This is a genomic window from Burkholderia sp. GbtcB21, from assembly GCF_019091065.1.
Taxonomy (GTDB): Bacteria; Pseudomonadota; Gammaproteobacteria; order Burkholderiales; family Burkholderiaceae; genus Burkholderia; species Burkholderia pyrrocinia_C.
The window spans coordinates 227646-285316 of sequence record NZ_JAGXKA010000009.1 but is presented as its reverse complement, the minus strand read 5'-3'; the positions used below and the strand labels follow the sequence as shown (position 1 = coordinate 285316).

Annotated in this window: 46 protein-coding genes and 4 pseudogenes (2 of these 50 cut by a window edge); 24 read left to right on the top strand and 26 right to left on the bottom strand. The window is 64.1% G+C overall.

Annotated features, from left to right (window positions below; genetic code table 11):
* Nucleotides 1-1059, top strand: partial view of an indolepyruvate ferredoxin oxidoreductase family protein gene (locus tag KVT39_RS21745; protein WP_217590165.1) — the end only. 2532 nt of this gene lie to the left of the window's left edge; only the last 1059 of its 3591 coding nucleotides appear in the window; its start codon lies off the left edge, out of view; its stop codon occupies nt 1057-1059.
* A gap of 139 nt (nt 1060-1198) precedes the next feature.
* Here the strand turns inward: KVT39_RS21745 and KVT39_RS21740 are convergent, their stop codons facing one another.
* Nucleotides 1199-3469: an NADP-dependent malic enzyme gene (locus KVT39_RS21740; RefSeq protein ID WP_034183955.1), complete on the bottom strand. Its 2271-nt coding sequence runs from the start codon at nt 3467-3469 to the stop codon at nt 1199-1201.
* 458 nt (nt 3470-3927) lie between these two features.
* Here KVT39_RS21740 and KVT39_RS21735 point away from each other — a divergent pair, with 458 nt between their 5' ends.
* The 7 genes from KVT39_RS21735 to KVT39_RS21705 all read left to right on the top strand — a co-directional run bounded on the left by KVT39_RS21735 (nt 3928) and on the right by KVT39_RS21705 (nt 11436).
* Nucleotides 3928-4614, top strand: coding sequence for an orotate phosphoribosyltransferase (locus KVT39_RS21735; protein WP_034183954.1), 687 nt, complete (start codon nt 3928-3930; stop codon nt 4612-4614).
* 240 nt (nt 4615-4854) lie between these two features.
* A complete protein-coding gene (locus KVT39_RS21730) occupies nt 4855-5448 on the top strand; it encodes a YbhB/YbcL family Raf kinase inhibitor-like protein (RefSeq protein ID WP_034183953.1) in 594 nt (197 codons plus the stop codon).
* 225 nt (nt 5449-5673) lie between these two features.
* Nucleotides 5674-6246, top strand: coding sequence for a flavodoxin family protein (locus KVT39_RS21725; protein ID WP_105393540.1), 573 nt, complete (start codon nt 5674-5676; stop codon nt 6244-6246).
* Between the two features lie 154 nt (nt 6247-6400).
* Nucleotides 6401-7351 (top strand): N-acetyl-gamma-glutamyl-phosphate reductase, encoded by a 951-nt coding sequence (argC, locus tag KVT39_RS21720; protein ID WP_105393539.1) that lies wholly within the window; start codon nt 6401-6403, stop codon nt 7349-7351.
* A 431-nt stretch (nt 7352-7782) separates the two neighbouring features.
* A complete protein-coding gene (locus KVT39_RS21715; RefSeq protein ID WP_175748179.1) occupies nt 7783-9204 on the top strand; it encodes a DUF2957 domain-containing protein in 1422 nt (473 codons plus the stop codon).
* A 140-nt stretch (nt 9205-9344) separates the two neighbouring features.
* A complete protein-coding gene (locus tag KVT39_RS21710) occupies nt 9345-10586 on the top strand; it encodes a DUF2957 domain-containing protein (protein WP_217590164.1) in 1242 nt (413 codons plus the stop codon).
* Between the two features lie 16 nt (nt 10587-10602).
* Entirely contained in the window at nt 10603-11436 is an 834-nt protein-coding gene (locus KVT39_RS21705; protein WP_034183948.1) for an OmpW family protein, read from the top strand.
* A gap of 193 nt (nt 11437-11629) precedes the next feature.
* Here KVT39_RS21705 and KVT39_RS21700 read toward each other — a convergent pair whose 3' ends face one another.
* On the bottom strand, nt 11630-12559 hold the full coding sequence (locus KVT39_RS21700; RefSeq protein WP_034183947.1) for a LysR family transcriptional regulator: 930 nt from the start codon (nt 12557-12559) through the stop codon (nt 11630-11632).
* A gap of 97 nt (nt 12560-12656) precedes the next feature.
* On the opposite strand from KVT39_RS21700, the gene KVT39_RS21695 reads away from it, so the two are divergent.
* The gene (locus KVT39_RS21695; protein ID WP_034183946.1) at nt 12657-13940 is read left to right on the top strand and encodes an MFS transporter; all 1284 of its coding nucleotides are present in this window, start codon (nt 12657-12659) and stop codon (nt 13938-13940) included.
* Between the two features lie 85 nt (nt 13941-14025).
* On the opposite strand, the gene KVT39_RS21690 is transcribed toward KVT39_RS21695, so the two are convergent.
* Together KVT39_RS21690 and KVT39_RS21685 are read right to left on the bottom strand one after the other, a co-directional pair.
* Nucleotides 14026-14667, bottom strand: coding sequence for a LysE family translocator (locus KVT39_RS21690; protein ID WP_034183945.1), 642 nt, complete (start codon nt 14665-14667; stop codon nt 14026-14028).
* 79 nt (nt 14668-14746) lie between these two features.
* Entirely contained in the window at nt 14747-15823 is a 1077-nt protein-coding gene (locus KVT39_RS21685) for an NAD(P)-dependent oxidoreductase (RefSeq protein ID WP_265183309.1), read from the bottom strand.
* Here KVT39_RS21685 and KVT39_RS21680 point away from each other — a divergent pair.
* Nucleotides 15713-16471 (top strand): Mut7-C RNAse domain-containing protein, encoded by a 759-nt coding sequence (locus tag KVT39_RS21680; protein ID WP_034183943.1) that lies wholly within the window; start codon nt 15713-15715, stop codon nt 16469-16471. The two genes, KVT39_RS21685 and KVT39_RS21680, sit on opposite strands and share 111 nt — an antisense overlap.
* Before the next feature lie 77 nt (nt 16472-16548).
* Here KVT39_RS21680 and KVT39_RS21675 read toward each other — a convergent pair whose 3' ends face one another.
* Nucleotides 16549-16785 carry a hypothetical protein gene (locus KVT39_RS21675; RefSeq protein WP_034183942.1) on the bottom strand — a complete coding sequence of 79 codons (237 nt, stop codon included), beginning with the start codon at nt 16783-16785 and terminating at the stop codon, nt 16549-16551.
* Between the two features lie 401 nt (nt 16786-17186).
* Between KVT39_RS21675 and KVT39_RS21670 the strand changes: the two genes are divergently transcribed.
* Genes KVT39_RS21670 through KVT39_RS21655 form a run of 4 tightly spaced genes read left to right on the top strand, consistent with a single transcriptional unit; the run spans nt 17187 to nt 21449 of the window.
* Nucleotides 17187-18392 (top strand): efflux RND transporter periplasmic adaptor subunit, encoded by a 1206-nt coding sequence (locus KVT39_RS21670; RefSeq protein WP_034183941.1) that lies wholly within the window; start codon nt 17187-17189, stop codon nt 18390-18392.
* 7 nt (nt 18393-18399) lie between these two features.
* Nucleotides 18400-19098, top strand: coding sequence for an ABC transporter ATP-binding protein (locus KVT39_RS21665; protein ID WP_034183940.1), 699 nt, complete (start codon nt 18400-18402; stop codon nt 19096-19098).
* A gap of 21 nt (nt 19099-19119) precedes the next feature.
* Nucleotides 19120-20274, top strand: a complete 1155-nt coding sequence (locus KVT39_RS21660) for an ABC transporter permease (RefSeq protein ID WP_131948796.1) — start codon at nt 19120-19122, stop codon at nt 20272-20274.
* 8 nt (nt 20275-20282) lie between these two features.
* Nucleotides 20283-21449 (top strand): ABC transporter permease, encoded by a 1167-nt coding sequence (locus tag KVT39_RS21655; RefSeq protein ID WP_217590163.1) that lies wholly within the window; start codon nt 20283-20285, stop codon nt 21447-21449.
* Nucleotides 21450-21462: 13 nt separating this feature from the next.
* On the opposite strand, the gene KVT39_RS21650 is transcribed toward KVT39_RS21655, so the two are convergent.
* The 3 genes from KVT39_RS21650 to KVT39_RS21640 all read right to left on the bottom strand — a co-directional run bounded on the left by KVT39_RS21650 (nt 21463) and on the right by KVT39_RS21640 (nt 24283).
* Nucleotides 21463-22794, bottom strand: coding sequence for a carotenoid oxygenase family protein (locus KVT39_RS21650; RefSeq protein WP_217590162.1), 1332 nt, complete (start codon nt 22792-22794; stop codon nt 21463-21465).
* A 16-nt stretch (nt 22795-22810) separates the two neighbouring features.
* A complete protein-coding gene (locus KVT39_RS21645) occupies nt 22811-23434 on the bottom strand; it encodes a DUF2239 family protein (protein ID WP_217590161.1) in 624 nt (207 codons plus the stop codon).
* Between the two features lie 117 nt (nt 23435-23551).
* Nucleotides 23552-24283 (bottom strand): glutathione S-transferase family protein, encoded by a 732-nt coding sequence (locus tag KVT39_RS21640; RefSeq protein ID WP_131948792.1) that lies wholly within the window; start codon nt 24281-24283, stop codon nt 23552-23554.
* 101 nt (nt 24284-24384) lie between these two features.
* On the opposite strand from KVT39_RS21640, the gene KVT39_RS21635 reads away from it, so the two are divergent.
* From KVT39_RS21635 to KVT39_RS21625, 3 genes are all read left to right on the top strand, one after another.
* Nucleotides 24385-25311 carry a LysR family transcriptional regulator gene (locus KVT39_RS21635; protein WP_306795595.1) on the top strand — a complete coding sequence of 309 codons (927 nt, stop codon included), beginning with the start codon at nt 24385-24387 and terminating at the stop codon, nt 25309-25311.
* Between the two features lie 202 nt (nt 25312-25513).
* Nucleotides 25514-26854, top strand: a complete 1341-nt coding sequence (locus tag KVT39_RS21630) for an MFS transporter (RefSeq protein ID WP_034183933.1) — start codon at nt 25514-25516, stop codon at nt 26852-26854.
* 62 nt (nt 26855-26916) lie between these two features.
* Complete coding sequence (locus tag KVT39_RS21625) at nt 26917-28314, top strand: enolase C-terminal domain-like protein (protein WP_131948790.1); 1398 nt, start codon at nt 26917-26919, stop codon at nt 28312-28314.
* Between the two features lie 107 nt (nt 28315-28421).
* Here the strand turns inward: KVT39_RS21625 and KVT39_RS21620 are convergent, their stop codons facing one another.
* Entirely contained in the window at nt 28422-29411 is a 990-nt protein-coding gene (locus tag KVT39_RS21620) for an arginase family protein (RefSeq protein WP_217590159.1), read from the bottom strand.
* A gap of 81 nt (nt 29412-29492) precedes the next feature.
* Here KVT39_RS21620 and KVT39_RS21615 point away from each other — a divergent pair, with 81 nt between their 5' ends.
* Nucleotides 29493-30176, top strand: a complete 684-nt coding sequence (locus tag KVT39_RS21615) for a CGNR zinc finger domain-containing protein (protein WP_254640585.1) — start codon at nt 29493-29495, stop codon at nt 30174-30176.
* A 298-nt stretch (nt 30177-30474) separates the two neighbouring features.
* Here KVT39_RS21615 and KVT39_RS21610 read toward each other — a convergent pair whose 3' ends face one another.
* The 3 genes and pseudogenes from KVT39_RS21610 to KVT39_RS21600 all read right to left on the bottom strand — a co-directional run bounded on the left by KVT39_RS21610 (nt 30475) and on the right by KVT39_RS21600 (nt 33529).
* Entirely contained in the window at nt 30475-30732 is a 258-nt protein-coding gene (locus KVT39_RS21610; RefSeq protein ID WP_217590158.1) for a PAAR domain-containing protein, read from the bottom strand.
* 9 nt (nt 30733-30741) lie between these two features.
* Nucleotides 30742-32208 carry a virulence factor gene (locus KVT39_RS21605; protein WP_200882428.1) on the bottom strand — a complete coding sequence of 489 codons (1467 nt, stop codon included), beginning with the start codon at nt 32206-32208 and terminating at the stop codon, nt 30742-30744.
* Nucleotides 32209-32438: 230 nt separating this feature from the next.
* Nucleotides 32439-33529 (bottom strand): annotated as a pseudogene (locus KVT39_RS21600) (IS5 family transposase).
* A gap of 397 nt (nt 33530-33926) precedes the next feature.
* Here KVT39_RS21600 and KVT39_RS21595 point away from each other — a divergent pair.
* Nucleotides 33927-34427: pseudogene (locus tag KVT39_RS21595) on the top strand (ATP-dependent endonuclease); the annotation flags it as partial.
* A gap of 258 nt (nt 34428-34685) precedes the next feature.
* Here the strand turns inward: KVT39_RS21595 and KVT39_RS21590 are convergent.
* The 7 genes and pseudogenes from KVT39_RS21590 to KVT39_RS38680 all read right to left on the bottom strand — a co-directional run.
* Nucleotides 34686-34967: a PAAR domain-containing protein gene (locus tag KVT39_RS21590; protein ID WP_006761785.1), complete on the bottom strand. Its 282-nt coding sequence runs from the start codon at nt 34965-34967 to the stop codon at nt 34686-34688.
* A gap of 10 nt (nt 34968-34977) precedes the next feature.
* Nucleotides 34978-35865, bottom strand: coding sequence for a DUF4123 domain-containing protein (locus tag KVT39_RS21585; RefSeq protein ID WP_217590157.1), 888 nt, complete (start codon nt 35863-35865; stop codon nt 34978-34980).
* Nucleotides 35866-35897: 32 nt separating this feature from the next.
* The gene (locus KVT39_RS21580) at nt 35898-38078 is read right to left on the bottom strand and encodes a DUF2235 domain-containing protein (protein ID WP_217590156.1); all 2181 of its coding nucleotides are present in this window, start codon (nt 38076-38078) and stop codon (nt 35898-35900) included.
* A complete protein-coding gene (locus KVT39_RS21575) occupies nt 38075-38698 on the bottom strand; it encodes a DUF3304 domain-containing protein (protein WP_217590155.1) in 624 nt (207 codons plus the stop codon). The genes KVT39_RS21580 and KVT39_RS21575 overlap by 4 nt, the downstream gene beginning before the upstream one ends.
* Nucleotides 38699-38716: 18 nt before the next feature.
* The gene (locus tag KVT39_RS21570; RefSeq protein ID WP_254640583.1) at nt 38717-41239 is read right to left on the bottom strand and encodes a type VI secretion system Vgr family protein; all 2523 of its coding nucleotides are present in this window, start codon (nt 41237-41239) and stop codon (nt 38717-38719) included.
* Between the two features lie 327 nt (nt 41240-41566).
* Nucleotides 41567-41803, bottom strand: a pseudogene (locus KVT39_RS21565) (transposase); the annotation flags it as partial.
* A gap of 59 nt (nt 41804-41862) precedes the next feature.
* A pseudogene (locus KVT39_RS38680) lies at nt 41863-42024 on the bottom strand (hypothetical protein); the annotation flags it as partial.
* Nucleotides 42025-43407: 1383 nt separating this feature from the next.
* On the opposite strand from KVT39_RS38680, the gene KVT39_RS21560 reads away from it, so the two are divergent.
* Genes KVT39_RS21560 through KVT39_RS21545 form a run of 4 tightly spaced genes read left to right on the top strand, consistent with a single transcriptional unit; the run spans nt 43408 to nt 50961 of the window.
* Nucleotides 43408-45879: an N-6 DNA methylase gene (locus tag KVT39_RS21560; RefSeq protein ID WP_217590153.1), complete on the top strand. Its 2472-nt coding sequence runs from the start codon at nt 43408-43410 to the stop codon at nt 45877-45879.
* Nucleotides 45872-46978, top strand: coding sequence for a restriction endonuclease subunit S (locus tag KVT39_RS21555; RefSeq protein WP_217590152.1), 1107 nt, complete (start codon nt 45872-45874; stop codon nt 46976-46978). Before KVT39_RS21560 ends, KVT39_RS21555 begins: the two co-directional genes overlap by 8 nt.
* Before the next feature lie 21 nt (nt 46979-46999).
* The gene (locus KVT39_RS21550) at nt 47000-50269 is read left to right on the top strand and encodes a type I restriction endonuclease subunit R (protein ID WP_217590151.1); all 3270 of its coding nucleotides are present in this window, start codon (nt 47000-47002) and stop codon (nt 50267-50269) included.
* Complete coding sequence (locus tag KVT39_RS21545) at nt 50266-50961, top strand: M48 family metallopeptidase (protein WP_217590150.1); 696 nt, start codon at nt 50266-50268, stop codon at nt 50959-50961. The genes KVT39_RS21550 and KVT39_RS21545 overlap by 4 nt, the downstream gene beginning before the upstream one ends.
* 140 nt (nt 50962-51101) lie before the next feature.
* Here the strand turns inward: KVT39_RS21545 and KVT39_RS21540 are convergent, their stop codons facing one another.
* Nucleotides 51102-51329, bottom strand: a complete 228-nt coding sequence (locus KVT39_RS21540; RefSeq protein ID WP_185732832.1) for a helix-turn-helix domain-containing protein — start codon at nt 51327-51329, stop codon at nt 51102-51104.
* Between the two features lie 249 nt (nt 51330-51578).
* Between KVT39_RS21540 and KVT39_RS21535 the strand changes: the two genes are divergently transcribed.
* Nucleotides 51579-52445 (top strand): GIY-YIG nuclease family protein, encoded by an 867-nt coding sequence (locus tag KVT39_RS21535; RefSeq protein WP_124608579.1) that lies wholly within the window; start codon nt 51579-51581, stop codon nt 52443-52445.
* A gap of 135 nt (nt 52446-52580) precedes the next feature.
* Here KVT39_RS21535 and KVT39_RS21530 read toward each other — a convergent pair whose 3' ends face one another.
* The 6 genes from KVT39_RS21530 to KVT39_RS21505 form a co-directional block, all read right to left on the bottom strand.
* Complete coding sequence (locus KVT39_RS21530; protein ID WP_124608580.1) at nt 52581-52853, bottom strand: hypothetical protein; 273 nt, start codon at nt 52851-52853, stop codon at nt 52581-52583.
* Between the two features lie 201 nt (nt 52854-53054).
* Nucleotides 53055-55385 carry a DUF3987 domain-containing protein gene (locus KVT39_RS21525; RefSeq protein WP_217590149.1) on the bottom strand — a complete coding sequence of 777 codons (2331 nt, stop codon included), beginning with the start codon at nt 55383-55385 and terminating at the stop codon, nt 53055-53057.
* Nucleotides 55375-55665 carry a hypothetical protein gene (locus KVT39_RS21520; protein ID WP_124608582.1) on the bottom strand — a complete coding sequence of 97 codons (291 nt, stop codon included), beginning with the start codon at nt 55663-55665 and terminating at the stop codon, nt 55375-55377. Before KVT39_RS21520 ends, KVT39_RS21525 begins: the two co-directional genes overlap by 11 nt.
* Nucleotides 55666-55718: 53 nt before the next feature.
* Complete coding sequence (locus KVT39_RS21515) at nt 55719-55940, bottom strand: AlpA family transcriptional regulator (RefSeq protein WP_217590148.1); 222 nt, start codon at nt 55938-55940, stop codon at nt 55719-55721.
* Between the two features lie 140 nt (nt 55941-56080).
* Nucleotides 56081-56464 (bottom strand): hypothetical protein, encoded by a 384-nt coding sequence (locus tag KVT39_RS21510; protein ID WP_217590147.1) that lies wholly within the window; start codon nt 56462-56464, stop codon nt 56081-56083.
* Between the two features lie 213 nt (nt 56465-56677).
* Nucleotides 56678-57671: the 3' portion of an integrase arm-type DNA-binding domain-containing protein gene (locus tag KVT39_RS21505; protein WP_124608584.1), read on the bottom strand. 221 nt of this gene lie beyond the right edge of the window; only the last 994 of its 1215 coding nucleotides appear in the window; the start codon falls outside the window, past its right edge; its stop codon occupies nt 56678-56680.

The following is a 57671-nucleotide window of genomic DNA, read 5'->3' as shown; positions in this document are numbered from 1 at the left end:
AACAGCGCGCAGACGCCGACCGCCGAGTTCATCAAGAACCCGACCTGGGCGTTCCCCGGCGTGTCCGCGGAGAACGACATCCGCGCGGCGGCAGGCGTTGCCGTCGATTTCATCGACGCGAACCGCTTCGCGGTCGCGCTGCTCGGCGACGCGATCTACACGAACCCGTTCGTGCTCGGCTACGCATGGCAGAAAGGCTGGCTGCCGCTCACGCTCGCGTCGCTCGAACGCGCGATCGAGCTGAACGCCGTGTCGGTGGAGAAGAACCGCGCGGCCTTCGACTGGGGCCGGCGCGCCGCATACGACCTGGCGAGCGTGAAGCAGGCCGCGGCCGGCGATGCGCGCCCCGCGCAAGGCGCCACGGTGATCGCGCTGCACACGAAGAAGGCGGTCGACGCGCTGATCGCGAAGCGCGTGGAATTCCTCACCGCGTACCAGAACGCCGCGTACGCATCGCGTTATGCGGCGTTCGTCGACAAGGTGCGCGCGGCCGAGCGCGCGCTGGCGGACGGCGACACGATGCAGGAGCAACTGACCGAAGCGGTCGCGCGCAACCTGTTCAAGCTGATGGCGTACAAGGACGAATACGAGGTCGCGCGGCTGCAGTCCGATCCGGCGTTCCTCGCGCGCCTGTCCGCGCAGTTCGAAGGCGACTGGAAGCTGAAGTTCCACCTCGCGCCGCCGCTGTTCGCGAAGACGGACGCGCACGGCCATCTCGTGAAGAAGGCGTACGGCCCGTGGATGATGTCGGCGTTCCGGCTGCTCGCGAAGGCGAAGTTCCTGCGCGGCACGGGGCTCGACCTGTTCGGCCGTACCGAAGAGCGCCGCACCGAGCGCGCGCTGATCGGCGAGTACGAAGCGCTGATCGGCGAAGTACTTGGCAGGCTGAACGCGGCCAACCGTCCGCTCGCACTCGAGCTCGCGGCGCTGCCGGACGGCATTCGCGGCTACGGCCACGTGAAGGAGAACAACCTGCGCGCGGTTCGCACGAAGTGGAACACGCTGCTCGCGAAGTGGCGTTCGCCGGCGGGCGGCCAGTCGCACCAGCAGGTCGCGTAACGGCGCGCGGCGGGCATTCGCAGCTCGGACGCCCGCCCGCGCCGGTAGCGATTCACGATAAAAAAAACGCCACGGGACGCAGGTTCCGTGGCGTTTTTCATTGCGCCGCGCCTGAAGCGCGGCGCACGCGGGCGCGAACTTACTTCGTGTTCACGTTCGCGGCGGCAACGGCCGTCATGTTGATGATCCGGCGCACGGTCGCGGCCGGCGTCAGGATGTGGACCGGCTGCGCCGCGCCGAGCAGGAACGGGCCGACCGTCACGCCTTCGCCGCCGACCATCTTCAGCAGGTTGTACGCGATGTTCGCCGCTTCGACGTTCGGCATGATCAGCAGGTTCGCTTCGCCCGACAGCGTCGTGCCCGGGAAGGCCTGCTTGCGGATCACTTCCGACAGCGCCGCGTCGCCGTGCATTTCGCCGTCGACTTCCAGGTTCGGCGCACGTTCGACGATCAGCTTGCGAGCCTCGGCCATGCGGCGCGACGACGACGACGGCGCGCTGCCGAAGTTCGAGTTCGACAGCAGCGCGGCCTTCGGCGTGATGCCGAAGCGCTCGATCTCGGCCGCGGCCTGGATCGTCATGTCGGCGAGCTGTTCGGCGCTCGGTTGCTCGTTCACGTACGTGTCGCACAGGAACAGGTTGCGGCCCGGCAGCATCAGCAGGTTCATCGCCGCGAAGTGCTCGGCGCCCTTCGCACGGCCCAGCACCTGCTCGATGAACTTCAGGTGGCTGTGGAACGTGTCGATCATCCCGCAGATCATCCCGTCCGCGTCGCCCAGGTGCACGAGCATCGCGCCGATCAGCGTGTTGAACTTGCGCATCGCGGCCTTCGCGACTTCCGGCGTCACGCCGTCGCGCGCGGCGATGTCGTGGTACGCCTGCCAGTAGCGGTGGTAGCGCGTGTCGTCTTCCGGATTGACGATCTCGAAATCGACACCGGCCTTCAGCTTCGAGCCGATCTTCTGCAGGCGCATCTCGATGACCGACGGACGGCCGACGATGATCGGCTGTGCGATCTTTTCCTGCAGCACGAACTGCGCGGCGCGCAGCACGCGCTCGTCCTCGCCCTCGGCGAACACGATGCGGGCCTGCTTCTTCTTCGCGGTCGCGAACACCGGGCGCATCACCATGCCGGTGCGGTAGACGGTCGCACCGAGCTGCTCGCGGTACGCGTCCATGTCCTGGATCGGACGCGTCGCGACGCCCGAATCCATCGCGGCCTGTGCGACGGCCGGCGCGATCTTGATGATCAGGCGCGGGTCGAACGGCTTCGGAATCAGGTATTCCGGCCCGAATTCGAGCGAGTGGCCTTCATACGCCTTCGCGACTTCCTCGCTCTGGTCGGTTTCCTGGGCCAGCTCGGCGATCGCGCGCACGCACGCGAGCTTCATTTCTTCCGTGATCGTCGTCGCGCCGACGTCGAGCGCGCCGCGGAAGATGAACGGGAAGCACAGCACGTTGTTGACCTGGTTCGGGTAGTCCGAACGGCCGGTCGCGACGATCGCGTCCGGGCGCACGGCCTTCGCGTCTTCCGGGCGGATTTCCGGTTCCGGGTTCGCGAGCGCCAGGATCAGCGGCCGGTCGCCCATCGTCTTGACCATGTCCTGCTTCAGCACGCCCGCGCTCGAGCAGCCGAGGAACACGTCCGCGCCGACGATCGCATCGGCGAGCGTGCGCGCGTCGGTCGTGGCCGCATAACGCTGCTTCGACGGATCGAGATTGCCGCGCCCTTCGTAGATCACGCCCTTCGAATCGGCGACGAGGATGTTCGACTTCGTCAGGCCGAGGTTCACCAGCAGGTCCAGACACGCGATGGCCGCGGCGCCGGCGCCCGAGCACACAAGCTTCACTTCGGACAGCTTCTTGCCGACGACCTTCAGGCCGTTCAGGATTGCGGCCGACGCGATGATCGCGGTGCCGTGCTGGTCGTCGTGGAAGACGGGGATCTTCATGCGCTCGCGCAGCTTCTGCTCGATGTAGAAGCATTCCGGCGCCTTGATGTCCTCGAGGTTGATGCCGCCGAGCGTCGGCTCGAGCATCGCGATCGCCTCGACGAGCTTGTCGGGGTCGGACTCCGACAGTTCGATGTCGAACACGTCGATGCCCGCGAATTTCTTGAAGAGGCAGCCCTTGCCTTCCATCACCGGCTTCGCGGCGAGCGGGCCGATGTTGCCGAGACCGAGCACGGCCGTGCCGTTCGTGATGACGCCGACGAGGTTGCCGCGCGACGTGTACTTCTGCGCGTCGAGCGGATCGGCGTGGATCGCCTCGCACGCGGCGGCGACGCCCGGCGAATACGCGAGCGACAGATCGAGCTGGTTCGACAGCGGCTTGGTCGGGGTGACCGAAATCTTGCCGGGTTTCGGGTTCAGGTGATAAGCGAGAGCGGCCTGCTTCAGTTGTTCGTCCATGATTGACCTGCGAGAGACATGCGAAATTTTGACGGTTCAGTACACAGCACCTTCGGCCGCGTCTGCTTGAATCGAGGGGATGGTCGACTGCGAGACGGCACGCGACGCGCCGGGTCGGCACGCCATCGAACCTTGGCGGGTGGCAAGAGGAAAGTACAAAGTACTGAACGATTTCTAAGGGTCGCCTAGTGTACACCCCGCGCATGACACATGTTGGTGCAGCGCCGCATCCCCGGCATCGCATCGGAGCGATCCGCCCCCGTTTGTTTCGCCGGTGGCGGGCGGCATCGCGAACCCGCGCGAATTCCGCCGAAAACCGGCCTGAATCGGGTAAAATAGCCGGCTACGCGCGCAGCGATGCGATCGGCCTTCCGATCGCGCCCCCAGCCCCCGGCCGGGTTCCCGTGCTGCGCCACCGGGCCCGCGCCCGCTCCTCGCTCAACACCCAAGGAATGCCCATGACAGGCTACGATCGTCAGTCGATCTCGGATACGACCGCCAAAATCCTGCTCGAAGTGCAGGCGGTGCACTTCAACGCCGAAAAACCGTTCATCTTCACGTCCGGCTGGGCAAGCCCCGTCTATATCGACTGCCGCAAGCTGATCTCGTATCCGCGCGTGCGCCGTGCGCTGATGGAAATGGCGGAAACGACGATCACGCGCGACATCGGCTTCGAGCAGATCGACGCGGTGGCGGGCGGCGAGACGGCCGGCATCCCGTTCGCGGCATGGATCGCGGACCGGATGATGGTGCCGATGCAGTACGTGCGCAAGAAGCCGAAGGGTTTCGGCCGCAACGCGCAGATCGAAGGCCATCTGGAAGAAGGCTCGCGCGTGCTGCTGGTGGAAGACCTGACGACCGACAGCCGCAGCAAGATCAACTTCGTCAACGCGCTGCGCACCGCGGGCGCGACGGTGAACCACTGCTTCGTGCTGTTCCACTACGACATCTTCAAGGAAAGCGTGTCGGTCCTCAAGGACATCGACGTCGACCTGCACGCGCTGGCGACGTGGTGGGACGTGCTGCGCGTCGCGAAGGCTTCGGGCTACTTCGAGACGAAGACGCTCGACGAAGTCGAGAAATTCCTGCACGCGCCGGCCGAGTGGTCGGCCGCGCACGGCGGCGCGACGGGCGCCCAGGAGTGACGCCGCGCCGGCACGCATGCCGGCGCCCCGGCTGAAAAAGCCGCCTGCTTCATCGCAGGCGGCTTTTTTTCGTCCGTCGTTCCGCGCAAGAACCGGTCGCGACCGCGGGTCGCGGTGTGCATCGCTCATCGAACCCTAATGCTAGACTTGATCCATCGCCGCCATCAGCTACGCGGGCAACGCACAACGCCAACAACGCCGGGAGCATCGGTCCGGCCCACGTGACGGGAGAAGCGCCATATGCGTGTGGATCGCCGGATCACTCCGCCTGCGCCATCGGGTCGCCCGTCTCCGTTCATCGCTCTCCTCGTTTGCACCGCCGTCTTCGCGGCGCTGCCCGTTCATGCGGAAGGCCCGTTCATCGTGTCGAGCGACGACCTGACGCCCGGCGGCCCCGTCCGCGCCGCGAACGTGTTCGACCGCGGCGACTGCAAGGGCAAGAACCACTCGCCGCAGCTCGCGTGGCACAACCCGCCGCCCGGCACGCGCAGCTACGCGGTCACGATCTTCGATCCCGACGCGCCCGGGCGCGGCTGGTGGCACTGGGCCGTGGCGGGCATCCCGGCCACGGTCACGAGCCTGCCCGCCGACGCGAGCGCGTCCGGCTTCCTGCGGCGCATCGGCGCGATCGAGGCGCGCAACGACTTCGGGATCGACGGCTACGGCGGCCCATGCCCGCCGCCCGGCAAGCCGCACCGCTACGTGATCACCGTCTACGCGCTGAAGGGCGACGACCTGCGCATCGCGCAGGGCCGACCCGCGCCGATGTTCGAGCACGAGATCGGCACGCTCGCGATCGGCAGCGCGCAATTCACGGTCAGCTACGGGCAGTGACGGCAGTAGCGGGCACCACGCGACGCCACGCCGCCACGCCGCGTGCCGGCCGCCGCGAATTTCAGTGCGCCGCATGCGCGCGTTTTCCCGTCATTTCGGCTTGCTAGACTCGTCGTCACCGGTCGCGGCATCACACGCCGCGCATCGGTCGCGCCGCCCGCCGGCGACGCGTGACCCGGCAGGCCGCTGCGGCTGCCGTTCCCGTCCCTTTCCGGAGAACGCTTCATGTCGAACATCGTCATCGTCTATCACAGCGGCTACGGTCACACGCAGAAACTGGCCGAGGCCGTTCACGCGGGCGCGCAGGACGCCGGCGCGGCCGTACGCCTGATCGCCGTCGGCGACCTCGACGACGCGGGCTGGGCCGCCCTCGACGCGGCCGACGCGATCGTCTTCGGCGCGCCGACCTACATGGGCGGCCCGTCGGCGCAGTTCAAGCAGTTTGCCGACGCGACGTCGAAAGCGTGGTTCACGCAGAAGTGGAAGGACAAGATCGCCGCGGGCTTCACGAACTCCGCGACGATGAACGGCGACAAGTTCTCGACGATTCAATATTTCGTCACGCTGTCGATGCAGCATGGGATGGTGTGGGTCGGCACGAGCCTGATGCCGGCCAACTCGAAGGCGGCCACGCGCAACGACATCAACTACCTCGGCGGCTCCACGGGCCTGCTCGCGCAGTCGCCGGCCGATGCGACGCCCGACGAAGGCCCGCTGCCGGGCGACCTCGAGACCGGGAAGGTATTTGGCCGGCGCATCGCCGAAGCGACGGCCCGCTGGGTTGCCGGCAGCCGCTGAGCCCGCCCCGGCGCCCGCGCCGTCACGCATCAAAGGGACACAAGACGGCCCGCCGGCCGTCTTTTTTTCGCCCCGCGCGGTGCAGGCGCGCCAGATGACGTCTTAAAATGGCGGTCTCCGGGCGCGGGCCCCCGTTTCATCCAGTGAGAGCGAAATGAGCACCAAAGTTTTTGTCGACGGCCAGGAAGGCACGACCGGCCTCAAGATCTTCGAATACCTGTCGGCGCGCAACGACATCGAGATCCTGCGCATCGATGAGGCGAAGCGCAAGGACGTCGACGAGCGCCGCCGCCTGATCAACGCGTCGGACGTCACGTTCCTGTGCCTGCCGGACGTCGCGTCGCGCGAATCGGCGTCGCTCGTCGAGAACCCGAACACGACGCTGATCGACGCGAGCACCGCGTTCCGCACGAGCGCCGACTGGGCCTACGGCCTGCCCGAACTGACCCGCGCGCAGCGCGAGAAGATTCGCACGTCGAAGCGTATCGCGGTGCCTGGCTGCCACGCATCGGCCTTCGTGCTCGCGATGCGTCCGCTCGTCGATGCGGGCATCGTCGCGCCGACGTTCGCCGCGCACAGCTACTCGATCACCGGCTACAGCGGCGGCGGCAAGTCGATGATCGCCGACTACGAGAACGCGGCGCCGGGCGGCAAGCTCGCGAGCCCGCGCCCGTACGCACTCGGCCTCACGCACAAGCACCTGCCGGAAATGGCCGCGCACACGGGCCTCGCGAACCCGCCGATCTTCACGCCGATCGTCGGCCCGTTCCTGAAGGGCCTCGCGGTGACGACCTACTTCACGCCCGAACAGCTCGCGAAGCGTGCGACGCCGCAGGACGTGCAGCGCGTGTTCGCCGAGTACTACGCGGACGAAGCGTTCGTGCGCGTCGCGCCGTTCAACGCGGACGCAAACCTCGATGGCGGCTTCTTCGACGTGCAGGCGAACAACGACACGAACCGTGTCGACCTGTTCGTGTTCGGCAACGAAGAACGCTTCGTCACGGTCGCGCGCCTCGACAACCTCGGCAAGGGTGCGTCGGGCGCCGCGATCCAGTGCATGAACCTCAGCATCGGCGCGGCCGAGGATGCGGGCCTCACGCGCTGATCATCCTCTCTTGCGATGCAAAGCCGGCCGCTGGCCGGCTTTTTATTTACCCATATCAGGCAATAAATAAAATTCTGTTCGCGCATTTACAATTATTTACAAGCTTTCCATTGCGCGATTACCAGCGAATTAATTGCCCCCTTCTTTCTCCAGTCAATCCCGAATAGGGATAAACCGGATACCGCCCGCTTTAAACGCCACCGTTATACGCGCGAAGGCTCTTCGACAGCCTCCCGGGCGCGGCACATCCCCCACTCCGGCAGCTTTCGGCAGCCCTTCATCCGTTTTAATTCTTACCGAATGCCATGTCGGACAAGGATTAAAAACACGGCATCCGTTTCAATCGCCTTTTTTAGACGAGTTCATCAATTGACAGCAAAAATCAAGGCAGCGACATTAGCTCGCACAATTAAACGATTGGAGACAGCGGCATGTCGCACGCCTTATCGAAGGGGGTGGCAACGGCCTTTGCCATTGCCCCTTTCCTGGTTGCCTGTGGTGGGGGGGATTCCGGCGGCGCGCTCGCGCCGATCAATGCGCCCCAATGTTCCGGATCGAGCTGCGGCACGCAAGGGCCGCCGCCGTCACAGCCCGTCAACGGTTCGCTGTGTCCGGCCAACGCCGACATCGTGAAGAGCACGTATCTCGGCGGCGCCGGTAGCGGCGAGATCGTCAGCGTCAACATCGACGCGGTCGCGATGACGTACACGCTCAAGTGGCTCGAATCGCCGATTCCGCTGAAGACGGGCACCGTCACGCCCAGCCGCGTCGGCACGACGATCACCGGCAAGGTCATCCACCCGCCGACCGGCACGCTGCCGACCGCCGAGCAGACGCGCTGCGCGTTCGTTCTCACGCCGGGCACGGGCCCCGCGCCGGACGGCTCGACCTATTCGACGGCCGCCGACTTCAACCAGGCGAACCCGCCGATGCTGCTCGTCGGCATGGGTGTCGCGGGCGGCGGCATTCCCGGCGCGACGATCCAGTACGACGGGCTGACGATCATCCCGGGCGTCGTGCAGAACGTCGGCCAGGTGCCGAACCGCCACTTCGATTTCTATCCGTTCCTCGGCTTCGCGAACACGACGACCGACCTGTCGAAGCTGCCGGGCACGTACAACGCGCTGATCTACCACCTCGTGCCGTCGGGCAACTACGCGACGAAGGGATCGAACTCGAGCGAGACGTTCGATGCGAACGGCGCGTGCACGTCGTCCGGTTCGGGCGGCTGCCAGACGACCGGCGATCCGTGGAAGACGAGCGCGAACGGCGGCTACTTCGACAGCACGAAGGCACCGCAGACGCTGCCGCAAACGCAACTGCCGATCGTCGGCGCGACCGGTAAATCGGCGACTGCGCACATGGTGATCGGCCAGCTCAACGGCGCGACGGTGCCGGTGATCGTGCGCACGGGCAACGTGAACCTCGGTACGCCGCCGCTGCACCTCGACGCGCAGGTCGACGACGAATCGGGCATCGCGGTGCTCGGCGCGGCGACGGCGATCACGTCGGGCTCGATCGACGGCGGCTACGCGGGTGCGGACTCGAACTTCAAGTACACGGCCGCCCTGATCCGCGGCAGCAACGCATCGTTCATCAACCCGACCACGCAGGCCGAGGAAGACGGCTTCACGCTCGACTACGGCCAGGCGACGCCGGGCCTGCTGAACGCGAAGACGACGCCGCCGAGCGGCGCGACCTACCCGTCAGCATCGGGCGTGGTGATCGCAACGGGCGGGCTGTACGCGGCACTCGTGCAGGGCACGGTGAACGGCGGCGTCACGTCGACGTCGTCGAACTCGACGACTTCGTCGACACCGTACTTCGGCGTGGGCGCGCAGATCAGCAAGTAGCGATCGAGGACGCGGCGGCGGCACACCCGCCGCCGCGCGACGGACGAAGCGCGCGGCACCGCGTACGCAGGACGAGCACAAGCAACAGAAGCGGCCGACAGGGAGCTGGCCGCCACACAAGACAAATCTGGAGGAGCAACATGAAGCGCAACCTCATTCTGGCGGCGGCCTTTGCCGCCCCCCTTCTTTCCGCATGCGGCGGCGGCAGCGACAACCCGCCCCCGCTCGTCGAAGACCGGCTCTGTCCCGCGTCGCTCGACTACAGCACCGTGTTTACCGGCGGCGCGGGCAGCGGCGAACTCGCCAAGGTCCAGCTCGACACGACCAAGATGACCTGGCAGGTGACGTACGTCGAATCGGCGGTTCCGCAAAAGACCGGTACCGTCGTGCCGACCCGCGCGGGCACCGTCGACAGCGGCACGCTCACGCAGGAAACGCTGCTGCCGACCAACAAGCTGAACCAGTGCGCGTTCCGGCTGAACGGCGCGAGCCTCGACTCGACGCGCCCGGCACGGATCTTCGTCGGCTTCGGCGTCGCCGGCGGCACGATTCCCGGCAAGGAAATCCAGTTCGGCGGCGTGCTCGGCCAGGCCGCGGTGCCCGACACGAAATTCCCGTACTACCCGTTCATCGGCTTCTCGTCGATCGAGACCGACATCACGAAAGTCGCGGGCACGTACAGCCATGTCGGCTTCGGCGAGGTGCCGTCGCAGAACTTCGCGCCCGCGTCGATCGACGCGAAGGTGACGATCAACGCGGACGGCTCGTGGACCAAGTGCGACACGACCGGCCAGTTCGCCGGCGGCGCGTGCACGCAGCAGGGCACGAACTTCGTGCAGTCCGCGGACGGCAGCGGCGCGTTCCAGTCGAACAACTACCGCAGCCAGCTGAAGCCGACGCTGTCGGCGACGCCGCAGGGCAAGGGCTTCATGATCGTCGGCAAGCTGCGCAACCAGCTTGTGCCGATTCTCGTGCGCACCGGTGTCGCGAATCCGAACCCGACGCCGGACAGCAACGGCGTGCCGGGCCTCACCGCCGACGACGAATCGAGCATCTCGATCCTCGCGCCGCAGACGGCGGTCGCGGCCGGCTCGCAGAACGGCGAGTACATCGGCGTCGACAGCGAGTTCAACTACCGGACCACCGCGCTGATCAACACCCAGGCGACGCTGCTCGATCCGTTCCAGCCGTCTCAGGCATCGCTCACGCGAGTGCTCGACCTCGACTACACGCAGAAGGTGCCGGGCACGGTCACGACGATCCACACGGGTTCGGGCAGCACGTCGCCGACCGGCAAGTTCATCTTCTCGGGTGGCGTGTTCGGTTTCCTCGATAACGCGGGATCGACGCCGTATTTCACGATCGGCGCGTTCGTCCAGTAAGCGGAGGGAAGCCGTGATGAAGAAAACCCTTCTCTGCGCGGCGGCCGGCGCCGCCGCACTGGCGCCGCTCGCGGCGCATGCGCAGAGCGCCGGCAGCAACGTCGTCACGCTGGGCTGGTTCCACGTGATGCCGCAGCAGAGCAGCACGCCGATGACGACCAACGTCGCGCCGACGCCGATCAACACGCCGCTGCGGCTGCCGCCGTCGTTCACGTCGCCGGGCACCGGGTTGCGCACGAGCGGCGCCGACACCGTCGGCCTGACGATCAGCCACTTCCTGACCGACCATATCGCGGTCACGTCGGTGGCCGGCGTGCCGCCGGTGTTCAAGGTGTCGGGCCAGGGCACGATCAAGCCGCCCGGCCCGGCCGGCGCGCTCGGCACGCAGAACATCGGGCTGGCATCGGTCAACCCGATCGTGAAGAGCGTGCGGCAGTGGAGCCCGGCCGTGCTGCTGCAGTACTACTTCGGGCAGGCGACCGCGAAGTTCCGGCCGTTCCTCGGCCTCGGCGTGTCGTACAACTGGTTCAGCGACCTGCAGCTCAACACGAACTTCATCAAGCAGACGCAGGACAACCTCGGCGCGATTCTCGCGGCGGGCGCGGGCAAGCCGGGGACGACATCGGTGGAGGCGAAGGCGTCGTCGTCATGGCAGCCGGTGTTCAACGCGGGCCTGCAGTACAACATGACCGAGCATTTCGGGCTGATCGCGTCGGTGACGTATATCCCGCTGAAGACGACGTCGACGGTGACGATCAAGGCGGCCGACGGTTCGGTGCTGGCCGAGTCGAAATCGGACCTGAAGGCCGACCCGATCATCAGCTACGTCGGGATGACGTACAAGTTCTGAGCCCGGCGACGGACGACGAATGGAAAGAATGGAACGCCGCGGCAAAATCGCAGGCAAAAAAAAGCCCGCCTAAGAGGCGGGCTGAATCCATATCAGAGGAGACATGGAGGAGACAGGTGCCACTATAGCGAATCGGTTTCCGCAATGCAACATTTCCGTAGAGAAAATAAGGATTTTCCCTCGAACGCCGGCTCTAAATCGCTTCGCTGGCTTCTGACCCCTTCCCGATCTCCCCGTCCAGCACCTCGGCCAGCGCGTCGCGCAGCAGCGCGACGGGCCGCACCAGCCGGCCCGGCAGCGCGCCGTGCACGATCCATACGTTGATCCGCGTCTCCAGCCCCGCCGTTTCCACCACCCTCAGCGCATCGCGATGCGCGCTGCGCGCCAGCGCGTTCGGCGGCGCGATCCCGATGCCGGCGCCGCGCGCGACGAGCGACAGTTGCAGCTCCGAGCCGAATGCCTCGACCGCGACGTCGAACGGCAGTCCGGCCGCGCCGAGCGCGCGGCTCAGCGCCGAGCGCATCCCGCAGCCGTCCTGGCTCAGCACCCACGGAAAACCCGACAGCGTGTCGAGCGACAGCGGACCGTCCGGCAGCGGAAAGTCGCGCGCGGCGACGAGCACCGTCGGTTGCGTGGCGAGCAGCGTCGCGGTGAACGCGTCGGGCAGCACCGCGCTCGCCGGCACCATCACGGCCGCGACGTCGAGCGTGCCGCGCTCGATGCCCTGCATCAGCGCCGGCGACCAGCCGGCCGTCACGCGCAGCGTCAGGCGCGGGAACGCGTCGCGCAGCCGGTCGATCGGCCGCTCGAGCGCCAGCTCGGACAGGAACGGCGGGACGCCGATGCGCAGCTCGCCCGACGGCTCGCTGTCCGGCGCCCCCGCCGCCATCAGTTCGTCGACCGCGCCCAGCACGTTGCGCGCGAGCGCATAGACGTCGCGCCCGGCGGCGGTCGGCTTCAGCGGCTTGCTCTGTCGTTCGAGCAGCGGCATGCCGAGCAGCGTTTCGAGATTCTGCACGCGCCGCGTCAGGCCCGGCTGCGTCAGGTGGAGCTTTGCGGCCGCGGCGACCATCGACCCGCTGTCGACCACCGCGACGAACGCCAGGAGATCACGCGTATTCAAAACAAACTCGCATAATCATGTTAGACATATTTCAATTGTCGCATAAACATCAGCCACCTACGATGGGAGTTCCTTCGACCCGCACCCCAGGCTTCCGATGAACTGCCCTGCCGACTCCCGTCCCGCCGCCGTTCGCACGCCCGCCGACGCGCCGCCCGCGCTGAGCGCGGGCATGACGCTGTTCTTCGCCGCGACGGTCGGCGTGATCGTGATGGACCTGTTCGCCGCGCAACCGCTGACCGGCCCGATCAGCGCCGACCTGCACCTGCCGGCGGGCCTCGCCGGCCTCGTCGCGATGCTGCCGCAACTCGGCTACGCGGCCGGGCTCGTGTTGCTCGTGCCGCTGGTCGACCTGCTCGAGAACCGCCGCCTGATCGTCGCGACGCTCGTTGCATGCGCGGCTGCGCTCGCGCTGCCCGCGTTCACGCGGTCGGGCTCCGTGTTCCTGCTGGCGACGCTCGCAGCCGGCGCCGCGTCGAGCGTGATCCAGATGCTGGTGCCGATGGCCGCGTCGATGGCGCCCGAAGCGCAGCGCGGCCGCGCGGTCGGCAACGTGATGAGCGGGCTGATGCTCGGCATCCTGCTGTCGCGGCCGCTCGCGAGCCTGATCGCGGGCTCGGCCGGCTGGCGCGCGTTCTACGCGCTGGCCGCGCTCGCGAACGCGGCGATCGCCGTCGTGCTCGCGCTGCGCCTGCCGTCGCGCACGCCGTCGATCACGGCCGGCTATCGCGCGCTGCTCGCGTCGATGGGGCGCCTGCTCGCCGACGAACCGGTGCTGCGCCGGCATGCGCTGTCGGCCGCGCTCGCGATGGCCGCGTTCAGCGCGTTCTGGACCGCCGTCGGGCTGCGGCTCGCGCAGCCGCCGTTCGGCCTCGACCTGCACGGGATCGCGCTGTTCGCGTTCGCCGGCGCCAGCGGCGCGATCGTCACGCCGCTCGCCGGCCGCGCCGGCGACCGCGGATACGGCCCTGCCGCGCAGCGGATCGCGCACGGCACGATGCTCGCGGCGCTCATCGTGCTCGGCATCGCGGGCGCCGGCTGGTTCGGCTTCGACGCGCATGCACATCGCGGTCTCGCACTGGCGCTGCTCGCCGGCGGCGCGGCGCTGCTCGACGCGGGTGTCATCGTCGACCAGACAATCGGCCGCCGCGAAATCAACCTGCTGAGCCCGGCCGCGCGCGGTCGCCTGAACGGACTGTTCGTCGGGCTGTTCTTCGTCGGCGGCGCGCTCGGCGCGGCGCTCGCGGGCAGCGCGTGGGCATCGGGCGGATGGAGTGCGGTGTGCGGCGTCGGGTTCGCGTTCGCCGGTGCGGCCGCCGCATTCGGCCTCTCGGCCGGGCGCCTGGCCGGCGCGGCGGCGTCGACTCGCCCGCGTGCATGAGCGAACGTGAAGCGGACGCAAAAAGACGAACGCCCCGCCCCCTTGCGAGGGACGGGGCGTTCGGCGCGCCTGAGTCAGCCCGGGATCAGTGACGGACCAGCGCCATCATCGCGCCGAAGCCGACGAACAACCCGCCCGTCAGCCGGTTGAAGATCTTCGCGACGCTCTGGCTCTTCAGCGTCGCGCCGATGCGCGTGCCGAACGATGCGTAGACGAGATACCAGCTCACCTCGATCACCGCGAACGTGACGACGAGGATGCCGAACTGCGGCAGCGTCGGCTCGGCCGCGTTGATGAACTGCGGCAGCAGCGCGGCCGCGAACAGGATCGCCTTCGGGTTGCTGCCCGCGACCAGGAAGCCGTTGCGGAACAGTACCCAGCGCGATGCCGACGCAGCCTGGCGCGACACGGTTTCGACGTCGGCGGCCGACGGCGCATCGTCGACGCGCGCCCGCCACGCCTTCACGCCGAGATAGATCAGGTAGGCCGCGCCCGCGAAGCGCAGCGCGTTGAACATCGTCGGCCACGCTTCGAGAAACACGCCGAGGCCCGCCGCCGATACCGACAGCATCAGCACCAGCGCGCTCAGGCAGCCGGCCATCGTCGCCGACGAGCGCCGCAGCCCGTGCCGCGCGCCATGCGTCATCACGAGCAGCATGTTCGGGCCCGGAATCGCCGACACGACGAACACCGTCGCCACGAAAAGCCACCACGTATGCAAGTTCATGCCCGCCTCTGCGTGAAAGAAAGTAGAAAGACGAAACGCCGATTATGCCGTGCGCGCCGCGCTCCTGTCGCGCCCGGGATCAACGGCCCGCGCGGCGCAGCGCGACTTCGCCGAGCACCGCGAAATCCTGCTCGCCGCCGCCGTGCGCGAGCGCATCGAGCAGGCTGTCGCGCACGACGCTCGCCACCGGCAGCGGCACCGACGTGGCGTCGCCGGCCTCCAGCGCGAGCCGGACGTCCTTCAGCCCGAGGCGCGCCTTGAAGCGCGCGGGCTCGTAGCGACGCTCGGCGATCATCGAGCCGTAGCCTTCGTAGACGGGCCCCGGAAACACGCTGCTCGTGATCACGTCGAGGAAGTCGCGCATCGCGACGCCGTGTGCGCCCAGCAGCGCGGACGCCTCGCCGAGCGTCTCGATCGCCGACGCGAGCGTGAAGTTCGCCGCGATCTTCGCGACGTTCGCGTGCTGCGGCAGCGAACCGAACCGCCAGGTCTTCTGGCCGATCGCGTCGAACAACGGCTGCACGCGGTCGATCGCCTCGGCCGGGCCGCCCGCCATGATCGTCAGGCGTGCGGCGGCCGCGACGTCGGGCCGCCCCATCACCGGTGCGGCGACGTAATCGATGCCGCGCGACGCGTGCGCATGCGCAAGCGATTCGGCGAGCGCGACCGACACCGTCGCCATGTTCACGTGGATCAGGCCGCGCGGCGCCTGCGCGAGCAGCGCGTCGTCGAACACGGCGCGCGCGGCCGCGTCGTCGCCGAGCATCGAGAACACCGCGTCGCCGCGAAACGCGTCGGCCGGCGTGTCGACAATCTGCGCGCCGAATGCCGCGAGCGGCTCGGCCCGCTCGCGCGACCGGTTCCAGACCCGCACCGTGTGCCCCGCCTTCAGCAGGTTCGTCGCGATCGCCTGCCCCATTTCGCCCAGCCCGATAAACCCGAGATCCATTGCCCGCTCCTTCGCTCCGTGAAGCCGCGAGTTAAACACAGATGCCGGCCGTCTGCAGCGCCTGCCGTCGGCCGGGCGCGGTGCGATACTGCACGGATGGCGACCGCGACCTTCCGCTTCCACGGCGAACTGAACGCCTTTCTCCCGCGCGCGCAGCGCGACCGCGCGTTCGGGCACGCGTGCGCGCGCGATGCGACGGTGAAGCATGCGATCGAGGCGCTTGGCGTCCCGCATACCGAAATCGGCCGGCTCCGCGTGAACGACGCGCCGGCCGCGCTCGACCGGCCGCTCGACGACGGCGACCGTGTCGAAGCCTTTCCGGAGCGCGCGCAGCCGGCGGTAAACGGTGCAACCGCGCCGCAACCGGAACAATGGCGCTTCGTCGCCGACGCGCATCTCGGCGGCCTCGCGCAATTGCTGCGCCTCGCCGGCTTCGACACCTGCTACGACAACCACTACCGCGACGACGAGCTCGCGGCGCTCGCCGGCCGCGAGGGCCGGGTCGTGCTGACCCGCGACCGCGAGCTGCTCAAGCGGCGCGCGGTCGCGCGAGGCTGCTACCTGCACGCGGTGCAGCCGGCCGACCAGTTGCGCGAACTGTTCGAACGGCTCGATCTCGCGCCGCACATGCGGCCGTTCCGGCTGTGCCTGCGCTGCAATGCGCCGCTGCATCCGCTCGACGCGGAGGCCGCCGCGCCGCACGTGCCGGACGGGGTCCGGCAGCGGCACCGGCGCTTTGCCGCGTGCGACGTCTGCCGGCGCGTGTTCTGGGAAGGCTCGCACTGGCGGCGCATGCGGTCGGTGGTCGACGCGATGCGCGCGCCGGCGCCGCCGGCCAGCCCCGGCGACGCCTGAAAAAACAAAACCCCGCATGCCGGAGCATGCGGGGTTTTTCGACGGGCGGCCGGCAGCGCCGGCCCCGGGCGAATCGCTTAGTTCTGCGTGCCCTTGTCGTTCGTGCCTGCAGCCGAAGCGGCGGCGGCCTTCGCCTTGCCCTTCGCCGAACCGTGGGTCTTCAGCTGGTGCTTCGGCTTGCTGTGATCCTTCTTCGCCGGTGCGGAAGCGGGAGCCGCACCGACTGCCGGCGACGACGCCGACTCCTGTGCGAATGCCGAAACCGATGCGAGTGCGAATGCTGCGGTCATGATCGAAGCGAGCGTCTTCTTCATTGTTCTTCCTTTAGCGGAGAAAAAGTCAAACGTACCGGTAAGAGATGCGAGGCATTCGCATCGGAACGCCAGTCGCGCCGGGGTTTCCGGTCGCCGCCGGGCGGCCGGCTTGCGCCGTTTCGCCGCGACAAAGACTGACGTACTGGCTCCATAACGCGCCGCCTTCGCGGCAAGTTGACACGCGGCTTGCGCCTCTCGGGTTTTCCCCGACGACGTCGGTTTCCGGCCGCCCCGGCATGCGTATCCGGCATCGCGCGGCCCGTCCGCCGGCAGCCGCGGCGGCCTGGCAAACCGGCTCTCGCGCGCTGCCCCGCGACGCTATACTGGGCGTCCATCCGTCCCTTTCCCCGGAAACCGGATCGCGGCCGGTCGCCAGACCGCCGCGTCGCGAGGCGCTCAAATTGCCCGATCACAATCTGGACAAACTGAAAATCGACCGGCGTCCGATCGCGCCGGTGCCACGGCGGCGCCGGTGGGTCCGCTATGCGGTCGCAGCCGCGCTCGTCATCGTCGCGATCGTCGCCGGCGTCGCGCTCACCGGCCGGCCGACGGTCGAAACCACGTCCGTCACGTCCGCCTACCCGTACCAGAACGACACGCAGCTCAATGCGACCGGCTACGTCGTGCCGCAGCGCAAGGCCGCGGTCGCGTCGAAGGGCCAGGGGCGCGTCGAATGGCTCGGCGTGCTCGAAGGCACGCGTGTGAAGAAGGACGAGATCATCGCGCGCCTCGAAAGCCGCGACGTCGAGGCGTCGCGGGCACAGGCGCTCGCCCAGGCGAAGGTCGCCCGCGCGAACCTCGGCGTGCAGCAGGCCGAGTTGAAGGACGCCGAAATCGCGTTGCGCCGCACCGCGGTACTCGCGCCGAAGGGCGCCGTGCCGGCCGCGCAGCTCGACATCGACACGGCCCGCGTGAACAAGGCGCGCGCGTCGCTCAACAGCGGCGAAGCCGCGATCGCGTCCGCCGACGCCAATGCGCAGGCCGCGCAGGTCGCGGTCGACCAGACGGTGATCCGCGCGCCGTTCGACGGCATCGTGCTCGCGAAGCATGCGAACGTCGGCGACAACATCACGCCGTTCTCGTCCGCATCGGACAGCAAGGGCGCAGTCGTGACGATCGCCGACATGGACACGCTCGAAGTCGAGGCCGACGTCGCCGAATCGAACATCGCGAAGATCCGCGCCGAGCAGCCGTGCGAGATCCAGCTCGACGCGCTGCCCGACCTGCGCTTCGCGGGTCGCGTGTCGCGCATCGTGCCGACCGTCGACCGCTCGAAGGCCACCGTGCTCGTGAAGGTGCGCTTCGTCGACCGCGACGACCGCGTGCTGCCCGACATGAGCGCGAAGATCGCGTTCCTGTCGAAGCCCGTGTCGGCGCAGGACCGACAGCCCGTGACGGCCGTGCAGGCGAGCGCGGTCGTCGAGCGCGACGGCCGGCCGGTCGTGTTCGTCGTGAAGGACGACACCGTGCGCGCGGCGGCCGTGACCACCGGCATGCGAATCGGCGAGCTGGTCGCGATCCGCGGCGTGAAACCCGGCGATACGGTCGTGCTCGCGCCGGGCGCGAAGCTGAAGGACGGCGCGAAAGTGGCCGTCGCGAAGAAGTAGCGCCAGCGTGAACGACGCACCGCCGCCCCTCGTCGAGATCAGCCACGTCGCGAAGTCGTACCGGCGCGGCAACCAGATCGTGCCCGTGCTGACCGACATCACGCTCGATATCGGCGAAGGCGACTTCGTCGCGCTGATGGGGCCGTCGGGTTCCGGCAAGAGCACGCTGCTGAACCTGGTGGCCGGCATCGACCGGCCCGACAGCGGCGAGCTGCGCGTAGGCGGCCTCGACATCTCGCAGCTCGCGGAGGCGCAGCTAGCCGAATGGCGCGCGGCGAACGTCGGCTTCATCTTCCAGTTCTACAACCTGATGCCCGTGCTCACCGCGTTCGAGAACGTCGAGCTGCCGCTGATGCTCACGCACCTGTCGCGCCGCGAGCGGCGCGAGCGCGTCGAGCTCGTGCTCGACATGGTGAACCTCGGCGACCGGATGACCCATTACCCGTCCGAGCTGTCGGGCGGCCAGCAGCAGCGCGTCGCGATCGCGCGCGCGCTGATCACCGATCCCGTGCTGATCGTCGCCGACGAGCCGACCGGCGACCTCGACCGCGCGTCGGCCACCGACGTGCTCGCGATGCTGCAGCGGATGAATGCCGAGCTCGGCAAGACGATCATCATGGTGACCCACGACGCGCACGCGGCCGACGCCGCGCGATCGGTCGTGCATCTGGAAAAAGGGGAGCTGATCGATGGGCACGCCGGCTGACCGGCTGCGGGAGCGCGCGCGATGTACGTGCTGAAGCTGATCGCGCGCAACGCGCTGCGGCACCGGCTGCGCACGCTGCTGACCGTGCTCGGGCTCACGATCGCGGTGCTGGCGTTCGGGCTGCTGCATACCGTCGTCGACGCGTGGTACGCGGGCGCGGCCGCCGCGTCCAGCGGACGGCTCGTCACGCGCAATGCGATTTCGCTCGTGTTTCCGCTGCCGGTCAGCTACGAGAACCGGATACGCGGCATCGACGGCGTGACGGCCGTGGTCCGCTCGAACTGGTTCGGCGGCATCTACCGCGACCCGAAGAACTTCTTCGCGAGCTTCGCGGTGTCGGAGAACTATCTCGACCTGTATCCGGAATTCATCATCCCGGCGCAGCAGCGCGCCGACTACAACCGCGACCGCCGCGGCTGCCTGGTCGGGCGCCAGCTCGCGACGCAGTTCGGCTTCAAGATCGGCGACGTGATCCCGCTGAAGGGCACGATCTATCCCGGTACGTGGGACTTCGTCGTGCGCGGGATCCTCGATGGCCGCGACGATTCGACGATCACGCGCCAGATGGTGTTCCACTGGGACTACCTGAACGAGACGGTACGGAAGCGCACGCCGAAACAAGCCGACCAGGTCGGCGTATTCGTGCTCGGCGTCGCGAACCCGGACGACGGCGCGACGATCGCGCGCAACGTCGACGCCGTGTTCAAGAACTCGCTCGCCGAGACGCTGACCGAGACCGAGCAGGCGTTCCAGCTCGGCTTCGTCGCGATGTCGAACCAGATCATCGCGGCGATCCGCCTGGTGTCGTACGTGGTGATCCTGATCATCATGGCCGTGATGGCCAACGCGATGGCGATGAGCGCGCGCGAACGCACGGCCGAATACGCGACGTTGAAAGCGCTCGGCTTCGGGCCCGGCTTCCTCGCGCTGATCGTGTTCGGCGAATCGGTCGTGATCGCGGTGGCCGGCGGCGGGCTCGGGATCCTCGCGACGCCGCCCGCCGCGAGCCTGTTCAAGCAGGCGGCCGGTGGCATCTTCCCGGTGTTCAGGGTGTCGGCCGAGACGGTCGTGCTGCAGGCCGCGTGCTCGGTCGCGGTCGGCGTCGCGGCCGCGATCGTGCCGGCGTGGCAGGCGGCGCGCGTGCGCGTCGTCGAAGGCCTGCGGGCGATCGGGTAGGCACGCGCATGACGATCCCGCTTACCTACATCGCGCGCAACCTGTGGACCAGGCGGCTCACCACCGCGCTCACCGCGGGCGGGATGGCGCTCGTGATCTTCGTGTTCGCGACGGTGCAGATGCTCGACGCGGGGCTCACCCAGACGCTCGTGTCGACCGGCGAACCCGACAACGCCGTGGTGATCCGCAAGGGCGCCGAGACCGAGATCCAGAGTTCGATCGACCACCAGCAGGCCAACGCGCTCGAGATGCACCCGGCCGTCGCGCTCGGCCCCGACGGCCGGCCGCTCGTGTCGAAGGAAGCCGTGGTGCTGATCTCGCTCGTGAAGACGTCGAGCGGCAAGCCGTCGAACGTCGTGATCCGCGGCGTGTCGCCGTCCGGCCTCGCGCTGCGCCCGCACGTGAAGCTGGCGGCCGGCCGCATGTTCGCGCCCGGCTCGTCGGAAATCATCGTCGGCAGCGCGATCGCGAAAGGCTTCAGCAGCACGCAGCTCGGCGACAGCCTGCATTTCGCGCAGCGCGACTGGACCATCGTCGGCATCTTCGACGCGGGCGGCAGCGGCTTCGATTCGGAGATCTGGGGCGACGTCGACCAGCTGATGCAGTCGTTCCGGCGCACGAGCTATTCGTCGATGGTGCTGCGCATCCCGAGCGCCGACGGCTTCGCGCGCTTCAAGGCCGACATCGACGTCGACCCGCGGCTGACCGACGAGGCGAAGCGCGAGCAGACCTTCTACGGCGACCAGTCGAAGGCGCTGTCGAAGTTCATCAACATCCTCGGCATCACGCTGTCGACGATCTTCTCGATCGCTGCGATGATCGGCGCGATGATCACGATGTATGCGTCGGTCGCGAACCGCGTCGCCGAGATCGGCACGCTGCGCGCGCTCGGCTTCAAGCGCATGAGCGTGCTCGCCGCGTTCCTGCTGGAAGCGCTGCTGCTCGGCTTCGTCGGCGGCGTCGCGGGGCTCGCGTGCGCGTCGCTGATGCAGTTCGCGTCGTTCTCGACGACCAACTTCCAGACCTTCGCGGACCTGTCGTTCCGTTTCGTGCTGACGCCCGCGATCGTCGTGAAGACGCTGATGTTCTCGCTCGTGATGGGGCTCGTCGGCGGATTCCTGCCGGCAATGCGCGCCGCGCGGCTGAAGATCGTCGACGCGCTGCGCGCGCAGTGACGCGCACGGCCGCTCAGCGCACGCGCGGCACCCACGCGCCGTGGAAGCCGGCCGGCACGCGGCGCGGCAGGTGCACGGTCGCGACCGGCCCCGCATCGATCGCGCGCGCATCGAGGATCACGACGTCGCTCGTATCCGTCGCCGCGCGGTAGACCATCACCAGCAGCCAGCCGTCGTCTTCGTCGACGCCGCCCGGGCGCGGCACGAACACGGGCTCGCCGTTCTGGTCGCCGGCCGGCACCGCGTAGCGCGTCGTCGTGCCGCGCGTGTGGTCGAAGCGCATCACGCCGCGCATTTCCGTATTGTTCGGCTGCTCGGCCGCATACACATAGCGGTAGCGGCGCCCCGTCCGGCTTTCGTTGATCCGCGGCAGCTCGATGCCGCCGTCGTCGAGCGGCCCTTCGTCGATCAGCCCGTTCGCCGTATCGATCACGTAGCGCCACAGCTCGCCGACCGGGTTGTCGGCGAAGCGGCCCGTACGCGCGTCGAGCCGCAGGTACCACGGATAGCGCACCGCATCGAGCACGATGCACGATTCGTCGCAGTCGTACGCGTTCACGACGTGCTGGATGAAGCACGGCTCGATGCCGAACCAGCGCACGTCGCCGCCGTGGCGCGCGATCACGCCGATGCGCGCGGCCCGGTCGTCGTGCCAGCGCAGCGGCATCCGGTGGCCGTCTTTCAGCATCGAGAAGTCGTAGCCGACGTTCAGGTCGAGCAGCAGGCTGCGGGTTTCCGTGATCGCGAGGTCGTGCATCATCGACGGCGCGGGCACGTCGAGCGCGATATCGACGCGCTGCACGCCCTGCGCGTCGACGACGCCGTAGCGCAGCCACGGCGCGCGCCAGTCCGCACGAAACGCGATCAGTTCGCCCGTTTCCGGATCGACCTTCGGATGCGCGGTCATCCCGCCGTCGAAACCCGCATGCCGCTCCGACACGCCGCGCGAATCGAGCGCGGCGGTGATCGCGAACGGCGCGCCGCCCTCCGCCAGCGCGAGCAATTCGCCGGCGTGCTGCAGCACGTTCACGTTCGGATTGGTGTCCGGCAGATGCGGCGCCTGCGCGGGCGCATGCACGGCGGCCCAGCGGCGCGTGCGCGCCCAGCGGTTCCGGTAGCCGGCCGCGCGGCCGTGTTCGAACGCGATCGCGTGCAGCATCGCGGCTTCCGGCCACCACGACAGCACGTCGTTCCCTTCGAAGCGGCCGCCCGGCGGATTCGGGCCGTTGCGCAGCAGCGTGCCGTCGAGTTCGCGCGGGATGGCGCCGGTCACGCGCAGGTCGACGAGATCGACCTCGTCGGCGACCGGCGCGATCGCGCCGCGGTTCAGATCGAATGTGGTCATCGCGTCGGACGTTCCTTCAGCAGTCTTCGGCGAACGGCGGCAGGTCGCCGCGCGCCAGCGCGAGCGCATGGTCGCGTATGTCGTCCGGCCATCCGGCGACCAGCTCGGCCAGCCGTACCGCGTCGTTCGCGTACAGCGCCCGCGCAGCCTCCTCGAAACCGGGCAGGTCGCCCGCCATCGCCGACATGAAGTGGTACGCGCGCGCCTGCGCGTCGCGGCGCCGGTCGGCCTCCGCATGCGTGCGCCGCGCGTCCTCGACGAGCTTGCGCAGCGCGACGGACGCGCCGCCCGGCTGCGCGCCGAGCCATTCCCAGTGACGCGGCAGCAGCGTGACCTCGCGCGACACGACGCCGAGCTTCGGCCGGCCGCGGCCGCGCTGCTCGCCCGCGCCGGCCGGCTCGCCGGCGGCACCCGACGCGTCGCCCGGCGGCGGCGCATAGCTCGCGCGGATATCGTCCGCCGTGCCGCGCAGGTCGAGGTCGATCGAGCGGCCCGTTGCGTCGTCGAAGATCAGGATCGTGCCGGACATTGCATCGCCGGCTTGCCGGACCGCGAGTGCGACCGTCGCGAGCGGGCCCGACGCGAGCCGCCGGTGGCCGTCGAAGGCCGTGTACGAAGGAAGGAGCGTGGAAGTTGTCATCGTGGTCGCCCGCAGGCAGGAATCGGAATGGCGCTATTTTTATCCGGGTATAAATTGGATGTCAATATCATCCGGGTAAAAATATCACCAGCCCCCCCCCACCCACCCTTTGCGCGATCAGATCGTCCGGACCGGAATCGCCAGGCCGTGCGCGCTTGCGAGCACGTCGTCGAGCGACACATGTCCTTCGAACGCCAGCGACGCCGGCAGCGGCAGGTTTTCCTCGACTGCGTGCGCGAAGCGCACGCCTGCGTCGTCGGCGAGCCGCGCACGCAGCGCGGCGATGCGTGGAAACGCGTCGCGCTCGAACACCGCGTGATAGTCGGCCCAGCGGGCGAGCCCGGCGAAGTATGCGTCGGCCAGCGTGCGCTGCGCGCCCAGCAGCCATGGGCCCTCGCCTCGCGCGAGCAGCGCCTCGAGCTGCCGGTGCGCCTTCAGCACCTTGCCGCGGCCGTATGCCTGCAAGGCCGCTTTCTCGGCGCCTTCGCTGCCGTGTTCGTACACATGCCAGAGCGCGCCGAACGCGCTGAAGAACGTCGTGTTCAACCAGGCCAGCATCCGGTTCAGCCGGTCGAAATCCACGCTGCCCTGGCGGAACGCGAGGCCGCTGTCGAGCGCCTGCACGCCGATGTGGCCGAGGATCGCGAGGCTTTCGGTCAGCACGTCGCCGTTTGCGGTCACGAACGCCGGCGTCTCGGCGACGGGGTTCAATGCGAGGAACGCGTCGCTCGTCACGAGGCCCGGCATCGTGATGCGCGACAGCCGGTACGGGTGGCCGGCCCATTCGAGCGCGACGATCGAGCCGAACGAGCAGCCGGCGGGAACGCCGTAGAGAAGGATCGGGGACATCGGGGTATTCCGCGGAAAGTTGAACGAGCGGTCATGCTCCCACGGCGAACGATGACGCAGTAGCCGTTAGAATCGAAACCCGTCGTTTCTTTTTGTAGACGCTGACAGTGAATCTGAACGATCTCTATCTGTTCGTGCAGGCGGTCGACGCAGGCAGCATGTCGGCGGCCGCGCGCCGGCTCGACCTGCCGAAATCGACGGTGAGCAAGCGCGTTGCCGAGCTCGAGCGCACGCTCGGCGCGCGGCTCGTGCATCGCACGTCGCGCAGCTTCCGGCTGACGCCGGTGGGCGCCGAGTTCTTCGACCATGCGCGCGCGGCCGTGATCGAGGCCGAAAGCGCGCGCGACGCGGTGCTGCGGCAGGCCGCCGAACCGGCCGGCATCGTGCGCATCACGAGCTCGGTGCCGGTTGCGCAGCACATCCTCGCGCCCTGCCTGCCGGCGCTGGCCATCGCGCACCCGAAGCTGCTGCTGCAGATTCACGCGAGCGACCGCCTCGTCGACATCGCTCAGGAAGGTTTCGACATCGCGGTGCGCAGCCATTTCGCCCCGCTCCCCGATTCCACGCTCGTGCAACGACCGCTCGCGACGTCGCCGATCATCGTCGTTGCGTCGCCGGGCTATCTCGCGCGTGCCGGCACACCGGACGAACCGGCCGACCTCTCGCGGCACGACGGGCTCCATCCGGGCCAGCAGCCGTGGCGGCTGCAGCGCGGCGGCGACACCGTCGACGTGGCGCCGCGCATCCGCCTGCTGGCCGACGAATCGACACTGCTGCTGCAGGCTGCGATGGCCGGCCTCGGCATGGCCTGCCTGCCCGACTGGATCGCTGGCGATGCACTTGCGTCCGGCGCGCTCGCGCGCGTGCTGCCCGGCTGGCGGGCGGGCACCGTCACGACGACGCTGCTGATGCCGCACCGGCGCGGCCAGTTGCCCGGCGTGCGCGCCGCCGTCGAGTTTCTCGTGCGGCACGTGGAGCGCCATCATGGCGCCGGGGTGGACGGCGCGCGCGCCCGAGCGATCGAATGACTCGATCGATTCAAATGCTGAATCGATCAAGTCAGCAATTGGCATGAAAGCGCAAATATCGACATGACAGAATGGCCCGGACGCCCTGCCTGCATCGGCGTCCGGCGCCCGGCCTCCGGCCGGCGGCACCTGCACCCATAACGCGCGCACCCGACGCGCCTGCCGCACGACGGCAACCTTCCGCCATTCGGAGGAGACAGTCATGAATCCGCTTCAAGCGCTGCCGGCGTCCGCGTCGGCAACGGCCCGGCGCACGCGCGTGCGCTGGCTCGTGCTGGCCGTCCTGTTCGCGGTCACGACGATCAACTATGCGGATCGCGCGGCGATCGCGATCGCAGGACCGAGCCTCGCCCGCGCGCTGCACCTGAGCCACGTGCAGATCGGCTTCATCTTCTCCGCGTTCGGCTGGTCGTACGTGGTCGCGCAACTGCCGGGCGGCTGGCTGCTCGACCGCTACGGGTCGCGCATCGTCTACGCGTTCAGCATCTTCTTCTGGTCGCTGTTCACGCTGCTGCAGGGCGCGATCGGCTTCTTCGGCGGCGCGGCCGCGTTCGCACTGCTGTTCGGGCTGCGCTTCCTGGTCGGCGCGGCCGAGGCGCCGTCGTTTCCGGCCAACAGCCGGATCGTGTCCGCGTGGTTCCCGGCCGCCGAGCGCGGCACCGCGTCGGCGATCTTCAACGCCGCGCAGTACGCGGCGACCGTCGTGTTCGCGCCGCTGATGGGCTGGCTCGTGCACGCGTTCGGCTGGCAGTCGGTGTTCGCGGTGATGGGCGTACTCGGCTTCGCGTTCGTCGCGGTGTGGAACCGCACGATGTACGACCCGAAGGACCACCCGAACATCAACCGCGCGGAACTCGACTATCTCGCCGAAGGCGGCGCGCTCGTCAACATCGACCAGGCGACGGGTGCGCACGGCGGCGGCCCGTCGATGCGTCACGTGAAGGCGCTGCTGAAGAGCCGGATGCTGATCGGCGTGTACGTCGCGCAGTACTGCATCAACGCGCTCACCTATTTCTTCATCACGTGGTTTCCGGTCTATCTCGTGCAGGCGCGCGGGATGTCGATCCTCAACGCGGGGCTCGTCGCGTCGATCCCGGCCGTGTGCGGGTTCCTCGGCGGGATTCTCGGCGGCGTCGTGTCCGACGCGCTGCTCAGGCAGGGCCGCTCGCTGTCGGTCGCGCGCAAGGTGCCGATCGTGCTCGGCATGCTGCTGTCGATGTCGATGATCGTCTGCAACTACACCGATTCGCACGTGCTCGTCGTGCTGTTCATGGCGCTGTCGTTCTTCGGCAAGGGGCTCGGCGCGCTCGGCTGGGCCGTCAACGCGGACACCGCGCCGCGCCAGATCGCGGGGCTGAGCGGCGCGCTGCTCAACACGTGCGGCAATCTGTCGAGCATCACGACGCCGATCGCGATCGGCTATATCGTCGACCGCAGCGGCTCGTTCAACGGCGCGCTCGTGTACGTCGTCGCGCACGCGCTCGTCGCCGTGATCTGCTACCTGTTCGTCGTCGGCGAGATCCGCCGCGTCGAGCTTCATTGAACGGCGCGGGCCGCGCCGGCGCGTCCGGCGGCCCGCGCGCCACCGGAACCAGGAGCGAACCGATGTCCGAATCCCGCCGTGCCGGCACCCCGCGCGTCACGCGCATGCAGGTGATTCCCGTCGCCGGCCGCGACAGCATGCTGCTCAACCTGTGCGGCGCACACGCGCCTTATTTCACGCGCAACCTCGTGATCCTCGACGACAGCAGCGGGCACACCGGCGTCGGCGAAGTGCCGGGCGGCGAAGGGATCCGTCACGCGCTCGAGCGCATGACGGATCTCGTGGTCGGCCAGTCGATCGGACGCTACCAGGCGACGCTCAACGCAGTGCGCGCGGCGCTGTCCGGCGCGGGTGCAGGTGCGGGCCGCACGATCCGGCACGAGGTGACGTCGGCCGGCGAAGCGGCCGTGCTGCGCCAGCCGCACGAGATCAACCTGCGGCTCGACAACGTGATCACCGCGATCGAGGCCGCGCTGCTCGACCTGCTCGGTCAGCATCTCGACGTGCCGGTCGCGGCGCTGCTCGGCGAAGGCCAGCAGCGCGACGCGGTGCCGATGCTCGCGTACCTGTTCTACATCGGCGACCGGCGCCGCACCGATTTGCCGTATCGCGACGAGACGCACGCATCGGACGCGTGGTTCCGGCTGCGCAACGAAGCGGCGCTCACGCCGGCCGCGATCGCGCGGCAGGCCGAGGCCGCGGTCGAGCGCTACGGCTTCGCCGACTTCAAGCTGAAGGGCGGCGTGATGGCCGGCGCAGACGAGATGGAAGCGATCGCGGCGATCAAGGTGCGTTTCCCGGACTCACGCACGACGCTCGACCCGAACGGCGCATGGTCACTCGACGAGGCCGTCGCGCTGTGCCGCGGGCAAGGCCACCTGCTCGCGTACGCGGAGGATCCGTGCGGGCCGGAGGGCGGTTATTCGGGCCGCGAGGTGATGGCCGAATTCCGCCGCGCGACCGGCATTCCGACCGCGACCAACATGATCGCGACCGACTGGCGGCAGATGGATCATGCGGTGCGGCTGCAGGCGGTCGACATCCCGCTCGCCGATCCGCATTTCTGGACGATGCAGGGCTCGGTGCGGCTCGCGCAGCTGTGCCGCGACTGGGGGCTCACCTGGGGCTCGCACTCGAACAACCACTTCGACGTGTCGCTCGCGATGTTCACGCATGCGGCGGCCGCCGCGCCCGGCACGATCACCGCGATCGACACGCACTGGATCTGGCAGGAAGGCGACGCGCGGCTCACGCGCGAGCCGCTCGCGATCGTCGGCGGCAAGGTGGCCGTGCCGGAGCGGCCGGGGCTCGGGATCGAGCTCGACATGGCGCAGGTCGAGGCCGCGCATGCGCTGTACAACGAGGTGGGCGGCACTGCGCGCGATGACGCGGTCGCGATGCGCTATCTCGTGCCGGGGTGGACGTACGATCCGAAGCGGCCGAGTTTCGGGCGGGGATAAGAACGGCGATACGTTCGCGTCGCGCCGAAACGCCCGCCCGCCGCGCTTCGTCACGGACAGGCGGATGGCGGCGTGTGCGCGCCGGGTTCGAACGATCGCGCTCGCTATCAACCGCGCGGCACGGGCAGCGCGGCCACGCCATCGGCGATGCTGCGCGCGATTCGATCGGCGTACGCGAGCTCCGGATCGAGCCCCGGGTCGTAGATGGTGAAGTCGATCCCCGCGATACGGCCCGACGCGACGAGCGGACCGAGCAACGCGTCGAGCCCGTCGAAGTCCAGCCCCGGCGAACCGGGCGAATCCACGGCCGGAAGCTGCGCCTGATCGAGTACGTCGAGATCGACGTGCAGCCAGGCTCGCCCGAGCGCGCGCCGATGCAGCCAGTCGACCAGCTCGCCGGCGACGACGCCGGGCCCGCGCGCCAGCAACTGCTGGATCGTCACGCGCGTGATCGCGGTGCGAACGATATCGCCATACGCAGCCTCGAAGGCGTCGGTTTCGGCATCGCGCTCGCCGATCTGGCACGCGTCGAGATCGTCGACGAGCGGGCCGTCGAGATCCGGCCAGCAGGTCAGCAGCGGCTCCCCTCGCCCGGTCGCCAGCGCGAGATCCATCCCCGCCGCGGAACCGAGCCGCTGCGCGGTGTCGTAGTTGCCGGGATGGAAGAAATCGCTGTGCCCGTCGACGTGGACCAGCCCCCTGCCGCCGGCCCGCCGGTTGCCCAGCAGGCATCCGAGCAGCACGCTGCAATCGCCGCCGAGCACGACCGGAAACGCGTGCCGCCCGAGCGCATCGACGACGTACCCGGCCAGTTCGAGCGAGAAGTCGCGGATCGACACGCCGTTGCGAATGCGCGTGCCGGACTGCGGCTCGAATGCGTAGGCGGGATGCGCGAGCCACGACACGCGCGCGCCGAGACGCGCGGCGAGGCCGGTGGCCAGCAGCACCTCGGGGCCGCGCCAGGTCTCGGGCTCGCGGCCGACCGCGTTCGGCCGCAGGCCGAGGCTGCTGGGCGCGGCGATGAACTCGACCGGGCGAGCGACGCCGGTTTGCGGATGCCCGTCCTGCAGGTCGGGTGAAGCGGTCGACACCGTCATGATTTCTCCTCGCACGATCGCCGGCCCGCCGGGTGTGCTAACCTTTTAAATTGTTATGAAAGGTTAGCATCGATTTGCCCCATGTCCAACACGTCAGCGGTGATGGAAGCCCATACGTTCGTGGCCCGCGATTTCGTTGGCGGCCACCTGGTCCTCGACTTCGTGAATACGGTGACCGGTCGCGATCGGGCGCCGCGCGACTGGCTGCCCGACTACGATGCCTGGCTCGCGTGGCTGGCCGCGTCGTCGACCCTGCCCGCGCGCGACCTGAAGCAGCTCGCGGCCCGCGCGGCCGAAGCGCCGGCTGCTGCCGACCGCGCGCTGCGCGACGCCAAGCGCCTGCGTGAAGCGCTGTTCGGCATCTTCGGCGCGCTCGCGCATGAAGTCCCGCCGGTCGCGGCGGATCTGGAAACGCTGGAGCAGGCATGGCGACGTGCGATCAGCGGCCGGCGGCTGGTCGCGATCGAAGGGCGCGTCGCATTCAGCGACCCGCCCGACACGGCAGGCGTGGTGGACCTGCATCTGCCCGCCCACCGAATCGCGCTCGGCGCCGTGACGCTTCTCGATGCGTTACCGAATGGGCGGTTGAGGATGTGTGCAGGATCGAATTGCGCGTGGCTGTTCATCGACAGTTCCAAGACGGGACGCCGCAAGTGGTGCGACATGGCGACCTGCGGCAACGTCGCGAAGGCCCGACGGCACTACCGTGCGGTGAAGCGTGCGCCGGCCGGATCGGCACGCGGGCGCGACGCGATCAATGAATAGGATCGAGGCTGCCGGGTGCGGTCGCCCCATGCAGAGCGCCCTGAAAACAAAAAGGGCTCGGTTTTGCGACCGAGACAGGACGGAAGTTCTTGCACTCGGCGGGTACCATCTTCCTGCACTTGAGCTCTCGCCCGTCAAGGCGTTCCCGCAGCAGAGTGTTGGCGCGTGACGCACATCTTTTTGCACTTGGTCAGGGCTGCTCCGATATCTCCGCTCTATGTTCTTTCAAAGAGGTGCGGATCGAACGAAGCGATACTGCGCTGCTCCGGGGAAGTCGGGATGTGTCATCACGTCCGGCTTAGGCAAGCCCAGAGGTGGGTACGGAAGAAATCAGCACCGCGCCGCACGACGTTTTATGACCGTCGAACGACGCTGGGGCGCCCTCCACATCAAAACCTGCCTCAACATCGACGATCACAACCTCGCCATGCAGCGGGCACGTACAGCGATCTCCCTGGCGCGCGACAGCGCGCCCCATGACTTCACTGTTCGCGGCACCGGTCTCCACACGACCACCGTGGCTATGCACGTCGCCTACACGAATGATGCCGCGCATGGATGCTCCTCAGTACGAGTAACCCTGGATGCCGTAGTTCGTGTCGTGACGGCGCCCCCACCACGGGAGATAGGCGTTGTCTTCGCCGCGTGCACGGAACCAGTCGCCGTTCGGGTTGATCGGTGTGAGCTTGGACGGCGGAAGGATGACAACGGCGGTCGGATGGCCAGCGTCCGTTGTGCCGGCAACCAGCGCATTGCCGCCGAAATGATTGATCCGGCCGATCGCGAGTGCGACGTTCGTCAGCGCCGTACCGGCGCCCATGTCGCCGAGCAGCGCCGGCGTGTTGAAGACCTGCTTCGTATAGTCGAATTCAGGCAGCGTTTCCGTGAGCGTCTGCGACAGCGAGGCCAGACGCGCCGATGCCGAATCGCTGCCCTTGCCCGCATCGTGCACGACGAACTGGATGCTTGCAGGGTCGACGTTGGCGTTATGGGCAGCCTGCGCGATCGTCGCCTTCCATGCCTGGACAGCACGCGTGGTGCCGGCCTTCGCCTCGTAGTCGCTCACCTTGCCCGTTGCAGCCTTGCCGATCCATGCGAGCGGCTCGCGTTCGGTCTTCAGATCAGGGCCGGCGAGAAACAGCACGGTGAGGTTTTCGTTCATCTGCTCGTCTTTGGGCGGAAAACTTGGCGCGTCCCAGTTCATCACCCACACGGTTTCTTTGGGATGCGCCTGCAGATAGGCCAGCGCTGCGTTCAGTGACTTGAAGCCAGCATTGGCACCGCCGACGTGGATTTGAATGTCAGCAGGCAGATCCTTGCTCCACAGATCCTTGGCGGACTGATTACCAATTTCAAAGTAATCCTTGATCTGATACGCCAAATAATCTTTCGCCTCTTTCGATGCCAGTCTCTGTGGTATTGCAAACTCGACCCGAATGCCCGCGAGTTCTCTCCAATGGCGAGGGTCCTGTGGCTTGACTGTGTAGAAATATTGACTATTCATCACATATTTCGTAGCAAACAGACCTAGAAGCGTGTCGATATACTTCTCGTAGTATCCATCGAGGCGCTCCCTTCCATTGTTCCCGTCCGCAACAATAGCGACCGGTTTAACTGATGAAAAGCTTTGAGGGTCTGTTCTGACCATGTCGTCGTTCTTATTCGGCTTGACAAGCCCCATGGTCCACAGCAGTTGCCATTCCGTCGGATAGTCACGACGTTGCAGGGGATTGAGCCATTCCAGACCGACAACCTGAGCGACAAATGGCTTCTCTTCGGCTGGCGCCGCTGGTTTCGGAGTCGAAATGGGCTGTGCGGCCTCCGCAGTCGAAGATGACCAAGCCGTGGCGAATGCAAAAGCTGCAATTCCCGCCAGCGCCGGTAGCCCTATCCATCGTGTCATTTCCTCTCCCATGCTTCGAGTCTGCGGGCCGTGGCCGAACGTTTCGATTGCCACGACACCCATCACCAGTAGTACTGCGATGAATGCCAGTGCAAACCGTCTTGACCGGGAGGCAATCAACGATCTCATGCGACCTCCCCAATACTGAGCAATGTACCACCCTGCCGTGTGTCGTCTATCGAGTCAGGGAGCTTTGCCTCGGAGTCTTTAACAGGCCGTTGAAATACCCATCGACCGGATTCAGACCACTCATCGCAAATGACATGAATTCGCTCAACGGCTCGGCAATTTTGTTGCGTCACGCCGGGTTCAGCGGTAGAGCCCGGCCGGCGAAGGTATTTCCCGCCAGATTTCCTGCATTACGCGCCCTGCGGACGCATGAATCCCAACGTTCTCAGCCGCGTCAGGTTGTAGGCCGCCATCGTCAGCGTGAGCAACTGATCAACTTTCTCCAAGCCTCTCACCATCACCTGTCGGATCGGCCCGATCCGTTTGCCCCAGCCGAAGCACTGTTCGATGCATTTCCGTTTGCGCTGGCTCAGTGCGTAACCGAGATGCCGCGTCGTCCGACCATCGATTGCACTTCCGCCGGTGCGCTTCGTGTTGCGTGCGACGTGCGGCGTCACGTTGTATTCGCGGCAGGCCTTCACAAATCCACGCGTGTCGTACGCTTTGTCTGCGCCCACCGTAATACGCACGTCCGAACCCGACACATCGCGCAGCATGTCCGTCGCCACTTTGCGTTCCGCTCGGCCATTCGCCTCGCTGGCCTGAACGTTCACGACCAGACCGCGCCGGTTATCCGTCAGCACATGGCCCAGGTAACTCGGCAAGGCTGGCGCGGCATTGCTCTTGCGATAGAGCCGGCTCTCACCGTCGCTCTTCGATTCGTGCGTTTCATTACTGCGCGATTCGCCATGCCAATTGTCAGGCGGACGATCATCGTCCCCGCCATCCTTGCGCCGGATGCTCTTGTGGCTGGCCCACGCATGGATCAAGGTGCCGTCCACACTGAAGTGCTCGCCCGACAGCAAGCCGCGTTTATGCGCCGTTTCCACCGTCGCGTTGAACAGGTCAGTCACTCGTCGAACTCGATCAGTCGATCCCGGTTCTTGCTGAACACCGAGTGATTCCACACCGCGTCCTCGATCGACAGGCCGACGAACCAACGGAACAAAAGGTTGTACGAGATCTGCTCGACCAGTTGCCGCTCGCTGCGAATGCTGTATAGCACCTGAAGTAGCATCGCCCGCATCAGCTTCTCCGGCGCAATGCTCGGCCGACCGCCTTTGATGTCCGCTTCGTACATCGCCGAGAACTTGGCATCCATATTCGACAGCGCCTCGTTCATCCAAGTCCGGATCGGGCGCAGCGGATGCGTTTGCGGTACGAACTCCTCCAGTCTGACTGTACTGAACAGGGATTCGTTGTAGCTGTCGGTGCCTCGCATGCTGCCTTCGTGCCTTGGGATCGGGTTCGCTACATCGTGACGGATCGGCGGGGGTATTTCAACGGCCTGCTAGGGTCTAGGGGGAAAAGCGCCGGGAACGACCGGCGCGCGGTTCGTTGCACGTTTGCTGAACCCGGACTCAAACTTGAAGAGGGGGAGAGGCACGAACACCCGAGCCCGATTCGGAAGTTGACCGTGGCATTGCGCAGTTTCCAAACGTGCGGATCGTTGAAGGGAAGACCCCGGAAGAACTTGCACTCGGCCGATTTTTCGCGACGATGGTCAGGCATGTCCTTGACGCTAAGCCGGTCACACAACGGCGTCGTCGTTCGCCTGAGTTCCGATAACGACTGTCTCTGTAGTCTTCGGCAAAAGACACAAGGAGCCGGAATCAGCAATGAAGATCCAATCCGTTCGCATAAGAAACTTCCGCACGTTAAAAGACGTGACCATCCCCTTCGATTCCGTCACCACGTTCATCGGACCGAACGATACCGGGAAGTCAACTGTGCTTCGTGCGCTCGACTGGTACTTTAACGGTAAGCCCGTCTCGCTGACTGAGAAGGACTGTTCCCTCGGGGCCTCTACCGAGAACATCGAGGTTCAAGTCACGTTCACCGATCTCACCGCCAAGAACCGTGAAGCACTTGGCAAGTACGCGCCGGACGGCGTTGCTACATTCACTGCATGGAAGCGCCGGTCATCTGACGGCTCAGAGGTGCTTTCGGCGAATGCGAAGGGCTTTCCAGAATTCAACGCAATCAAAGCCGCCGGCAGTGCGGCAGCAAAAAAGGAACTGTATGCCGATCTCCGCAGTAGCCGTCCGGACCTAAACCTCCCTGCAGCCAATACAGGTACCGCCGTCGATCACGCGATGACGAGCTGGGAGTCCTCCCATAAGCACCAAACGAATCGCGCCATGCGGCCGCTTGCCGCTCACCGCACAGCCGGGTGCGTTTACGGCAACAGGACGAAGCCATCCGGAGGGCTGCCCGCGCCCTATGGCTTGTAGAAAGAGCGTTAGTCGGGGCGCCCGACTGAGTGGTCACGGCTACGCGGCGGTGCGTTGCTCGCCGTGCGTGCTCTTAGGCAGCCTTGCCGGTTACCGAAGAAATCGAATCTGTGCCATACCAGGTCCGCTTCGGACGTCGTTGGTTCAGTCGCCGACGCGGGCGGTCATGCTGCCAATCAAGGTGCACCCGCACTCGGTATGATGGCCGTGCAACGCGACGCGCTGGCCATCGATCGTTACCGTCGGATGCGCCTCGATAATTTTGTTGATGCCGTGCGGTCGACCGTCCGGATATTTTTCGGGACAGTCCACCAGGTCATGCAGGCGTGCAATCTTTTTGCCGTCAATGCTATGGGTTTCCGAACCGGTGATCACTCGCCCTCCATGCGAGGTTTCATCACCGACCACGATCATCTGTAATGCCATCTTGCCCCCCTTATAGCGTGACTGACTGCGGCGCAGGCTCCGTGTCGCGCGCCGTCAGTATCTCAACCTCTGCCCAGACATTCATCGGGACCCGAGCGATGGCGACGCCGAACAATTCGTGCGACTGCTGACGCCGAGTTAGCAGATCATGGACAAACTGATGCCGATCAAAATCGATGCCGTACAGGTAGGTGTACTGGCAGAAAACTAGGCGATCCCCCGGCTCAGTGATTCCCCACTGCACCGCGCGGTGGTATCGGGGAATGAAGTCCTCAAACCGGTCAAAATACGGGCGATCGCCGTTGGCATCACCGGACTCGATCAGTGCTGCAAGAATCTCGTCCGGCTCCGTATGTGCCGTGAGGACGTCAATTTCAGCCTGCTCGAGCTGGACCATGACGGAGCGGCATATCCGCGCGCTGGAGGTCGAATCGTTTTGGATGCGCTGCCACGCCTTGTGGCGCCCCCGATACATCCACTGCTCGATCGGGCTCATGAACATGGCGCGAACCTGATCGCCCCATGCGTCAAAAACCACCCCCGTGTTACGCGGGTCAAAGAACCGGACCATAGCGGTCATGTTGTCGCCAATGTCCGCAAACAGGAACGCTTGCAGGTGCGTGACGAGCGCATCCATTTCGACCCGGCTCCAGATCAACGACAGACATGGACTTTGAAGGTCGAGTTGATCGAGCTCCGCAAACCAGTCCGCATCCGTGTCGCTCACCGGCACCAAGAACAGCGAAGCGGGTCCGAGCTCCTCTTCGGGCAACCCGGCGAAAACGGAGCGGAACGGTACGCCGGAGCGTTCGAGTAAAGGCACGACCTTCGGCGGACATACCGCCGCGTCGATCAATCCCATCAGGCGCGTTGGCGGGGACGAAGTCTTTAGTTCCATCGAAGATCCAAGGTAGCGGCTTCCGGCCCACTTCACGCCCAGCCGGCTCGGGTTTGGCCAGTGCCGAGGTCCAGTTGCGAAGCGTTTGATGCGAGGCCGAGATAGGCCTTGCGATTGTCCCCGCCTGCAAAAATGACTCGCGGGAAACCATATCCCCCAGGCGCATACTCATGGAAATACGGTACCCGGAACCAGCAGCGGCTGTCGTGCACGTAGTCGTCAAACAGGGTAATGGCGGCCGCAGGCAACTTATTCACGGCGTCGGGCGACGTGTGCTGGCGCAGGAATGATTCCACGCCAGGCAATGGCGCAGCCATCACGTCGTCCTGCACTCGATAATGTTGCACAATCGTCGACCAGGTCGAGTTGAGCAATATTCCGCTATACGCAAGTGTGACGCAGGGAGAGTCGCTCCCCGGTTGATCGTGCGCGACAACAAGAGTTGGCGGCACCTTGATCATTTCGCCACCGGGGATCACTACCGGACGATGTTCCGTACGCTTCACCTGCCACCGTTCGCACTGGTCCGGATACAGGTACCCCAGAAGCAGCCGCATTTCTTCCGCGCCCTGCCGCAGGTCGGTCTGATCATTGGTCACAACATCTAGCGGTCCTTCCCCCGGACGCGCAGGCTTGGGCTTATTGACCCCGGGATGAGCCACCGCGCCGGCCAGTTGTTCGTTGCGCCGATCCATTGCATCGCGAATCACCTTCACCTGAGGTGTCGAGCTCATGTACGACGCGTATCCGCCGATCGACGATGTCATAGCATTTGCCCGGAGGAGATCGTATTGCGACTGCAGCTTCTTCATCGTCGCATCGTTCTCTGCCGCCTTCGGGAGTGCCTGCTGAACCTTGTGCGGCGTCATCTGGTCTTCGTGGGCGCGCTTGAAGAATGGCTGTCCGGTGACATAGCGCTGCGGATTGCCGATATCCGCACGCAGCGTTCGCCATGCCAACATCTGACCTAGTCCGATCTTCAGCGCGTCTTCTACGCTGCTGACATTCTCGACGGTCTTGCGCCACGCATTGAACGCATCAATCAGTGACGGGGCAAGCGCGAAGTCGGCAACCAGATCTGCGCGTTTGCTTATCGAATCACTATCCACCAGCGGCACACCATACGAAGCCGCCTTCAGGTACATATCGTGCAGCGGGATCTGACTAAGCTTGTGGCTGTCGTCATTCGCTTTCGACGTGGCTCCTCCTTTGCCCTGTTCGTTGGGGGCGTAACCGCCACCCACGTCTGAATGGACGCCTGGATAGGCCACCTCTTCACGAATGCCGCCACCGTAGCTGTCCCCGTTGCGGATCGAGTCAAGCGGGAAACTCATGCGTTGCTCATGTACCGAGAACGCGTGATAGCAAAATCGCACATCCTTCGGGATATTAAGCCGGCCGTCGTCAGCGAATGCGAAGTGTCCGTCGAACGCGCCGAAGTCCACGGTTGCGCGCGTCGAGTCTGGTGGTCCGACGGAGGCAACCGTATCGAACAGACCGACGAAGTTGACCTTGTAGTTCAGTGCATACTTGCCAGTCTGGTAGCCAATCCGCCCATTCGGCGCCCATTCATTCATCAGCTTGTTCACGAACACGCGTGCGGATGCCGCCCCCCGCGAGAAGCCGATCACGTTGATCCAGATCTGCTTGACCGTCTGCGGATATCGTCCCTCATCGACGGCCTGCTTATGGGCGAGACCCAGTCGATCGGTGCAGCCGACCAGCGGGAGTTTGTGGCCATCGGCTACGGCTGCGCAAATGTCGTTGGCTTTGTCATCCGGAATCAGGATCCGGGTTTTGTCCGTAGCAATGGCCTTGTAAATGGCATTCAGTACCCTTGTATAGCCCCACACGCAACGACTGCCGAAACCCTTTGCCATCGACTTACCATCAGTCGAGTACGTCAGCTCGCCAATCTCTTTAAACGGAGTACCGACGCCGGGAATGTAGAACGCGAAAATCCCCTCTTCGTTCTTATCCTGCGCTGCGTTGTAGAGTCGAGCAACGTTGCTATGTGTACGAACGAGCGAATCCCGCAACGGATTGGTCTGTACGTCGTTGTTGTTCGTGCCGTCAAAGAACAGTGTGATGTGAAGCGTCTGGGGGCAGGACATCAAAGCATCGCACACCAGCGCGCGCCCTTTTCTCAACGCCGTGACACTGCCCGCCACACGTCCGCCCTGAGGCATCGGGTCGGCCCATTTGAGGCTCATTGCGCGTTTCCTCCGTCACGGTATAACCGATTCCATTCCTGATCCACCGCCCCATGTGCGATGTACGGATCATTGTCCGGGGGGCGTATGCCCGGATCGTTGGCATCGCCTTTCTGGCCATCGGCCACCATGATGCGGACGCGGTCACCCGGCAGGAACACGGCCCACAAGCCGCCCATGACTCGCCCATATTTCGGTATCCGAACGTTTTCTGCCTTGTACCAATACCCCGGTGTCTTACCGTCTTGCTTCTTGTCAACCAGCCAGCGCACCGTCAGCCTCAGATCCGGCTGCCATGCTGTAGGGATGTCACTGCAGCAAGTTTCCTTACCACCGCCGGACGGCTTGCCGTCCGCTCCCGCCGGCCATACATTAGGGCCACCACCAGTCACCCCTGACCCATCAGGTCCCTCGATCCCCCACTGATGGATGTACCAAGGGGTGTAGTTCAGCGTCAACGAACTCGCGCCGAGCGTGTCGTAGTGCTTCGGCAGGTTCGACAAGTCGAGTTGTTGCGCCACGGGGCCGGGATGCTTGTCGCATGCGCCAAGCCCAAACAGGGCAACAAGGGCGACGGTCTGGATCGTACGTCGCGCGTAACGGGGAAATCGGTCTGTCATCGTGAATAGGCCTACGGTTTAACGGGGCACCAGGGCTGCTCCGCCCCGGGCCGCCTTAAGCATGCATTCGACACAGATCTTCTTCGGCGACAGATCAACCATCTGGTCCTTCGGGCCCGGCAGGTCGTGGGTCGCCGCAAACGCAGTAAATTTACCCGTTGTGCCACTCACCACGCCGCTCGCGTCCATGTTCAAGAAACTGCCGTTGACCTCGACGCGGAATTTGTGCGCACGCAGCAGGATCTCCTCACTTTCCAGCAGGATCTGCTTCTGTGCCCGCGCCACAATGGACTTCGTCAGCGCGTTCAATACGATGTCGCCAGCCGCCGACACCAGGTGCATCGGACCGGTCTGCGCGAACAGGCGAAGGGTGTCGCGCACCGTCGCGAAGAAACTGCGGCCACTCGCAATACCAATATGACCTTCCGTCGTGATCGCGGCCTGCTGGGACGCCACATGTACGGTCGCTGGCGTTGTGATTTCGACACCGGCCTTGCCGTCGATCACCAAGTGCGGCTCCGACAACTCCGGAAACGTGTTGCTGCCGCTCCCGCCTGAGCCGCGGATCTGTTCGTTCTGTGCCGCAATGGTGTTGACGAGGTCAGCCTGATGGCCGTCAGCATCCTGTGCCTCGCTCTGCTGCGCGATCTTCGTCAGCGCATCATGCAGTTGCTGCGCTTTCCCGAGTCGATCGACAGTCTCGCCCATGTCTTTCGCCGCCGCGGTCGCGCCCGCGCGCGTCTCGGTCGTCACCAGCATGCCACGATTGGCGCGCAACACCCCCCAGGAATCCGTTGCCAATTCCCAACCGGTACCGCGCGCTTCGGCCCGCCCCGCGTTGCCGTCAATGCGAGTGTTGTACCCGACGACAAGGCGTGACTGCTCATGGTCGCTCGAAACTTGTACCTGCAGTTTCCCCGGTGTGTCGTCGGCCACAACCTGATTTGCCGCCGTACCTTCGAGGTCACGAGAGCGCAGACCTGATAGCGTCTGGTTATCCGGGAGCTTCCACTGCACAAAGTTGGTGCCGTTCGGAACGCGCCCTGTAATGATTGGGCGGTCCGGCGCGCCATCCAGGAATGACACGACAACTTCGTCACCGATGCGAGGGACATGAATCATCCCAAATCCCTCGCCCGCCCATGGATGGCTCACGCGGACCCAACAGGAGCTGCGCTCATCGCGTTGCCCGATCCGATCCCAGTGAAACTGCACCTTGACGCGGCCGAGTTCGTCGGTATAGATGCGTCGACCTTGCGGACCCACCACGGTCGCCGTCTGCATCTGCATGACGGGCTTACGGTGTTCGAACGGGCTGCGGAAGGGCACGGATTTGCGCTGCGCTTCGATCTCGATGAGGAAGAAGCCCTCTGAGCCATCGAAATGCGTGGGGCCGGAGGCAGGCTGCCCTCCGAAGTTTGCTTTCGCCTCAGCCAATCTCCCAGTCAGACTATGCGGTAGATCGCCGTGGTGGCTCGATCCCGGCAGGTTGTTCTCGATCAGCCAGGCCACTTCGATGACGGCAAATTCGCTGCGCTCACCAGGCTCGCGGTCGTGTTCCGGGTGCCCGGTCAGCTCAAACCACCGCCCGGCGTCGACGCCACGCAACCCGCCCGCGCCATAAAACCGCTTTGCGCGTGATTCCCATTCCTCCATGCGCACCTTGGAGAGGTGATCGCCCCGTTCCTGCTCGAGATAAGTATAGGGGCCGGTGTACTCATACATCTCCAACTGTTCCGGCAACTCCTGCGACACCGTCGGGATATTGGTGCCCTTCGGATTGGCGAGCGGCGACGGATACTTATAGTCAAATGTGCGCGTGGCCAGGATGGCACTATGGAGGGTTCGCACGCCGGACCAGTGAACCAACGCATCAACCTCGCTGTTCGTGCCGTATCTCGAGAATTGAACTGATCGCGCGGCGAGCGGCTCGCACGTATCCAAGTGATCCGTGATGGTCAGGGTGTGGGATTTGCCGTCGTCAGCCTGTTTCCAAATGCTGAACAGGCCTTCTTCTTCCATCAACCGGTGGACGAAATTCCAATCGTCCTCATACTGCGTACAGTACGATCTCGGCGGAAGCGGTTTTGCGAGTGCAAAATCGAATCGGCCTTTCGCGGGCGGATGCGCATTGAACACGTCCCTGAGGATTTCGTCGACGGGTTTGTCCTGCCAGATGCGCTGATCGCGGCGAAACTTCAGGAAATGCATCCATGACGCAAAACAGATCTGATAACTGGTCAACCCGCCTTCTGATCCCAGCCTTCGCACGGCATAGACATAACCGTTTCGGGGAAGGTAGGACTGATCTGCCTGCTGAATCCACAGCGTAATGGGTTGCCCGATCAGTTTTTTCAGCTTGAGGTCGCTGCGCGTTGACAGGACATCGATTGTGAAGTCGAAATGCCGGCCAATTCGGGACCAGCCGACAATGCGTTGGGGGAGCAATACACTATCCCCCAGCGGGGTATCGAGTTTCAGCAGACGGTCCTGCTGAAGCAGTCCCCCTTGAATCGCCCTCACGATGTCTTGCGCATCCATTTCCATCCCTTGTTACTTTTCGTTACTTACTTATTTATTGTCACTAATATGACACGGGCTCTCTTGCGCGATTCTACAGTCAAAAGGACACTTGGCAAGGTGAACCAAGGTCAAATACGAATCTGAGGCGGTGACGATGCTCGACCGGGCACTGTGTACACAGCCTGCTCAGCTCACGCCAAGCGGTGGTGCGCTCGCGCGGTTGCCGAGAAGTTTCCCCTCCATGAGCTGGCGAACATCACGGGGCATCGCGACACGAAGATGCTGATGCGGTATTACTGACCTGCCCCCCATCAATAGGGCCAATGGGCTTCTAGCAAAGTCCCTTTAAACCAACTCCTGGAAAGCGGCAGGAGTATCCGCGGTTGCCCGATGTTTCGCCGCAAACTCTGACGGCGCAAGGTAGTTCAGTGCGCTGTGCGGCCTTTGCTCGTTGTAGTCCTGACGCCATGCCGCGATGACTGCCCGAGCGTGCGCGAGCGTCGTGAACCAGTGCTCGTTAAGGCATTCGTCGCGGAACTTGCCGTTGAACGATTCGATGTACGCATTCTGCGTTGGCTTGCCTTTGCCAACTGTTTGTGTGTACCTGCGAGATCGTCGAAGGCCTTCCGGAGCCGAGCAATGAGTTTGGCGTTCTTCGCCTTCAGGCCGGATGCCAAGTCAGCCTTATACATGCGCAGCAGGTCGACGATGTGCTTATGGTCGCTTGTCCGTGTACTCACGTGGCACAGAAACGCACATTTTTGATCGGGGCTCGCTTCTCGCTTGAATGTCGCACCGATCATGAAAGTATCCAGCGCAGACAACAACGAGGCGGGCATCTGACTGCCCGGTGTGGGTTGGGATCCAGCGGACAAAGTCACGAGGTCCGCTAAGGGAAACTCACGAACGAGGTCGGCGCTGCGTTTGTCGAAAAAGTCGTCCCCCCCGACGTAGTCACCGCCAGGGTGACTTAGCACCGTAAACTTCGGCCGAAAGGCATGCTTGCCTTCTTGGAGGAATAGTGCTCCAGGAGTGGCGGTTAGCCGAGGAAGGGTTGCCAGTACTCGCACAACGCCTAGGCATTCCTCGTGATGAGTTGACTGACTCGTCGCTATTCGTCCTCGGACGCTACGGCGCGCATTTCTCCGGACACGCGAACGCCGACTTATGCGCAGCTTGGAGCAACTGGGGGCACTTTGAGCGCGAGCGAACGTTGCATTCGTCAGCAACGGTTCGCGAGATGTTCGTCAATCTTGTAGAGGACGTAACCGAAATCAAGCGTACCGTACAGCCCGAGTCCTTGACGTTGCCGCTGCCTGGCTTGGTCCTTGTCGTAAACCCAAACCGACGCCCCGCAGACATGGAGCTACCGTGAAATTTTCCGAGTGATAGCAGCAACAACGCCGTCACTGAAAGAGGTAGGTAAACGCGCCAACCCGTTCTGCTACGGCCCACCCGAAAGCCACGCTGTAGTCAAACTACGCTGCCTTGACTCGCTCTGCTTCCTCCCCATCTCTTGGAGAAGAATCGCACTAATTTGGGACGGGCCATGAGCAAACAAAAAGCCGGCTCGAGGCCGGCTTTGTCTGCGAAGCATAAAGCTGCACTTTGTCAACGGAAGCATAACTTTGCACCCAGTGCAAAATTATGCTTCCTGTCTCAATACGACCGAGCCCTTCAAATTCCGTTGGTGGAGCGGAGGACAACCAAACTACAACATGCAACCTATATCCAAGAAGGAAAAGACGCGCAACATTTCACGCGATACCCCCAAATCTACCCCCACTTCCACAATGCTGCCGGGCTAGTGCGCCCGTGAACGTGAGCAATACATCGTCTGATACCCCAACGAAGTTTTGCCGGTTAAACATCCCGCGAGCTGGCCCCTCTCTTACTGGACGAAAGAATTCTTTTTTTACACAGCCCCCCTCCAAGGGGGCCAGCCGACCGATCGACCGAGGTGGTCGACATGGTCGTCAATATAATTTTTCTATAAAAAGCAAATAGTTACAGATGTTGATATTGGCGGAGCAGTGCCAATCAGCGCGCAAGGCAATGAGAGCGGAGTCCATTCAATCCCTTGCCGAGGGTGGATACGGTAGCCTCGGGTTCCCGCCGCGCTAGAGCACTGAGGAAAATGCGTACAATCTCACGCCGGTACCTGCAACAACCAAAGCAAGATCTATATGCCCCTCACGCTTTCCCAGCTTGAGCGCCACCTCTTCAAGGCCGCTGACATTCTGCGCGGCAAGATGGACGCCTCGGAATTCAAGGAATACATATTCGGGATGCTGTTCCTGAAACGCTGTTCGGACGTCTTCGACCAGCGGCAGGAGCAGGTCATCCATAACGAACGCGAAGCCGGCAAAACCGAGACCGAGGCTCGCAAGATTGCCGAGCTGAAGCGATGGTACGGCGAGTCGTTTTATGTCCCACCCGATTCACGGTGGGAGTACTTGGTCAATGAGGCACATCAGGACGTCGGCGGATTTTTGAACCGCGCGCTCGGAGGTCTCGAGAACAACAACAGCAGCTTGGGCGAGGTGCTAGAGCACATCGACTTTTCGAGGAAGGTCGGGCAGGCGAAGATCCCCGACATCAAGCTGCGTCAGTTGATCACCCACTTCAGCCTCCATCGCCTGCGCAACGAGGACTTCGAATTCCCCGACCTGCTCGGTGCGGCATATGAGTACCTGATCAGAGAGTTCGCAGACTCGGCGGGGAAAAAGGGCGGCGAGTTCTATACTCCCCGGTCGGTTGTCCGGATGATGGTCCGCTTGGTAAAGCCGCAGCAGAACCACAGCGTTTACGACCCATGCGTCGGGTCCGGCGGTATGTTGATCCTCTCGAAGGAATACATCGACGAGCACGGGCAAGATGGCAGCCGCGCCGAACTGTACGGGCAGGAGGCTAACGGTACGGTATGGTCGATCGCCAAAATGAACATGCTTCTGCATGGCATTGCCACCGCCGACCTACGTAACGAGGATACGCTGGCTGAGCCGCAGCACATTGAGGGCGGCGAGCTTATGCGGTTCGATCGCGTGCTGAGCAATCCGCCGTTTTCAATCAATTGGGGGACCACGGACACCGACCGGATGGGGCAGTCCGTGTGGGCGCCGCAGTTCCGCGCAGAACGATTCAAGTATGGGGAAGTGCCACTCGGCAGCAAGAAGGCCGACCTGATGTTCCTGCAGCACATGATTGCGGTGCTGCGTGACGGCGGGCAACTCGCCACGGTGATGCCGCATGGCGTCCTGTTCCGTGGCGGCGAGGAAGGCGCAATCCGCAAGGCCATGATCGAGGCCGATTTAGTGGAGGCCGTGATTGGACTGCCCGCCAATCTGTTCTACGGGACGGGCATCCCGGCGTGCATCCTGGTGTTACGTCAGCGCCTCGGGCACGCGAGCGGCAAGCCGCGCGACCGGCAAGGCAAGGTGCTGTTTATCAACGCCGCCCGCGAATACTTCGAGGGCCGGGCGCAGAACTACCTCCTTCCCGAGCACATCGAGAAAATTGTTAGCACGTTTGACGCATTCGCCGATGTGCCGAGCTTCTCGGCCGTCGTGAGCGTCGCGGCGCTGCGTGAGAACGACTACAACCTCAACATCCGCCGCTACGCGGATAATGCGCCGCCGCCCGAACCCCACGACGTCCGGGCGCATCTTGTTGGCGGCATACCGAAGGCCGAGGTTGAATCACAAGCGGCGCTGTTTACGGCTCACGGGCTCGAGGTCGGCGCATTGCTGGTCGCTCGCGGAAACACGGGGCAGGACGCCGACTACATGCAGTTTCGTCCCGAAGTAGCCGATCGTCAGTCGATCAAGACGCTGATCGAACGACACCCCGGCGTCGTGGCTCGAGAAGAATCCCTGTGGGAGACCTTCAGCGCTTGGTGGAATGACCACAGCCCCCGCATTCGCGCATTGGGAACCGGGGACGGATTCGTTGCAGTCCGCTCGGACCTCCTTGAGAGCTTCAGCGCGGCGCTGGAGCCACTTCGTATGCTGGATCGGTTTGAGGTGCAGGGCATCATCGCCGGCTTCTGGGAGAGCGCGAAATATGAGTTCCAAACGCTGATGGCCCGCGGCGCGAAGGGCGTCGTCGACGCATGGCGCACGAGCATCCTGACGGCGCTCGAGGACGAGAAATCGAAGGGGAATCCCCACGAGCATAAGCTCGTGAAGTTCCTGATGGCCGATTTCATCGAGGAGCTTGCTGAGCTGGATGAGAAAAAGGCCGAGCTGGAAGCGCAGATCAAGTCGGCGACGGAAGCAAATGCAGAACCCGACGACGACGAAGCGACTAATGACGATGCCGAATCGGCGGTGGATGAAGCTCAGATCAAGGAGTGGAAACGAGAACTGGCGGATCTCAAGAAGCGACTCAAAGCCAAAGAGCAAAGCTTCGTGCGCCAGCTAAATTCCGCGGCCGACGCGCTAGATGAGGCCGAAGCTGGCGCGGTGCTTTTGACGATTCTGCGCAACGACATGCAGACCATCGTCGAGCGATACAAAGGCGCGCATCGCAAACAGGTCGTTGCAGCGTTCGAGAACTGGTGGGACAAGTACGGCGTCACGCTGACTGATATCGAGAGCAAGCGGGACGCGGCGGCGAACGCTCTGCAGGGGTTCTTGAAGGGGCTGGGCTATGTCTAAGCTCGATTCGCTCCTCACCTTGGAATACGGTGCAGCGCTACCGGCTGACAAGCGATCGGGTGCCGGTTTCACTGTGTTTGGCGCAAACGGCGAGGTCGGTAGGCACAGTGCATACCTAGTAGCTGATTCCGGAATCGTGGTTGGCCGCAAGGGCAGTGTAGGAAAAGTTACGTGGTCCGAGGAGCCCTTTTGGCCGATCGACACGACCTACTGGGTGAACTGCTCGCGAGAGAACAAGCGCTGGCTTTTCTGGGTTCTGTCATGGCTGCCTCTTGACCGCCTCGACACATCGACGGGGATCCCTGGGCTAAATCGAAACGATGTCTATGGGCTAAACATCAACGTACCTCCTCAACAGGAACGTCGCTGTATTGCGGAGTTGCTCGACACCCTGGACACCGCCCTCCGGGAAACCGAAGCGATCACCGCTAAGCTCAAGCTCATCAAACAGGGACTGCTGCACGATTTGCTGACACGCGGGATCGACGAGAATGGGGAGCTGCGTCCACCCCGCTCTGAAGCGCCTCATCTGTATAAAGAATCGCCTTTTGGGTGGATTCCGAAGGAGTGGGACCTCACGCAGCTCGGTAAAGTGGCGGCATTACAGCGTGGGTATGACATTGTTGAGGCCGACTTCGCTCCTGGGCCATACCCGGTTATTTCTTCTTCCGGCATCGTTGGGTACCACGCGGTATCGACCTCTCGAGGTCCGAACGTAGTTGTCGGGCGCAAAGGTTCCATTGGAACGGTCCACCACGTGGTAACGGATTTCTGGGCTCACGACACAAGCCTCTTCGTAACGAATTTCTTCGGTAACGACATACAGTTCATTTTCCATCTGTTCACCTATCTGAGGCTCGGTCAGTATGGAACCAAATCTGGCTCGCCATCACTCAATCGAAACGATATTCACCCTTTGTGGATCGGCCGACCCAACGTGGATGAGCAAAGGATGATCGTATGCGCACTCGCTGTTCACGACGACGCCATCCGTGAGACAGCACAAGAATTGGAAAAGCTTAAGAAGCTGAAACCCGGCTTGATGGACGACATCCTCACCGGCCGAGTACGCGTCACGCCTCTGCTGGCGCAGAAATAAGAACACACTACGGGGTGCGTTATGGGATGGGAACTCGAAGAAGTTGAAAAACCGTTCGTCGTCCAACTCAAGCAGATGAAGTGGATGCACATCGAGGGCGACATCGACAACCCAGCCGCCACTGGCCGCACCCGCTTTTCCGAGGTCATTCAGGAAGCTACGCTACGCGAGCAGCTGCGCACCTTGAATCTCGGCCCCAAAGGTGAGCCGTGGCTCGACGACGCACGCGTTTCAGAGGCCGTCGCGTCCCTCACCCGGCTTGGGACGCACAAGCTGATGGAGTCCAACCAAAAGGCCACCGAACTGCTCATCAAAGGCATGACGGTCGAGGGCCTTCCAGGGTGGGACGGCGGGCGCGGCCAGACCATCCACTACATCGACTGGGAACACCCAGAACGCAACAAGTTCACCGTCGCCAACCAGTACCGCGTGGACTGCCCCCCCGGCTATAACAGCGGCAAGGCATTCATCGTGCCTGACCTCGTGCTGCTGGTGAACGGCATTCCGCTTGTCGTCGTTGAATGTAAGAGCCCGTCGATTCCCGAGCCGTTAGCCGACGCCGTCGACCAGTTGCGGCGCTATACAAACCAGCGTTTTGCGGATCACGAAGTCGACAACAACGAAGGCAACGAGACGCTGTTCCACACCAACCAGCTGCTGATCGCGACCAGCTTTGATGAGGCGCGTGTCGGAACCATTGGCGCGGCGTTTCGCCACTACGCTGCTTGGAAAACGGTCGTCCCGCACACCGAAGACCAAGTTGCCGCCGCGCTCGGCAAGACGCAGTTATCGGCGCAAGAGCGCCTCATCGCGGGCCTACTGGACAAGACGACCCTACTCGATGTGGTCCGCCACTTCATTTTGTTCATGCAGGTCGACGGCCAAAACGTAAAGGCATTGTGTCGTTACCAGCAATATCGCGCCGTCACCCATGCAATCAAGCGTCTTCGCACCGGTGAAACGCGACTCGAGGACGGCGAGCACGATCGCCGCGGCGGCATCATCTGGCATACCCAAGGGTCCGGCAAGAGCCTGACCATGGTGTTCCTCGTACGTAAACTCCGCACGGACTCGAAGCTCCGCCGCTTCAAGGTGGTAATTGTCACCGATCGGACCGACCTCGAGAAACAGCTGTCGGGTACGGCGTCGCTGACAAACGAAACGGTAGAGAAGGCGACCTCGGCTACCGGGCTGCGGCGGCTGCTACGTGTCCACGGACCAGGACTCGTATTCGGCATGATCCAGAAGCAGCGCGGCGACGACGTCGTGATCGATTCTGGTTCGGCGGGCGACCCGCCCAACTCCCATGCACCCCAGATCGCGGAGCCGATCAACGAGGACGACACCATCCTCGTGCTGGTCGATGAAGCGCATCGGAGCCAGGCGGGCGATCTGCACGCTGCCCTCCAAGCGGGCCTTCCCAACGCCGCGCGCATCGGTTTTACAGGCACACCCATCTTGATGGGCGAGAAGAAGCGAACGCACGAGATTTTTGGCGACTTTATCGATCGCTACACGATCCGGGAGGCCGAGGCGGACGGCGCCATCGTCCCCATCCTCTACGAAGGCCGCACTGCGAATGGCGCGGTGAAAGATGGGGCGAACCTCGACGAACTCTTTGAAGACTTATTTCGCGATCACACCGCCGAAGAGCTGGAGGCCATTAGGCAGAAATACGCCACTAAGGGGCATATCTTCGAAGCGCCCGCGCTCATCGCGGACAAGGCGCGCGACATGCTGCGCCACTACGTGACAAATATCTTGCCGAATGGGTTCAAGGCGCAAGTGGTCGCCTATAGCCGGTTGGCGGTCGTGCGGTACTACGAGGCGTTGCTTGCCGCCCGCGATGAGCTCCTTGCGGAAGCAGAAGCACTCAGCCCCGAAGATAAAGCGCTCGACGAAGAATCGCTCTGCAGCCGGCCACGGGACGTTCAAGCCCAGGTGCAGGCATGGCGATACCGCGAGACATTGCAGGCGCTCGAGCTCGCGCCGGTATTCTCGGGCAGCAACAACGATGACCCGGCGTGGAAACAGTGGACCGATAGCTCGGCGCAGGAGCAGCGCATCGAGCGTTTCAAGAAGCCGCTCTTTCATGCGGATACCAGCAAAACCGACGCGCTCGCGTTCTTGATCGTCAAATCAATGTTGCTCACGGGCTTCGACGCGCCGGTCGAGGGGGTCATGTATCTGGACCGCCCCATCCGGGAAGCTGAGCTGCTGCAAACGATCGCTCGCGTGAACCGCACGGGCTACGGGAAGCAGTTCGGGATCGTAGTCGACTATTTCGGCCTCGCGCATCATCTGAAGGAGGCGCTTGCTGTCTACGCCGCTAGCGATATCGAGGGAGCGCTACAAAGCTTGAAGGACGAGCTGCCGGTGCTTCGCGATCGCCACATCCGCGTCGTCGATCTATTCCGTCAACGTGGGATTGAGAACCTCGCGGATCATGAGGCGTGTGTCGAGGCACTGCAGGAAGAGCGGCTTCGCGCAGAGTTCACCGTTAAATTCAAGCAATTCCTCGAAATGCTTGATGTAGTATTGCCGCGCCCTGAAGGCTTGCCATTTTCCCCGGATGCCAAGCTGCTGGCCTTCATCTATGCGCGCGCCCGCAATCGCTACCGTGACACGCCTGTGCTGGGCAAAGACATCGGCGCAAAAGTGCGCAAACTGATCGATGACCATGTGCTCTCGATGGGCGTCGACCCGAAGATCCCGCCGGTGTCGTTGACCGATGCTGAATTTGCGACGAAGGTCGCCCGGGAGCCCAACGATCGCGCCAAAGCCTCGGAGATGGAGCACGCGATCCGCGCGCATATCCGGGAGCACATGGACCAGGACCCCGTGACGTATCGGAAGCTGAGCGAGCGACTTCGTGACCTGCTGGCGCGGCTCGGGGAGCAGTGGAACGAACTGGCCGCTGCCTTACAGGGCTTGATTGATCAGATCCAAAGCGGACGGGTTGCACACGACGATCGGCTGCCCGATCTCCCGGCACACTACGGTCCGTTTTTGCGGCTGATGGTGGACGCGACAGTCGGGGAAGACGGCTTGACTGAGGCCGAGCGTCAGCGTCTCGTGGACTTGGCGGTGGAGGTAGTTGACATGATCGCTGCGGAGTTGACCCCGAACTTCTGGCGCCCAACGCGACGGCCAGCACAAGACGCGCTGAGCAGTCGTATCTTCGAGCTATTGATGCGCTCGCGGTTATTGCCGGCGCCGCAGATCGAAGCGTTGGTCGACAAGCTCATCGAACTCGCCCGCGCTAACCACGCCCAGTTGGTAAGTGTATGAAGACGCTGTCCGTGAACGATCTTCGATTTCAAGTGCGCCGCAGCGCCGCGCGGCGATCGCTTGAAATCATCGTGGATCGTGACGGCGATCTCATCCTCTCAGCCCCGTCTGAGGTCGATGAGGCGGCACTGCGTGAATTCGTGCTTCGCAAGCGCATGTGGGTCTACAAACAACTCGCGCGCAGGGAGGTGCTCAGTCGCGAGGTGCGCCGCAAAGAGTTCACAGACGGCGAGGGATTTCTCTACCTCGGCCGCAGTTACCGCTTACGGCTGGTACCGGAACTCGACGTCGCAGTGAAGCTGCAGAGCGGACGCTTCTTGATGCCTAAGCGGCTTATCACGGAAGGCAGGCAGCATCTGATCCGCTGGTATTGTGATCGAGGGGCACGATGGTTGTCGGAAAAGGTAATGGAGTACGCAGCGCGGATGGAGGTGCACCCGACCAGTATCCGCGTTCAGGACCTCGGTTACCGGTGGGGCTCATGCGGCAAGGGGGCGCGACTCTACTTCCACTGGAAGACGATCCTCCTCCCTGCGCGTATTGCCGAGTACGTCGTCGTGCATGAAATGGCCCATCTGCACGAACCTCACCATACACCTGAGTTCTGGCGGCGAGTCGAACGAGCGATGCCGGATTTTGAGCGGCGACGAACTTGGCTTGCCGAGCACGGTGTTGAGATTGAGGGAATTTGACTGCCACGCGCATAGAACGCACAAGGTAATCCACGAATAGTCGATCTCGGGGCAAGCTGATGCCCGATACTGCCCCTATAAAGCGCCTCGTGCTATGGCACCGTCCGTCCCGTGCAGATCAGGCAACAACCGTACCGACCCTAGCCGAGGCTTTCCAAAACGTATGCAGGGTTGATACCTAAGATTCGGGCAAGTTCCAGAAATTCGATCACGTCGATTCGGCGTTCGCCAACCTCAATTTTTGCGACGAAAGACTGTGGCCGTCCGAGGCGCGCAGCCAACTCCGCCTGACTGAGCCCGCTCGCTTTCCTAGCCGCGATGAGGTGATCGAGCAGCGCGCGGTACTGCGGGGTATGGGTGGATTTCACCAAGGCTGACCGTGGGAGCCGGAGAGCCTTGAGTAATTAAACCTGTTTTAGGATAATCCCAAAATAGGATTGAAAAGTTGAAATGTAGGACCTATCGCTACAGGTACGGACTGTCCGCGTTCTTTACTACTGGCTGGCTGTGAGCAGCTCATTTGTGCGCTCCGCCACGTGCTGGACGGGCTACGAGAAAAGGGCGGAGGAAGCTGCCTAGTTCAGTGCTCCCTGTCGCGGGCGGCGTATGAGCCACAGGTGGACAGTCGAGCAGCGTATGCGCCACAGGCAGATCATGCGCCGCAGGCCACTCGTGCCACCGCAAAAACATCGAGCGATGCGGGAGACAGTATGGGCGGCTATGTTTATGTAATGACTAACAAGTCCGTGCGCGGCCTTGTCAAAATAGGTAAGACGAATCACCCTCCCCATCAGCGCGCAAAGGGCCTCGACCGCGGCCAACTGCCCTACAGTTACGAGGTGCGGCACTTCGTCCAGGTACCTCATCCCCACCGGGTCGAAAAAGAGGTCCACGCTCGTCTCGCCGAGTTCCGCGAAACGCGTGGCCACGAGTGGTTCCACTGTTCGATCGACGATGCGATCTCTGTTGTCGAGGAGATCGCACGAGACGCGGCGAACTTCCCTCAATTTGATGAAGAGAGCCGTCGTCAGAAGATCCTTCGCACAGAGCAGCGTGCCACGACTGAGCAGTTAAGGCTTGAACAGCAGGGGGCACGGGTTCGGGCAGCGTATGCATATGAGCCGCCGATGAGCGCCACCGGCGACCTGGGGCCGCTTCTCTGGCATTTGAGACCGGCAAGAGGAAGCCGTGTGCAGCATTTCACGGATTTCTTCACGACCAGAAAGGCGACAGAGCCCGCACTGACCTTCACGGAGTACAGACGCTACCTGAAAGCAATAAAGGCCCAATGCGAAGCACTCGGGATCACGGATGAAAGTAGCTGCCGCGACTTAGCCACTGCTGTAAAGAGTGTGTATGGCGCGATACCGCTGTCGATGCAACGGGAAGCGATCACAAAGCGCAAGCAACGCGAAGCCAAGCAATCGGCGACGTGCGCGCGTAAGCCCACGGCAGGACTGACCAAGCCGAAAAAAGCGAAATAGAAGGCGTCCTGCAGCGTCGCGCTTGCGCTTTACGATCGCGCGATCCCGGAATAGCTAGTGGTCAGGTGAGCGCGCGGGTGACCCAAGAACTATTCCGCGCGCAACTGGGACTTTAGAATAGCAGGATCGATATCTTCAGTACTCCGCCTGAGGCGGGACCCAGTACCGGTGATATTGACCACGCGAGTTCCAGCGACGCTTGCGCTGCCAGCCAAGTTCGAGCAACACCGGACTGATGTACTTCCCCTGTGTCGCGAGTGCGCGCTCGAACTCCACCATGGAAAACGGGCGATTGCGCGCGATTTCCGGCAGCGTGCAGTACCAGTCCACGAACCGCTTCTGGAGAGGCAATCGGGCTGGCAGTGTAGCCTCCGCCATGCGATTCAGTTGCTTGATGTATGCACTCATGGACATTCTCGCTGGTGGTTAGGTTGGTACCGCGTTGTTACAAGAGTTTTGTCCGGATGCGAGGCCCGAAAGCCTCGCCTGGTTTGTCAGTGTTGTCAGTGCACATCTGGCAATTGTGCTTTGGATGCCAGATTACATATGTAGGAATACATATTAATTAATATCCAGTGACGCACTGACAACACTGACACAACTACCCCCCTACGACTTGATCAGTGCAGGATTGATGCGGCAGCGCTCCGTCTGCTTGCCATTGCTCTCGATACGCTCCACGACCAGCCAGTGATGATCCGCGAGGATTTCGATCGCCTGCCGGCAGAGTGATGGAGTCGTAAGCCCCGTCCAGCACTTGCGGCTGACGTCACGGAGGGTGAAGCCGTCCTCCAGTTTGCCCGCCTTGATCGCTTCGCCCAGCGCCCGCGCTGCGTGTGCGTCACTGCGGATCGAGTAGTGGTAAATTCGCTCCGCGTGCCGCCTCAGGAACGAACTCCAGCCAATGGCGAGACAGAGTGCCTCTTTGCCAACGGGCCCTGAACGTCCTTCGGCAAGGTGAAAGATCAGGGCGAGCGACGGGACCAGACTCGGATACTTGGCAAAGTGCGAGGCGACCGCACCATGCTCGGTGCGCTTGATTACGCGCATGAGCTTGATATACCACGCGTTGAACACCTGCTGTGCGTCGACATCAAAACGCAGATGCCACTGGGCATTGGCCCCGACATTGTCACATTGAGCGCCGAGCGAAACCGGATCAAGCTGGGCGAGCCGCTGAACTAGTGCCGACACAAATGCGGCTGCCTGCAGGTCCGGGGGTTCGTCGACCAGCTCCGGCGATTCGGGCTCCATGGGATACACCGCGAGCTGAAAGCGCTGGACCAGTCCGTCGTCCCCTACTCCCCCACGCATGGCCGACGCCAGGTGCGCCTCGACGACGCCGGGCTGGGTGGTGCCCAGAACCGACAGGATTGCGCGCTCGATACGGACGCTACCGCGACCGATGCGGTCAAAGTTATAGCTGCTGTCACCCGTCCATGCCTGCAGGACAAACCCGCGCTTGTTGGCGTTCTCTTCACCCTCCAGTTCGGCCAGAAAGCCCTTCAGCTCGTCCCGGAACAGCAGCACGCCGTTCGGATTCTCGGCAAGGATTTCGCCGAGCTTTTCCACGGTGACATCGTTGACCACGTAGCGCGTACGCTTCGGCAGGACAGGCTCTTGTTGCATGATTGATGTCATGCTATTGGCAGTCGCACTGATCTGTTGGAGCGCGGCGCTGTTGCCCTTGGCCTTCGTTTTCACTTGCCCGATGGCGAGGTCATACGCCGTCTTCTGCGCGCGAAAGCTCAGGAGTGCCGCTTCGTGCTTTGCGAGCGCCTCACGGTCAAGCGCGTACAAGGGAGCCAGGGCGGCCGCCATTGCCGGTGACTTCAGGCTGCCGGGACGTCCGATGATCAACCCCCACAGGTTCGGCGTAACGGTCCAGTTGTCGCGCTGCTTGGGGCGAATGGACAGGCGACCGCCGATCACGGCCGACAGAGCAACCAGCAGGCCCACAGCCGGGTAGTCGGGCGGGCACTGCAGGCGGTGGGCCGTGTCGCTGACCCAGTCGCTCAGGCCCCGGGGCAACAGCCGTCGTGTGTCAAGGGGCGGGACAACCGGCATGCCCGTCGGCAGATCAAGGGGAGCGCGCAAGATGATCGGCGAAGACACGGCGAGCGCGCGGCCAGGTCGATACCTGCTCACGCTGCGAATGATAGCCTCGACCTCCGAGGCCGGCAGGGGCGGGACGCAACGGGCCTTGTTTTCGGCGTGCAGTGCCGCGCTCAGTGCTTCGGCTGACGCGCCGCCGTGGTGGAGCTTGCCCGCCAGTGAAGTCAGCGCGTTGTTGCGGCCGCCTTCGGCGATCATACCGGTCGCCTGGCTGACCGCGACGGCGTTGATCGCAGGAGGCTGCAGTGCGACGAGTGCACGGATGAACGCGTGCAGTTCTTCGCGCTCGGCAGGGGAGATGCGCACAATCGACGCCAGCGCGCCGGACTGGAGTTGATACCGCTTGCATCCGTCGTCGCCGGCAAAGGTGGTTGGCGCGATCACCACGAAGCCGCCCTCACCACGGGTTTCAATCTTCAGGTGCTCATTGAGCATCTGATTGCGGCCAGCGGACTCGCAGAAGTAGAGCAGATGAGCCCCCTTCGGTGACATTTCCGCATACCCAACCTCGATGCGCGCGACCAGCGGAGAGACTTCGGAAGTCTTCGCCGCCTGCCGGAACAGCTGATAGCCCGAGAGAGTGTCGAAGTCCAGACATTCGAGCCCGCCACTGATCTTGCCGCACACAAGCCCGACCGTCGTGAACTGATTTGTGGCGTACAGATGCTCGATATGAGACGACGACGGATGCTGATGCTGATACTTGCGCCACAGGCCAAACGGCTTCTTCGGGTTTGACGGCGCCATGTGGCCCGCTGCGGGAATCGCGCACAGGCCCATCGAAAGTGCGGCAAGCGCCGTTTCCAAGCATGCGTTATTTGCCATGCTTACCCCCGGCCGCGATCTTGGCGCGCTCCTTGCGGGCGAGCATGTGCAGCGCTTCCACGCCCCGCGAGTAGCGTTCGATCACCGAATAGGGGATCTTCGAAGCCTTGCTGGCGTCGCGCAACAGGGCTGCCGCCTTCGCCACAAGCTTAGGCTTCCTCGACGCGCGGAGGTAAGCCGCCATGGAGGCGCGCTGCATGCACAAGATGGCCATCTCCTCGGTTGCCGGGTCGTCGAACCAAGGCTTCATCACGCTCATGTCTTCGATCATCGTATTCATTTCTTCACCCTTTCGTTGTCAGTTTCCTTTGATGATTCGATATTTGCATCGCACTACTTATCATTTTTCTCAAAATGACCGGCGATCCAGGCATCGAGCTCGTGCTCCAGGAAAACCGGCGCACGCGGCCCCAGATAGATCGGGCGGGGAAACGACGGATCGCTCTTCAAACGGTCCCAGAGCCAGCTTTTCTGGCGGGCGAACTTGGTGTACGCCTGTTTCGGCGTCAGGCACTTAGCCCCTGCAGGGACCTCGCGCGAGGGATAGGTCATCATTTTTCACCTCTACGAACAAGGACCGCTCCGCAATCGGCCCTGTTCGCACCGGTTGGGAATAACGCGGAGCATGCCAGATGCTCGCCCCGGCCCCCCCAAAAAAAGAAAACGCGCCGAAGCGCGCTATCCAATTGAAAACTCTATTGTTTTTTTGGACGTCCGGGTCTTCCGCGATAACCCATCTTGTTGAGGAACCTCACCACCGCCTCCTCCTCAGGAACGGCAGGCAGCATCAAAGCTCGCTCGACGAGTTCCCGAAACGACAGCGGTTCCGCTCCGGATGCAACCAACTCAGCTTGCGTCAATCGCACAAAACTAATCACGCGTCTTTGCCAGCGGGCGGCGCCAACCCGTGCCGGTGGCATGAGGAAATTCGTATCGGTCGCCAGCGCTATCTCGTCCCGCTTCCGCCTCGCTCGGGCGTACCGGCCATTGACTACTTTCTTCGCCAGATTGGCGCGCTGCGCGTCTATGCGCAATATCGCGTTCCATGCGTCCGTGTACTCTTTGTAAGGTGAAGACATTTCCCCTCCGGAGAAGCGATGGTGAACATTGGACCGCCGCAGCTCCGCGTCGGATGGAACGCGGTAAGCGCAGAATCTCGATCTAGGCACTGCCTACCCAATCAACCTGTGGCCCCCATGATCGAATCACGGTCGGACACATTTAATTGGAGTACTGACTATATTGCGAGCACCAGATACAGTGCAAGCTCAGTTGGCTGTTACGCCCCTGGCCTAGTCCGCGTTGACGCCAATGGGGATGATCTGTGCGCCCGCCTTCAGTCGGTGGAGATAGTCGGCCCATTGCTGCATCATGTCCCGGCGCTCCTTCAGGAATTTGGTGCGGTTATAGGCTGTGCCCAAGGCATCGGGCACCTTATGCGCAAGCTGATGCTCGATCACTTCGGGCTTGAAGTGAAGCTCCTCATGCAGGATCGTGCGTGCCATCGCCCGAAAGCCGTGCCCAGTGATCTCAGTCTTGGTGTCATATCCCATGCGCCGCAACGCTGCATTGACCGCCGCGCCGCTCATCGGCTTGCGCGGATCGCGCCCCGGAAACACATTACGTCGCTGCCCCGTCAGCGCATGCAACTCGCGCAGGAGCGCCACCGCCTGGCTCGCCAGTGGGACCAGGTGCTCGGTCTTTGTCTTGGTGACCAAGTAGCGCCACTCGGCCTTGTCGAGGTCAAAGGCAGCCCACTCCGCCGTGCGTAGCTCACCAGGGCGTACGAAGAGCATGGGCGCCAGTTGCAAGGCGCACTTGACGATGAACGTCCCCCTGAACCCCTCAATGGCGCGCAACAGCTCTGCGACTTGGCGCGGATCCGTGATGGAGGGAAAGTTTTCGTGCTTGATTGGGGCAAGCGCCCCCCGCAGGTCGCCTGAGGGGTCACGCTCCGCCCGCCCCGAAGCGACCGCGTAACGAAAAACCTGTCCACAGTTTTGCTTGGCCCGCAGGGCTGTGTCGAGCGCACCCCGGTCCTCGATCCGACGCAGGACCGCCAGCAACTCGGGGGCGGTGATTTCCGCGATCGGCCGCGCCCCCAGCCACGGGAAGACATCCTTTTCGAGCCGCTGGATGACCTTGCTGGCGTGACTCTCGGCCCAGGTGGGAGCGAACTTGGCGAACCACTCGCGCGCGATCGCCTCGAACGAATTCGTGGCTCGCGCGAGTTTTGCGGCTTTATCAGCCTTGCGGTTCGCGCTGGGATCTTCATTTTTTGCCAGT

Coding starts and splice junctions, on each gene's coding strand:
- KVT39_RS21740 (WP_034183955.1), bottom strand. CDS start 3,469: ATGGACGAACAACTGAAGCAGGCCGCTCTCGCTTATCACCTGAACCCG.
- KVT39_RS21735 (WP_034183954.1), top strand. CDS start 3,928: ATGACAGGCTACGATCGTCAGTCGATCTCGGATACGACCGCCAAAATC.
- KVT39_RS21730 (WP_034183953.1), top strand. CDS start 4,855: ATGCGTGTGGATCGCCGGATCACTCCGCCTGCGCCATCGGGTCGCCCG.
- KVT39_RS21725 (WP_105393540.1), top strand. CDS start 5,674: ATGTCGAACATCGTCATCGTCTATCACAGCGGCTACGGTCACACGCAG.
- argC (WP_105393539.1), top strand. CDS start 6,401: ATGAGCACCAAAGTTTTTGTCGACGGCCAGGAAGGCACGACCGGCCTC.
- KVT39_RS21715 (WP_175748179.1), top strand. CDS start 7,783: ATGTCGCACGCCTTATCGAAGGGGGTGGCAACGGCCTTTGCCATTGCC.
- KVT39_RS21710 (WP_217590164.1), top strand. CDS start 9,345: ATGAAGCGCAACCTCATTCTGGCGGCGGCCTTTGCCGCCCCCCTTCTT.
- KVT39_RS21705 (WP_034183948.1), top strand. CDS start 10,603: ATGAAGAAAACCCTTCTCTGCGCGGCGGCCGGCGCCGCCGCACTGGCG.
- KVT39_RS21695 (WP_034183946.1), top strand. CDS start 12,657: ATGAACTGCCCTGCCGACTCCCGTCCCGCCGCCGTTCGCACGCCCGCC.
- KVT39_RS21690 (WP_034183945.1), bottom strand. CDS start 14,667: ATGAACTTGCATACGTGGTGGCTTTTCGTGGCGACGGTGTTCGTCGTG.
- KVT39_RS21680 (WP_034183943.1), top strand. CDS start 15,713: ATGGCGACCGCGACCTTCCGCTTCCACGGCGAACTGAACGCCTTTCTC.
- KVT39_RS21685 (WP_265183309.1), bottom strand. CDS start 15,823: ATGCTTCACCGTCGCATCGCGCGCGCACGCGTGCCCGAACGCGCGGTC.
- KVT39_RS21675 (WP_034183942.1), bottom strand. CDS start 16,785: ATGAAGAAGACGCTCGCTTCGATCATGACCGCAGCATTCGCACTCGCA.
- KVT39_RS21660 (WP_131948796.1), top strand. CDS start 19,120: ATGTACGTGCTGAAGCTGATCGCGCGCAACGCGCTGCGGCACCGGCTG.
- KVT39_RS21655 (WP_217590163.1), top strand. CDS start 20,283: ATGACGATCCCGCTTACCTACATCGCGCGCAACCTGTGGACCAGGCGG.
- KVT39_RS21650 (WP_217590162.1), bottom strand. CDS start 22,794: ATGACCACATTCGATCTGAACCGCGGCGCGATCGCGCCGGTCGCCGAC.
- KVT39_RS21645 (WP_217590161.1), bottom strand. CDS start 23,434: ATGACAACTTCCACGCTCCTTCCTTCGTACACGGCCTTCGACGGCCAC.
- KVT39_RS21640 (WP_131948792.1), bottom strand. CDS start 24,283: ATGTCCCCGATCCTTCTCTACGGCGTTCCCGCCGGCTGCTCGTTCGGC.
- KVT39_RS21630 (WP_034183933.1), top strand. CDS start 25,514: ATGAATCCGCTTCAAGCGCTGCCGGCGTCCGCGTCGGCAACGGCCCGG.
- KVT39_RS21625 (WP_131948790.1), top strand. CDS start 26,917: ATGTCCGAATCCCGCCGTGCCGGCACCCCGCGCGTCACGCGCATGCAG.
- KVT39_RS21620 (WP_217590159.1), bottom strand. CDS start 29,411: ATGACGGTGTCGACCGCTTCACCCGACCTGCAGGACGGGCATCCGCAA.
- KVT39_RS21615 (WP_254640585.1), top strand. CDS start 29,493: ATGTCCAACACGTCAGCGGTGATGGAAGCCCATACGTTCGTGGCCCGC.
- KVT39_RS21610 (WP_217590158.1), bottom strand. CDS start 30,732: ATGCGCGGCATCATTCGTGTAGGCGACGTGCATAGCCACGGTGGTCGT.
- KVT39_RS21605 (WP_200882428.1), bottom strand. CDS start 32,208: ATGAGATCGTTGATTGCCTCCCGGTCAAGACGGTTTGCACTGGCATTC.
- KVT39_RS21590 (WP_006761785.1), bottom strand. CDS start 34,967: ATGGCATTACAGATGATCGTGGTCGGTGATGAAACCTCGCATGGAGGG.
- KVT39_RS21585 (WP_217590157.1), bottom strand. CDS start 35,865: ATGGAACTAAAGACTTCGTCCCCGCCAACGCGCCTGATGGGATTGATC.
- KVT39_RS21580 (WP_217590156.1), bottom strand. CDS start 38,078: ATGAGCCTCAAATGGGCCGACCCGATGCCTCAGGGCGGACGTGTGGCG.
- KVT39_RS21575 (WP_217590155.1), bottom strand. CDS start 38,698: ATGACAGACCGATTTCCCCGTTACGCGCGACGTACGATCCAGACCGTC.
- KVT39_RS21570 (WP_254640583.1), bottom strand. CDS start 41,239: ATGGATGCGCAAGACATCGTGAGGGCGATTCAAGGGGGACTGCTTCAG.
- KVT39_RS21560 (WP_217590153.1), top strand. CDS start 43,408: ATGCCCCTCACGCTTTCCCAGCTTGAGCGCCACCTCTTCAAGGCCGCT.
- KVT39_RS21555 (WP_217590152.1), top strand. CDS start 45,872: ATGTCTAAGCTCGATTCGCTCCTCACCTTGGAATACGGTGCAGCGCTA.
- KVT39_RS21550 (WP_217590151.1), top strand. CDS start 47,000: ATGGGATGGGAACTCGAAGAAGTTGAAAAACCGTTCGTCGTCCAACTC.
- KVT39_RS21545 (WP_217590150.1), top strand. CDS start 50,266: ATGAAGACGCTGTCCGTGAACGATCTTCGATTTCAAGTGCGCCGCAGC.
- KVT39_RS21530 (WP_124608580.1), bottom strand. CDS start 52,853: ATGAGTGCATACATCAAGCAACTGAATCGCATGGCGGAGGCTACACTG.
- KVT39_RS21525 (WP_217590149.1), bottom strand. CDS start 55,385: ATGGCAAATAACGCATGCTTGGAAACGGCGCTTGCCGCACTTTCGATG.
- KVT39_RS21520 (WP_124608582.1), bottom strand. CDS start 55,665: ATGAATACGATGATCGAAGACATGAGCGTGATGAAGCCTTGGTTCGAC.
- KVT39_RS21515 (WP_217590148.1), bottom strand. CDS start 55,940: ATGATGACCTATCCCTCGCGCGAGGTCCCTGCAGGGGCTAAGTGCCTG.
- KVT39_RS21510 (WP_217590147.1), bottom strand. CDS start 56,464: ATGTCTTCACCTTACAAAGAGTACACGGACGCATGGAACGCGATATTG.